At 42.2% G+C, this 57,671-nt stretch carries 42 protein-coding genes, 2 tRNA genes and 1 pseudogene (1 of these 45 cut by a window edge); 38 read left to right on the plus strand and 7 right to left on the minus strand.

Features of this window, described 5'->3' with window-relative positions:
* The 6 genes and pseudogenes from G601_RS25155 to G601_RS0113870 form a co-directional block, all read left to right on the plus strand.
* A pseudogene (locus tag G601_RS25155) lies at positions 1 to 3,285 on the plus strand (hypothetical protein); the annotation flags it as partial.
* Positions 3,286 to 3,325: 40 nt separating this feature from the next.
* A complete protein-coding gene (gene hisH, locus G601_RS0113850) occupies positions 3,326 to 3,931 on the plus strand; it encodes an imidazole glycerol phosphate synthase subunit HisH (RefSeq protein ID WP_026665716.1) in 606 nt (201 codons plus the stop codon).
* A gap of 17 nt (positions 3,932 to 3,948) precedes the next feature.
* On the plus strand, positions 3,949 to 4,707 hold the full coding sequence (hisF, locus tag G601_RS0113855; RefSeq protein ID WP_026493638.1) for an imidazole glycerol phosphate synthase subunit HisF: 759 nt from the start codon (positions 3,949 to 3,951) through the stop codon (positions 4,705 to 4,707).
* A gap of 80 nt (positions 4,708 to 4,787) precedes the next feature.
* On the plus strand, positions 4,788 to 5,462 hold the full coding sequence (locus tag G601_RS0113860; protein ID WP_026665717.1) for a uracil-DNA glycosylase: 675 nt from the start codon (positions 4,788 to 4,790) through the stop codon (positions 5,460 to 5,462).
* A gap of 124 nt (positions 5,463 to 5,586) precedes the next feature.
* The gene (locus G601_RS0113865; RefSeq protein ID WP_026493640.1) at positions 5,587 to 6,879 is read left to right on the plus strand and encodes a diaminopimelate decarboxylase; all 1,293 of its coding nucleotides are present in this window, start codon (positions 5,587 to 5,589) and stop codon (positions 6,877 to 6,879) included.
* Positions 6,872 to 7,759, plus strand: a complete 888-nt coding sequence (locus tag G601_RS0113870; protein WP_155834552.1) for a tyrosine-type recombinase/integrase — start codon at positions 6,872 to 6,874, stop codon at positions 7,757 to 7,759. The genes G601_RS0113865 and G601_RS0113870 overlap by 8 nt, the downstream gene beginning before the upstream one ends.
* Before the next feature lie 120 nt (positions 7,760 to 7,879).
* Here the strand turns inward: G601_RS0113870 and G601_RS0113875 are convergent, their stop codons facing one another.
* Positions 7,880 to 8,908: a 3-deoxy-7-phosphoheptulonate synthase gene (locus G601_RS0113875; protein ID WP_026665719.1), complete on the minus strand. Its 1,029-nt coding sequence runs from the start codon at positions 8,906 to 8,908 to the stop codon at positions 7,880 to 7,882.
* 324 nt (positions 8,909 to 9,232) lie between these two features.
* Here G601_RS0113875 and G601_RS0113880 point away from each other — a divergent pair, with 324 nt between their 5' ends.
* Positions 9,233 to 11,299 carry a methyl-accepting chemotaxis protein gene (locus tag G601_RS0113880; RefSeq protein WP_026665720.1) on the plus strand — a complete coding sequence of 689 codons (2,067 nt, stop codon included), beginning with the start codon at positions 9,233 to 9,235 and terminating at the stop codon, positions 11,297 to 11,299.
* 63 nt (positions 11,300 to 11,362) lie between these two features.
* On the opposite strand, the gene G601_RS0113885 is transcribed toward G601_RS0113880, so the two are convergent.
* A tRNA-Trp gene (locus G601_RS0113885) sits at positions 11,363 to 11,434 on the minus strand.
* A gap of 124 nt (positions 11,435 to 11,558) precedes the next feature.
* Between G601_RS0113885 and G601_RS0113890 the strand changes: the two genes are divergently transcribed.
* Entirely contained in the window at positions 11,559 to 13,280 is a 1,722-nt protein-coding gene (locus G601_RS0113890) for an alpha-amylase family glycosyl hydrolase (RefSeq protein WP_026665721.1), read from the plus strand.
* Positions 13,281 to 13,305: 25 nt separating this feature from the next.
* Positions 13,306 to 14,160, plus strand: a complete 855-nt coding sequence (locus G601_RS0113895) for an HAD family hydrolase (RefSeq protein WP_051201179.1) — start codon at positions 13,306 to 13,308, stop codon at positions 14,158 to 14,160.
* Positions 14,161 to 14,172: 12 nt separating this feature from the next.
* On the opposite strand, the gene G601_RS0113900 is transcribed toward G601_RS0113895, so the two are convergent.
* Positions 14,173 to 14,721, minus strand: a complete 549-nt coding sequence (locus G601_RS0113900) for a VanZ family protein (protein ID WP_026665722.1) — start codon at positions 14,719 to 14,721, stop codon at positions 14,173 to 14,175.
* A gap of 177 nt (positions 14,722 to 14,898) precedes the next feature.
* On the opposite strand from G601_RS0113900, the gene G601_RS0113905 reads away from it, so the two are divergent.
* The 9 genes from G601_RS0113905 to G601_RS0113945 all read left to right on the plus strand — a co-directional run bounded on the left by G601_RS0113905 (position 14,899) and on the right by G601_RS0113945 (position 29,292).
* Positions 14,899 to 15,366: a hypothetical protein gene (locus G601_RS0113905; RefSeq protein ID WP_026665723.1), complete on the plus strand. Its 468-nt coding sequence runs from the start codon at positions 14,899 to 14,901 to the stop codon at positions 15,364 to 15,366.
* A 44-nt stretch (positions 15,367 to 15,410) separates the two neighbouring features.
* Positions 15,411 to 16,001, plus strand: a complete 591-nt coding sequence (locus G601_RS0113910) for a TetR/AcrR family transcriptional regulator (protein ID WP_026493648.1) — start codon at positions 15,411 to 15,413, stop codon at positions 15,999 to 16,001.
* Positions 16,002 to 16,068: 67 nt separating this feature from the next.
* Positions 16,069 to 19,944 (plus strand): phosphoribosylformylglycinamidine synthase, encoded by a 3,876-nt coding sequence (locus G601_RS0113915; RefSeq protein WP_026665724.1) that lies wholly within the window; start codon positions 16,069 to 16,071, stop codon positions 19,942 to 19,944.
* 74 nt (positions 19,945 to 20,018) lie between these two features.
* Positions 20,019 to 21,224 (plus strand): carbamoyl phosphate synthase small subunit, encoded by a 1,206-nt coding sequence (locus tag G601_RS0113920; RefSeq protein WP_026665725.1) that lies wholly within the window; start codon positions 20,019 to 20,021, stop codon positions 21,222 to 21,224.
* Positions 21,224 to 24,508 carry a carbamoyl-phosphate synthase large subunit gene (gene carB, locus G601_RS0113925; RefSeq protein WP_026665726.1) on the plus strand — a complete coding sequence of 1,095 codons (3,285 nt, stop codon included), beginning with the start codon at positions 21,224 to 21,226 and terminating at the stop codon, positions 24,506 to 24,508. The genes G601_RS0113920 and carB overlap by 1 nt, the downstream gene beginning before the upstream one ends.
* A 202-nt stretch (positions 24,509 to 24,710) precedes the next feature.
* The gene (locus G601_RS0113930) at positions 24,711 to 26,366 is read left to right on the plus strand and encodes a vWA domain-containing protein (RefSeq protein ID WP_026665727.1); all 1,656 of its coding nucleotides are present in this window, start codon (positions 24,711 to 24,713) and stop codon (positions 26,364 to 26,366) included.
* 46 nt (positions 26,367 to 26,412) lie between these two features.
* Complete coding sequence (locus G601_RS0113935; RefSeq protein WP_242830117.1) at positions 26,413 to 27,072, plus strand: RNA polymerase sigma factor; 660 nt, start codon at positions 26,413 to 26,415, stop codon at positions 27,070 to 27,072.
* Positions 27,065 to 28,774, plus strand: a complete 1,710-nt coding sequence (locus G601_RS26920) for a CapA family protein (protein WP_051205854.1) — start codon at positions 27,065 to 27,067, stop codon at positions 28,772 to 28,774. The genes G601_RS0113935 and G601_RS26920 overlap by 8 nt, the downstream gene beginning before the upstream one ends.
* Positions 28,765 to 29,292 (plus strand): NUDIX hydrolase, encoded by a 528-nt coding sequence (locus tag G601_RS0113945; protein WP_026665728.1) that lies wholly within the window; start codon positions 28,765 to 28,767, stop codon positions 29,290 to 29,292. Before G601_RS26920 ends, G601_RS0113945 begins: the two co-directional genes overlap by 10 nt.
* Before the next feature lie 74 nt (positions 29,293 to 29,366).
* On the opposite strand, the gene G601_RS25165 is transcribed toward G601_RS0113945, so the two are convergent.
* The gene (locus G601_RS25165; RefSeq protein ID WP_051205856.1) at positions 29,367 to 30,347 is read right to left on the minus strand and encodes an AraC family transcriptional regulator; all 981 of its coding nucleotides are present in this window, start codon (positions 30,345 to 30,347) and stop codon (positions 29,367 to 29,369) included.
* 377 nt (positions 30,348 to 30,724) lie between these two features.
* Between G601_RS25165 and G601_RS23345 the strand changes: the two genes are divergently transcribed.
* The 4 genes from G601_RS23345 (at position 30,725) to G601_RS0113970 (ending at position 36,293) form a co-directional block, all read left to right on the plus strand.
* Positions 30,725 to 32,239, plus strand: coding sequence for an extracellular solute-binding protein (locus G601_RS23345; protein WP_051201182.1), 1,515 nt, complete (start codon positions 30,725 to 30,727; stop codon positions 32,237 to 32,239).
* A gap of 150 nt (positions 32,240 to 32,389) precedes the next feature.
* Positions 32,390 to 33,301: a carbohydrate ABC transporter permease gene (locus tag G601_RS0113960; protein ID WP_051201183.1), complete on the plus strand. Its 912-nt coding sequence runs from the start codon at positions 32,390 to 32,392 to the stop codon at positions 33,299 to 33,301.
* 2 nt (positions 33,302 to 33,303) lie between these two features.
* Positions 33,304 to 34,221: a carbohydrate ABC transporter permease gene (locus G601_RS0113965; RefSeq protein WP_242830118.1), complete on the plus strand. Its 918-nt coding sequence runs from the start codon at positions 33,304 to 33,306 to the stop codon at positions 34,219 to 34,221.
* A complete protein-coding gene (locus tag G601_RS0113970) occupies positions 34,218 to 36,293 on the plus strand; it encodes a beta-glucosidase family protein (protein ID WP_026665729.1) in 2,076 nt (691 codons plus the stop codon). Before G601_RS0113965 ends, G601_RS0113970 begins: the two co-directional genes overlap by 4 nt.
* Before the next feature lie 33 nt (positions 36,294 to 36,326).
* On the opposite strand, the gene G601_RS0113975 is transcribed toward G601_RS0113970, so the two are convergent.
* The gene (locus G601_RS0113975; protein ID WP_026665730.1) at positions 36,327 to 36,794 is read right to left on the minus strand and encodes a GNAT family N-acetyltransferase; all 468 of its coding nucleotides are present in this window, start codon (positions 36,792 to 36,794) and stop codon (positions 36,327 to 36,329) included.
* A 119-nt stretch (positions 36,795 to 36,913) separates the two neighbouring features.
* On the opposite strand from G601_RS0113975, the gene G601_RS27245 reads away from it, so the two are divergent.
* The 4 genes from G601_RS27245 to G601_RS0113995 all read left to right on the plus strand — a co-directional run bounded on the left by G601_RS27245 (position 36,914) and on the right by G601_RS0113995 (position 43,372).
* Complete coding sequence (locus tag G601_RS27245; RefSeq protein ID WP_081673533.1) at positions 36,914 to 38,563, plus strand: epoxyqueuosine reductase QueH; 1,650 nt, start codon at positions 36,914 to 36,916, stop codon at positions 38,561 to 38,563.
* A complete protein-coding gene (locus tag G601_RS0113985) occupies positions 38,556 to 38,879 on the plus strand; it encodes an MGMT family protein (RefSeq protein WP_026665731.1) in 324 nt (107 codons plus the stop codon). The genes G601_RS27245 and G601_RS0113985 overlap by 8 nt, the downstream gene beginning before the upstream one ends.
* Positions 38,880 to 39,010: 131 nt before the next feature.
* The gene (argS, locus tag G601_RS0113990; RefSeq protein WP_026493660.1) at positions 39,011 to 40,780 is read left to right on the plus strand and encodes an arginine--tRNA ligase; all 1,770 of its coding nucleotides are present in this window, start codon (positions 39,011 to 39,013) and stop codon (positions 40,778 to 40,780) included.
* A gap of 210 nt (positions 40,781 to 40,990) precedes the next feature.
* A complete protein-coding gene (locus tag G601_RS0113995) occupies positions 40,991 to 43,372 on the plus strand; it encodes a leucine-rich repeat protein (protein ID WP_026665732.1) in 2,382 nt (793 codons plus the stop codon).
* A 43-nt stretch (positions 43,373 to 43,415) separates the two neighbouring features.
* On the opposite strand, the gene G601_RS0114000 is transcribed toward G601_RS0113995, so the two are convergent.
* A complete protein-coding gene (locus G601_RS0114000) occupies positions 43,416 to 44,453 on the minus strand; it encodes a M42 family metallopeptidase (RefSeq protein ID WP_026665733.1) in 1,038 nt (345 codons plus the stop codon).
* A 5-nt stretch (positions 44,454 to 44,458) separates the two neighbouring features.
* Positions 44,459 to 45,592 (minus strand): GGDEF domain-containing protein, encoded by a 1,134-nt coding sequence (locus tag G601_RS0114005; RefSeq protein ID WP_026665734.1) that lies wholly within the window; start codon positions 45,590 to 45,592, stop codon positions 44,459 to 44,461.
* Positions 45,593 to 45,828: 236 nt separating this feature from the next.
* On the opposite strand from G601_RS0114005, the gene G601_RS0114010 reads away from it, so the two are divergent.
* The 12 genes from G601_RS0114010 to G601_RS25185 all read left to right on the plus strand — a co-directional run.
* Positions 45,829 to 45,902, plus strand: a tRNA-Met gene (locus G601_RS0114010).
* A 412-nt stretch (positions 45,903 to 46,314) separates the two neighbouring features.
* Positions 46,315 to 47,163, plus strand: a complete 849-nt coding sequence (locus G601_RS0114015; RefSeq protein WP_026665735.1) for a hypothetical protein — start codon at positions 46,315 to 46,317, stop codon at positions 47,161 to 47,163.
* Positions 47,120 to 48,406: a hypothetical protein gene (locus G601_RS0114020; RefSeq protein WP_155834553.1), complete on the plus strand. Its 1,287-nt coding sequence runs from the start codon at positions 47,120 to 47,122 to the stop codon at positions 48,404 to 48,406. The genes G601_RS0114015 and G601_RS0114020 overlap by 44 nt, the downstream gene beginning before the upstream one ends.
* A 176-nt stretch (positions 48,407 to 48,582) precedes the next feature.
* On the plus strand, positions 48,583 to 49,677 hold the full coding sequence (locus G601_RS25170; protein ID WP_026665737.1) for a glycosyltransferase family 2 protein: 1,095 nt from the start codon (positions 48,583 to 48,585) through the stop codon (positions 49,675 to 49,677).
* Positions 49,678 to 49,682: 5 nt separating this feature from the next.
* Positions 49,683 to 50,705 carry a polysaccharide pyruvyl transferase family protein gene (locus G601_RS0114030; protein WP_026665738.1) on the plus strand — a complete coding sequence of 341 codons (1,023 nt, stop codon included), beginning with the start codon at positions 49,683 to 49,685 and terminating at the stop codon, positions 50,703 to 50,705.
* A 34-nt stretch (positions 50,706 to 50,739) separates the two neighbouring features.
* Positions 50,740 to 51,969, plus strand: a complete 1,230-nt coding sequence (locus tag G601_RS0114035) for a hypothetical protein (protein WP_026665739.1) — start codon at positions 50,740 to 50,742, stop codon at positions 51,967 to 51,969.
* Positions 51,970 to 51,997: 28 nt separating this feature from the next.
* Positions 51,998 to 52,921 carry a beta-1,6-N-acetylglucosaminyltransferase gene (locus G601_RS0114040; RefSeq protein ID WP_081673534.1) on the plus strand — a complete coding sequence of 308 codons (924 nt, stop codon included), beginning with the start codon at positions 51,998 to 52,000 and terminating at the stop codon, positions 52,919 to 52,921.
* 27 nt (positions 52,922 to 52,948) lie between these two features.
* Positions 52,949 to 53,635, plus strand: coding sequence for an acyltransferase (locus tag G601_RS25175; protein WP_051205858.1), 687 nt, complete (start codon positions 52,949 to 52,951; stop codon positions 53,633 to 53,635).
* Positions 53,636 to 53,679: 44 nt separating this feature from the next.
* A complete protein-coding gene (locus G601_RS0114050) occupies positions 53,680 to 54,744 on the plus strand; it encodes a polysaccharide pyruvyl transferase family protein (protein WP_035790884.1) in 1,065 nt (354 codons plus the stop codon).
* A gap of 10 nt (positions 54,745 to 54,754) precedes the next feature.
* Positions 54,755 to 55,942: a Coenzyme F420 hydrogenase/dehydrogenase, beta subunit C-terminal domain gene (locus tag G601_RS25180; protein ID WP_051205860.1), complete on the plus strand. Its 1,188-nt coding sequence runs from the start codon at positions 54,755 to 54,757 to the stop codon at positions 55,940 to 55,942.
* Positions 55,943 to 56,239: 297 nt separating this feature from the next.
* A complete protein-coding gene (locus G601_RS23370; protein WP_207638058.1) occupies positions 56,240 to 57,238 on the plus strand; it encodes a glycosyltransferase family 2 protein in 999 nt (332 codons plus the stop codon).
* Positions 57,239 to 57,243: 5 nt separating this feature from the next.
* A protein-coding gene (locus G601_RS25185; RefSeq protein ID WP_026665741.1) for a glycosyltransferase family 2 protein crosses the window boundary here: on the plus strand, positions 57,244 to 57,671 show its 5' portion. The gene runs 562 nt beyond the window's last position; only the first 428 of its 990 coding nucleotides appear in the window; its start codon is at positions 57,244 to 57,246; its stop codon lies beyond the right edge, outside the window.

The following is a 57,671-nucleotide window of genomic DNA, read 5'->3' on the forward strand; positions in this document are numbered from 1 at the left end:
CCTGCGGTTGAAGAACTTGTTGCAGAAGAACCTGTGGCAGAAGCACCTGAAGCAGAAACAGCATCAGAAGAGATGTCGCCTGCAGACATCGAGAAGATGATGGCAGAGATGGGTGCTGCGGCAGAGGCAGAGCAGCCCGTTGCAGAAGAGACACCTGCGGTTGAAGAACTTGTTGCAGAAGAACCTGTGGCAGAAGCACCTGAAGCAGAAACAGCATCAGAAGAGATGTCGCCTGCAGACATCGAGAAGATGATGGCAGAGATGGGTGCTGCGGCAGAGGCAGAGCAGCCCGTTGCAGAAGAGACACCTGCGGTTGAAATGCCTGTAGCAGAAGAACAACCCGTAGTTGAGGTACCTGCATCAGAGGCAGCAACCGAAGAGATGTCACCCGCTGATATCGAGAAGATGATGGCAGAGATGGGTGCAGCAGAGGCAGAGCAGCCCGTTGCAGAAGAGACACTTGCGGTTGAAGAACTTGTTGCAGAAGAACCTGTGGCAGAAGCACCAGTTGTAGAAGCAGCAACCGAAGAGATGTCGCCAGAAGACATTGAGAAGATGATGGCGGAAATGGGCACTGCAGCAGAGACAGAGCAGCCTGTTGCAGAAGAGATACCTGCGGTCGAAGAGCTTGTTGCAGAAGCAACACCTGAGATTGCGTTAGAAGATATACCAGAAGTAGAGATACCTGCAGCAGAAGCAGGATCAGAAGAGATGTCTCCTGAAGATATCGAGAAGATGATGGCAGAGATGGGCGTTGCAGCAGAGGCAGATCAGCCTGTTGCAGAAGAGACACCTGCGGTTGAAGAACTTGTTGCAGAAGCAACACCTGAGATTGCGTTAGAAGATATACCAGAAGTAGAGATACCTGCAGCAGAAGCAGGATCAGAAGAGATGTCTCCTGAAGATATCGAGAAGATGATGGCAGAGATGGGCGTTGCAGCAGAGGCAGATCAGCCTGTTGCAGAAGAAGCTCCTGCAGTTGATATGCACACTGTTGAAGAGACACCTGCGGTTGAAGAACCAGTTGCAGAAGCAACACCAGAAATCGCATTAGAAGATATACCTGAGGAAGAGGTGCCTGCAGCAGAGGAAACACCTACTGTTGAAGAGATGCCTGCAGCAGAAGAACCAGTTGCAGAAGCAACACCGGAGATAGCATTAGAAGATATACCAGAAGTAGAAGCACCTGCAGCAGAAGCAGGATCGGAAGAGATGTTACCAGAAGACATCGAGAAGATGATGGCAGAGATGGGCGTAGCAACAGAGGCAGAACAGCCTGCTGCAGAAGCACCAACACCCGAGACAGCAGAAGTTGCACCTGACATTGACTTGGGTGATCTGGCAGGAGAAGTAGCACTTGAGATGCCTATTGAGGAATCTCAGTTAGATGAAGTAGCACCAGAGATACCTCTGGAAGAGGTATCAGAAGAAGCAATGCCGGAGATTAGTCTGGAGGATATTCCAGCAACAGAAGAAGCACCGGCAGCAGAGGAGGCTCCGATGGCAGAAGAAGCATCCTTAGATAATCCTGAATTATCATTAGATGAACCCGCCGCAGATGATGCGGCATCAGAAGAGATGTCTCCTGAAGACATCGAGAAAATGATGGCTGAAATGGGCGTTGATACCGAAGAAGCGGCAGCAGGTGAAGCTTCTGCTGAAGGAGAAGCAGCCGCGGCAGAGGAAATGCCGGAGATTAGTCTGAAGGATATTCCTGCAGAAGAGCCTGCTGCGGAGGAAGCTCCTCTTGATGAGATAGCTGTTGATGATCTTACTCCGGAAGACCTGGGAGAGCCCGCTGGTGAAGGCGGTGGTGAAGAGCCCATGCCGACTGCTGATGAGGCAGAGCTGGCAGATGCCTTTGCAGAGTTCGCTGACGCTATGAATGAAGGCGGAACAGAGGGCGAGGTTGCAGCTGAGGAATCAGATATTGATTTTGAATCAGTCAGCGCAGAGCTAGATGACCTGTTAAAGGATTCAGGAGAAAATCTTGATGACGTAGCTGAGGACGGCGAAGACATAGGCGCCGATATGGATCTCGACAGCATGCTTGAAGATCTTGGCGGAGATTCTTCGGAAGCGGAGGCAGGAGGAAGTGAACCCGCTGATGTTGAGATGCCTGATCTTGATGCGATCATGAATAGCCTTGCAAGTGATGATGCCGAGGACGTTGAAAGCACCGCTCATATTGATGAAAAAGAGGGAGCAGGTGCTGAAGAGATAAGCCTCGACGATATGGGCCTTGATGCAGGCGGATTGGATGAAGGCGGCGCAGAGGGAGAGGATGTAAATCCCGAAGATATTCTTGGAGCGATGGGAGAAGAAGGTCTTGATGATATCGGACTTTCAGATGATATTCCTGATCCTGATGAAGTCAATGACAATGGCGGAGATTATGATGATATTGCTCTGAGACTTTCAGGAGAAGAACCTGAAGAGGGTGAGGAAGGCGGCAAGAAAAAGAAGCGCAGACCTAATATTATCTTCCTTATTTTCGCTGCACTTTTCAAAGTACTCACACAGACAGATGAAGACCTGAATCCGAAGTCTGCGGAGGATGAGCTTGCAAGTCTGACAGATGAGAACCAGCAGGTTCTTGATGAGCTGGCAGCAGAGGATGGCAAGAAGGCTAAGAAAGAGAAAAAGAAGAAAGAAAAGAAGCCGAAGGAAAAGAAGCCACCGAAGGAAAAGAAGCCGAAGCCACCGAAGAAGGAAAAACCGAAGAAGGAGAAGAAGCCGAAGCCGGATGACGGCGTTCCGGAGAAGGCACTTGCACCTAAGAAGGTTGCAATTGCTGTGCTCTTTGCATTTAGTATTGGCGTTCTGTTTTCACTTCCTGCACTTCTTCTTCCGGGAAGAATTATCATGGGCCGCGCAAACAGTGCATTTGAGAAGCAGGATTACGCGACAGCATATAAGCTTTTATATGGAAAACAGCTTAACGAAGAGCAGAGTCTTATGTATCATCAGGCCAGAGTAATGACCAGTGCGCAGTATTATTTCAATGCTTACAAGAGCTATAAAGCCATGAAAATGGAAGATGAAGCATTGGATATTTTGCTGATAGCAATGAAGACAAAGGATTCGATAATGGGAGAAGCTGAAGAGTTTCAGGTTGTCAATGAGGTTCAAAGCGTGTATTCTAATATCGAGTCGACGCTCTCTTCTGAATATGGACTGTCTTCTCAGGATATCGCAGAGATAAATGAGATTAAGACTAAGCCTGAATACACGAGACGTATAATGGAAACCACCGGAACAATAGAACTTATAATGCCGGAGTGATAGATGCAGAGGTCGACATCAAAAAAGGAGATGCCTACTGATGCTTGCTATAATTGACTACGATGCCGGTAATATAAAAAGTGTTGTTAACGCTTTTAAGTTTTTGGAAACAGATGCTCTCGTAACCAGAGACCCCAAGGAGATCATGAAGGCAGATCGCGTGATCCTGCCAGGAGTTGGTGCCTTTGGCGATGCGATGAGAAAACTGGAAGAATATAAACTTACGGAGGTCATCCGCGACGTAGCTGGAAGCGGAACACCGTTTATGGGAATTTGCCTGGGCTTGCAGCTCCTGTTTGATTCAAGTGATGAGTCAGAAGGAGTTTTGGGTCTAGGCATTTTGCGTGGTAAAATAAAAAGAATTCCGGATAATGGCGTGTTGAAGGTTCCTCAGATCGGATGGAACAGCCTGACATATCCTAACAAGGGTAGACTTTTTAAGGGAATAGATGAGGATTCTTACGTGTATTTTGTCCATTCCTATTATCTTGATGCTGATGATAAGAGCATAGTAACAGCGACAACCGAGTATGGAACTACAATAGATGCTTCTGTTGAAAAGGGAAACGTCTTTGCATGCCAGTTTCATCCGGAGAAGAGCGCAGAAGTCGGAATGGAGATTCTGAAGAATTTCCTCAGTATTTAAATAGAAAAGGAAAAAACATGCTTACTAAGAGAATAATCCCATGCCTCGATGTCAACGATGGCAGAGTTGTAAAAGGTATAAATTTCGTCCAGCTTCGCGACGCAGGAGATCCTGTGGAAGTAGGTAAGGCATATTCCAAGGCCGGAGCGGATGAGCTTGTCTTTCTTGACATCACGGCTACATCAGATGCCAGGAATACAGTAGTTGATCTTGTACGAAAAGTGGCTGAGCAGATTTTTATCCCCTTCACTGTAGGTGGCGGTATCAGAAGCGTAGAGGATATTAGAGCCGTACTCAGAGAAGGGGCTGATAAGGTTGCGATAAATTCAGCTGCAATAAACAGACCTGACCTTATTACAGAGTCAGCTGAGAAGTTCGGATCACAGTGCGTAGTTGTTGCGATTGACGCCAAGAGAAATGATAAGGGTGGCTTTAGTGTATATAAAAACGGCGGAAGAATAGACACAGGTCTTGATGCCATTGAATGGGCCAAGGAGGCAGAAAGACGTGGCGCCGGTGAGATCCTTCTTACAAGTATGGATGGAGATGGCACGAAAGACGGCTACGATCTTGAACTTACAAGAGCAGTAGCAGATGTTGTTTCTATTCCGGTTATTGCTTCAGGCGGAGCAGGTAACTGCGAGCATTTCTATGAGGCGCTCACACAGGGCGGCGCTGATGCAGCGCTTGCAGCTTCTCTTTTCCACTACAAGGAGCTTGAGATAAGCGAGGTTAAGGAGTACCTGCGAGATAAGAACGTGCCTGTAAGACTTTGATTGTTTAACCGGAAGACAGACACGCTGATGTGAAAACAGCTTCAGGTATTCGATAATATGAAAGAAGGGTGTGATTTTTTATGCCGATGATCTCCAATGACTGGCTTCCTGCGTTGAAGGAAGAATTTGGCAAGGAATATTATAAAAATTTATATAAATTTGTACTTGATGAATATCATTCCAAGGTGGTTTATCCACCTGCGGATGATATTTTTAATGCACTGCATCTTACACCTTTAAAGGATGTAAAGGTGCTGATACTGGGGCAGGACCCCTACCATGAGCCGGGACAGGCACACGGCTTGTCATTTTCGGTGCTTCCCGGACAGGACGCTCCGCCGTCTCTTGTGAATATTTATGCTGAACTGAAGGATGATCTTGGCTGCTATGTTCCAAATAATGGATATCTGAAAAAATGGGCAGATCAGGGAGTACTCCTTCTTAACACAGTTCTCACGGTTAGAGCACATGCTGCTAATTCTCATAAGGGAAGGGGCTGGGAGCACTTTACCGATGCCATCATCAAAGCTCTTAACGAGCAGGACAGACCTATCGTGTATATGCTTTGGGGAAAGCCTGCACAGTCTAAGATGGCTATGCTTAACAATCCCAAGCACCTGATTCTTACTGCGCCTCATCCAAGTCCGCTTTCAGCGTATCGTGGATTCTTTGGCTGCAAACACTTTTCACAGTGCAATGAGTTTCTCAAGGCTAACAATCTGGAGCCGATAGATTGGCAGATTGAGAACATTTAATGATGATTTTTTCAAAATAATATTGGACACAAATACTTTTTCGTGATAACGTAGTAAAGTGAAAAAAGTTTCCGAGTATTAGCTTTGGATAATTACAATATAGAGAACAGGAGAGCATGAGGATATTATGAAAAAAGCATTCGTAACTAAGCAGCAGGTTGAAAATATTGCAAAGACTTACCCAACACCGTTCTATTTATATGACGAAAAGGGAATTGTGGAAAATGCGAGAGCCGTAAAGAAGGCGTTTTCCTGGAACACTGGATTCAGGGAGTATTTTGCTGTAAAGGCTACACCTAACCCGATGATCATGAAGTTATTGCAGGCTGAGGGGTGCGGTTTTGACTGTTCTTCAATAACAGAGCTTATGCTCAGTAAGTCTATTGGTGCTACCGGTGAGAGCATCATGTTTTCATCAAATGATACTCCTGCAGAGGAGTTCGTCTATTGTGACAAGATTGGTGGCATCATCAATTTTGATGATATTACACATATCGAGTTTGCAGAAGAGGCACTGGGAGGAAAGCTTCCGGAGACAATAAGCTGCAGATACAATCCGGGCGGAGTTTTCACCATGAGTAATGGAATCATGGATAACCCCGGTGATTCAAAATATGGAATGACTAAGGAACAGCTTTTTGAGAGCTTCAGAATCCTTAAGAGTAAAGGTGTTAAGCGCTTTGGTATTCATGCTTTCCTTGCAAGTAATACAGTAACAAATGAGTATTATCCCACACTTGCAGCTCAGCTTTTTGAGCTTGCTGTCGAGCTTGAGAAGGAGACAGGAGCTGATGTATGCTTTATCAATCTTTCAGGAGGTGTAGGAATCCCTTATGAGCCTGATAAGACAGGTAATGATATCGCAGTTATCGGGGAGGGTGTTCGTAAGGAGTACGAGAGAATCCTTGTTCCTGCAGGAATGGGTGATGTTGCTATTTACACAGAGATGGGACGCTTCATGCTCGGACCTTATGGTGCACTTGTTACCAAGGCTATCCATGAAAAGCACATCTATAAGGAGTACATCGGTGTTGATGCCTGCGCAGTTAACCTTATGAGACCTGCTATGTACGGCTCATATCATCATATCACTGTTCTTGGAAAAGAGGAGGCTCCTCTTGATCATGTATACGACGTTACAGGATCACTTTGCGAGAACAACGATAAATTCGCGATAGACAGAAAGCTTCCCAAGATTGATATGGGAGATTATCTTTTTATTCATGATGCAGGTGCACATGGCTTCGCAATGGGGTATAATTACAACGGCAAGTTGTGGTGCGCTGAACTCTTATTAAAAGAAGACGGTAGCGTAGAGCAGATCAGAAGAGCACAGACTCCCAGAGATTACTTTGCGACTCTGGATCAGCTGCCTATGTTTTCCGAGCTTGACAAAATTATGAAGGAATTTGAGTAAACTAGAAATGGACGTTATTCAGGATTTTATTACTGAGTGCAAGCTTTCCGGTCACATGAGCCAGAATACGGCAAAATCCTATCAGTGTGACCTCAACAAATTACAGGATTATTTAAACGAGCATAACATTACCGAGGTATCGGGAATAACTGAGAGAGTATTGAAGGATCATCTGGAAATACTCTCACAAAAAGGATATTCACCTGCCACGATGGCAAGGAATATCGTATCAATAAAGGCACTGTTTAAGCACCTCGTAAAGGGTGAGATGGTAGCTATAGATGCTTCAGAGAATCTGGTAGCACCGAAGGTAGAGCTGCCTAAGGCTAACGTACTTACAAGAAAACAGATAGAAGATCTGATGAATATGCCTGACACAAGAACCGCAAAGGGACAGCGTGATTCAGCCATGCTCGAGCTGATGTATGCTACAGGAATCAAGGTATCAGAGCTTATAGCTGTTAAGGTCTCAGACATCGATATGCAGCTTGGTAATATCGAGTGCAGGAGTGATAAAAAGGATAGGACTATTCCTTTTGATAAGAGAACTAAAGAGGTTTTACAGAGATATCTTCAGGATGGAAGAAGACATCTTATCAAGAGTACAGATGAAGAGCTTCTTTTCATAAATTATCAGGGCGATGCCATGAGCAGACAGGGTGTGTGGAAGCTTGTTAAGGGATATGCCAGTCAGGCACAGATAAAGGTGTCGATAACACCTGAAGCATTAAGACACAGCTTTGCAGCTCATCTTGTTGAGCGTGGTGCTGATATAGAGGCTGTTCAGATCATGATGGGACATGTCAGCCCTGTATCTACTGTAAGATACGCAAGAGAAAATCGTGATTATTTAAGAGACGTTTACGACAGGACGCATTGATGCCGTCGTTATAAGTAACGTACTTAGGAGAACAAAAAATCCCCAGCATTTATATGCTGGGGTAAATTTTTGTCTGTATATTTATCTCATAGGAATTGAGCTTCCTATGAGATTCCTTTTTTATACAAGATCTGCAATATCAAGAAGAAGTCTCTCTGTATCTTCCCAACCAAGGCAGGGATCTGTGATGGATTTTCCATAAATACCTTCGCCGATCTTCTGGCAGCCTTCCTCGATATAGCTTTCGATCATAACACCCTTAACAAGGTCGCGGATGTTGTTGTTCTGGCTTCTGGAGTGGAGCACTTCCTTGACGATACGAATCTGCTCCTTGTACTTTTTACCTGAGTTATTGTGGTTTGCATCAATGATCGCAGCAGGATTCTTGATGTCTCTCTCTGAATACAGATAAGCGAGAAGACTTAAATCCTCGTAGTGGTAATTGGGCTGTGACTGACCGTGCTTATTCTGTGAACCACGAAGTACGCAGTGTGAAAGGGGATTACCGTTGGTCTTAACCTCATAGCCTCTGTATACGAAGGAATGAGGAAGCTGAGCTGCATATACGGAATTGAGCATTACGCTTAAGGTTCCGCTGGTAGGATTCTTCATTCCTGCAGGAACGCCAAATCCGCTGGCAACCATACGGTGCTCCTGATCCTCAACTGAACGAGCACCTATTGCTACATATGAAAGAATATCTTCAACATAGCCCCAGTTCTCAGGGTAGAGCATCTCATCGGCAGCAGTAAGGCCGGACTCCTCAATGGCACGGATCTGCATGTGACGCATAGCGATGAGACCTGCACGGAAATCGGTCTTTCCCTCAGGATCGGGCTGGGATGTGATACCCTTGTAGCCTTCACCGGTTGTTCTGGGTTTATTGGTATAAACTCTGGGAACGATGATCAGCTTGTCCTTTACCTTCTCGTTTACCTTAGCAAGCCTTGAAACATAGTCGCAAACAGCATCTTCATTATCTGCTGAGCAGGGACCAACAATTACCATGAACTTATCGCTTACACCTGTGAGAACATCAGCAATTTGTGCATCGCGATTTTTCTTAAGCTCAGCGAGCTCCTTCTTAAGAGGGAACTCATCTCTTATTTCCTCGGGAGAGGGAAGCTGCTGTATATACTGAAAAGACATAGTGATAATACCTCCGAAAGTTCTATTTATAATAAGTAATGATACAGAAAAAACATTTCGTTTTCCACTATACCACGTTAAAGTCTGAAAGTAAACGCATAATAATTCATTTTATTAAAAAAGTATAAATTATTTCGCTCTTAAATCTTGATTTATTTTTTAAAAGTTTAATAAAAAATAATCGAATTTTTGATAATTGAAGACTTCGAATATGATAAGATTTATATAGACACATGAAGAAAAAATCTGCATTTTTACAGAGATAATGAAAATTGTTTTTTGGAGAATGCGATTTCCTAGATTCATTTACGAGGGGGTCTGATTATGTGGAAGAAAATGTCAATAATGGCTAAGATGCTGGTAGGAATTATCCCTATTGTAGCTATCGCAATGATTCTGATGACTTATGTCAGTGTTACTCAGAGTAGTGCGCTTATCCAGGAGCAGACTGAGGAGAGAAATAATGCCATAGTAAATGGCAATATTGCTACGGTTAAAGGCTATCTGGATGAGATAAAGGCTACGGCAATAGGGCTTGCTGAGACCGTTGGCGGCACCTATCAGACGGCTACCATGGAAAATTATAAGGACGTTTTTTCAAACGTTCAGAATGATAATGACATGATATCCGGTGCCGGAATATGGTTTGAGCCCTATGCATATTCTGCAGAGGAAGAGTATCAGGGACCTTATTGGTATAAGGATGGTAGTTCCATCGTGGAGACATGGGATTACAGTAACGCTGAGTATGATTATATCAACCAGGAATACTATACCAATGCAAAGGCTCTTCAGAAGGGAACTGCAAAGATAACAGATCCATATTATGATCCTACTTCAGGAACAATCATGTCCACATGTTCAGCTCCTATTTACAATCCTTCAGGACAGTTCATCGGATGCGTGACTGTAGATTTGGTGCTCGATTCTATTTCAGGAATCGCAGAGGCTATCAAGGTTGGGGAGACCGGTTCAGCTATTCTTACTACTTCTGATGGTACATATCTCTATACTTCAGATAGCAAGAAGGTTTCTGATGGAGCAAACATTACAGCAGATGAGAATGCATCTCTTGCATCAGCCGCTTCAGAGGTTCTGGGAAAAGAATCAGGCCAGGCAAGATTTGAGGAAGCAGGAAAATTCATCATTATTACATTCGGAACTATTCCGGATGTAAACTGGAAGCTTATGATCAGAATGAATCAGGATGAGCTGGAGAAGAAGGTTAATTCTCTTCGACTTATAATGATTTCAATTCTTATCGCAGCACTGCTTATAAGCTCAATTGTAGTAATTCTTCTTGTACGTGCTATTTCAAAGAACCTTGCAAATGTTAAGAAGTTTGCAGGCGCTCTTGCCAGCGGTGACTTTACAGTATCAAAGCTGTTTAATAAATCAGGTGATGAGCTTGGTCAGATGAGCGATTCACTTAATAATATGTACGAGTCTAACCGTACCGTAATAAGTCAGATTTCTGATGAGTCTGAAAATATCAGTACCGCAAGCTCATCACTATCATCCATGGCTAATGAGCTTACAAGCCAGTTTGAAAAGATTCAGAGCAACATGTCAGGTGTTAACGATGCGATGATGTCTTCAGGCGCAGCAACAGAGGAAGTAAGTGCTTCTGTTGAGGAAGTAAATACTTCAGTTCAGAGTCTTGCAGAGGTCAGTGAAGAGAGCCTTGCAGCAACCAAGGAAATTATGGTAAGAGCTCAGGAGATTGAACAGAGCAGCCAGAAGGCTTATGACAATGCAATCAACATCGCTCAGGAGAGAAGCAGAGAGCTTGCTGAGGCTTCAGAAAAGGCAAAGGTTGTTGAGGAAATCAGCAACATGGCTCAGTCCATTGCTGAGATCGCAGACCAGATCAACCTTCTGTCACTGAATGCATCCATCGAGGCTGCAAGAGCAGGAGAGCATGGTAAAGGCTTCGCGGTTGTTGCATCTGAGATCAACAAGCTTGCAAGCGATACTGCAGAGGCAGTTCAGCAGATCCAGACAACAATTGATGGCGTACAGGATGCTTTCAAGACATTGACAGACAGTTCACAGGAACTCCTTGGATTTGTCAATGATACAGCAGCACCTGACTATGAGAATTTCGTTCATGTAGCTCGTCAGTATGGCGATGATGCTCAGTCGTTTGGTTCTCAGTCTGATAGGATCTCTCAGATGGTTGAGAATATCAGAAATGCAATGAACGAAGTAAACAACGCTATCCAGAACATCGCAGAGTCCACACAGGAGACTGCATCACACAGTTCGGATATTACAGATTCCATCAATACTGTTGCTGATGTAGTAGAAAATGTCAGTGACATGTCTACGAAGCAGGAGGATATCGCTGTTACTCTTGATGGAATAGTTAAGAACTTCAAGCTCAGATAATATAAGAAAAAATGTAAGAATACGAAAAGACCGCTCACATAAGTGAACGGTCTTTTTAACTAGCAGGGGAAGCAGGATTCGAACCCGCATGAACGGTTTTGGAGACCGCAATACTAGCCATTGTATGATTCCCCTATCCTTGACGCTTTCTGTCGCCAACGAATGAAATTATAGCATAGAGAAAAAATAATGTAAACAGTTTTTTTAAATAAAAACAAATAGTAAAATGCAAAGTATATGTTAGCAAACAGGAGGCGTTATGAAAAGGAGATTTTTAGCGGGAATTCTGGCAGGAATGGCTATCTGCTGCACCGTCGCAGGATGTGGTAAGAAGGCTGCAGAGCCTGTAGATAATAAGGCAGAAGAAGCTGTAGAAGAAAAAGAAGAGAAAAAGACAGAAGAAGCCAAAACAGAAGAAAGCAAAATATATGGGGATCCAATAGATGATGTATATAGAACAACCTATGAAATATTCGTCTATTCCTTTTATGACAGTGACGGTGACGGAATCGGAGACCTCCAGGGAGTTATAGATAAGCTGGACTATATAAATGATGGCGACCCAAATACAAATGATGATCTTGGGTGTAACCAAATCTGGCTCATGCCGATATGCCCATCTACAACCTATCATAAATATGATGTAACAGATTACTGTAACGTGGACCCGGAGTACGGAACCCTGGATGACTATAAGAAGCTTGTGGAGGAGGCTCACAAGCGCGGGATCCGTGTGATAAACGATACGGTAATGAATCATTCTTCGTCCCAGCATACCTGGTTTAAGGAAGCTACCGAATATCTTAAGAGTCTTCCCGAGGGCGCAGAGCCAAACGCTGAGGAATGTCCATACATTGATTACTACCACTTTTCAAAAGAGCCACAGTCTGGCTATGAGCAGGTTCCGGGTGCTGACTGGTATTATGAGTGCCAGTTCTGGTCAGAAATGCCTGACTTAAATCTTGATAGCGAGGCTGTTCAGAAGGAGTTTGCTGATATAGCAAAATTCTGGATAGATCTTGGCTGCGACGGCTTCAGAATGGATGCGGTAACACAGTTTACTACTGATGACATAACTATGAGTACTGAGCAGCTCTCCAAGTTTGTGGATGCGGTAAAGGCGATAAATCCTGATGCCTATATCGTTGGTGAAGCCTGGACTGCTTCAGGCGGCTATGCAAAATATTATGCCAGCGGAATAGATTCTCTCTTTGATTTTGATTTTTCAGGAAGTGAGGGAATCATATCAAAATGTGCCAAGGGAAAAGCTGATCCCGTGAGATATGTGCAGGCACAGATTGATGAGGACGAATTATACGCTTCATATAATGAAAACTATATCAACGCTCCTTTTTATACAAACCATGACATGGCAAGAAGCGCAGGCTATTACACCGGCAAAAAGGCTAAGGACGGCGTTAAGGTTTCAGGCGCCCTTAATCTTCTGATGAGCGGCAATGCCTTCATATATTATGGCGAGGAGCTTGGTATGAAGGGCTCCGGTAAGGATGAGAATAAGCGAGCTCCCATGCAGTGGGCTGCTGAAGGCACAGAAGGAATGACCAAGGGACCTTCCGGAATGGACAGCCTTAAGATGTCCTATGGCAGTCTTGAAGAGCAGAAGGATGATCCTGATTCAATTTACAATTATTATAAGAAGGCAATTCACATAAGAAACGGATTCCCTGCCATTGCCCGCGGTAAATGTACTATTCTTGAAGGACTTTCCGGAGACAGAAACGTAGTCTGGATAAAGGATGGAACAGATAAAGTGCCAGAGGGTACTAAGGGGGCAAAGGTTCTTATCGCATTCAACAACGGTGATGAGCCTGCAGAAATCGATCTTAGTAAGGATCAGGGTGCTGATGGCTACAGAAATCTTGCCACAACACTGGTTACTGGTGAAGAGGATATAACTCTTGAAGGGGACATACTTACGGTTCCTTCATTTGGAATAGCGATTCTTACTGATGAAAGCTGATAGAGGAAAATGACTGGAAAATAATATGGGAAAGAACACAACTGAAAATTCTAAAAAGCTGTACAAGACATATATTTTTGATTATTACGGAACACTTGTTGATATTAAGACAGACGAGAGTAAGCCTGAACTCTGGAAGCATCTGGCCGGAATATATTCAGCATATGGCGCAGATTATACACCTGAGGAGTTGCAGAAAAAGTACTCTGAGCTATGCGAGGCAGAGGAAGCACATCTTCGAAAGATTCTGAAGGTATGGGAGCCCAACATGGAGCTTGAGTACCCGGAGATTTTGCTGGAGAGAGTATTTGCAAGACTTCTTACGGAAGCAGAAAATCACCATGAGACCGCTGCGACTATCGAAGGAAAACCGGTAAGACTTTTATCTGCTGATGATATTGCAGACAGTGAGTGGGCATATATGGTTAGCAATACCTTCAGGATAATATCAAGAGAATGGTACAGATGCTATCCCAACACAATAAGTACGCTTAAGACTCTTAAGGAAAATGGCTGCAAGCTATACCTTTTATCCAATGCTCAGGGAATTTTTACAAGGACTGAGCTGGAGATGGCAGGAGTCTTGCCATATCTTGACGGAGTATATATTTCATCTGATAAGCAGATCAAGAAGCCGCAGCCTGAGTTTATGGAGAAGCTCATAAAGGAATTTGATATAGACAGAGAATCCGCAGTTATGGTAGGTAACGAGATGAAATGTGACATGGGAATCGCAGCTGCCTGCGGACTTCCGGGAGTGTTTCTCAATACCTTTGGATGGAGCGATAAGAAGATCGAAGAAGAGATGAAGAAAATAAATGTGACAACAAAAAATGTGAGAGTCGTCGCAGACGGCGATATCGCACATCTTCTTGACTGACTCTCACACTGATTACTTACGCTTTTTCTTTTTGGGCTTGTTTATTAGCGGCCTAAAAATTGTGTTCATTCCTGTCCAGCCCAGGATCCTTGTGATGATGATACCTGTCAGGACGCCGCAGCTGTCAATGATGACATCTCTTTTCTGAGGTGATCTGCCTGAAATAAAGGACTGATGGTACTCATCCAGGCAGGCGTATCCCACGCAGATTATGCCTGCGACCAGAACAAGTGGGAATCCGCGAAGTCCGTAAACATACAGCGGGAATGCGACGCTTATTGCAAGCAGAAGATATTCAGTAAAGTGCGCAAGCTTCCTTATATAAAATTGATAGAATTCACTTAGCTCTGAGATGTGATCAGGAGTCCAGCCCTTATCAAGAACATCATTGGTCACGGTAAGGACCTCGACACCAACCTTGTAGCTTAGGGCAGAGCTTTCGTCTCCGTTCTGGCCTGAAAAATTAAAGATCAGGCACATCATGACAATGGCCGGTAAAAAGGACATTGGCTTTAATACAAATCTAAGTGTTTGCTTTATATATAGAAGAAAATATTTCATAATAAACTCCACATGTGCATTTTAGTTAGCACCAAGTATAACTCAAAAATTTTATTTGAACAAATTGCATCTATACATTTTTGCTTCTTATGTTATAATTCATTGAGATAAAACGTTCCGCAAGATTTTACCTTTTATTAAGAAGTAAAATTCTAATGAATGCGAGGGGGCAGTCATATGTTTGAAGGAAAAGACGGCGAAAACAGTGTAGAGGATATTATTTCCCGCTATAAAGATGATGTGGCAACTCTGGCTCCATATATATCATGGCTTAAGGAACACACTAAGCAACAGGTAGCCGAGACTTATTCTAACAATGAGTTGGCTAAATCAATTCCGTTTCCTGTTTATGATTCAGAACTGCTTAGTTTTGTAAAACAGGCACAGCAGACCAATATGATCGATCGCAATTATTCCTATGTATATAGTAGGAATCATATTGCAACCTATAAGGATGAGCTTATTTTTATAAAGGATGCTGAGATAATGGATATGGATGACCTTGCGGGAATTCTTTCAAGATATATTCTTGAAGGGCAGACAAAAGGCACTGTATGGGCAGAGGGTGTTTACACCGGAGTCCTCTATGAGCTTATTTTCAAAATGGATGACCTTATTCATTTTTGGGGAACCATGTCTTATTAAATGCAACACAAACGGTAATAATTATTTTTTCAGGAGTTTTTTGAATGAGTGAGAAGTCTGCTCAGAAAAGAAAATACATTCTGGAAAAAGCCCGCGAGGTTTTTGCAGAAAAGGGATTCAAGAACGTCACCATGAAGGATGTCGTAGAAGCTTGTGACATCAGTCGTGGGGGGCTTTATCTCTATTTCTCATCTATTGAAGAAATCTTCCTTGCCGTATTATCCGATGAGACCGATGATGACGACGATGAGGCTGTTGTCAAGGCTCTTAATAATGACGCTACTGCCGGCGATATGCTGGCTCTTTTCTTGAAGGAACAGAAGAAAGAGATTCTTCGCAAGAAGAATAGTCTTGTTATTGCTTCCTATGAGTATTTCTCTAATAAGGATATGCCCGTTCAGGATAATCCTCTGCGTAAGCAATTCGACGCAGGAGTTCAGATAGTTCAGACTTTAATTGAAAACGGTGTACGTTCAGGTGAATTCTATTGTGCTGATCCGTACGGCTGTGCCCGCAACCTCATGTACGTGGTTGAGGGTCTTAAAGTATCCGCTAAAACTATTGGTGTTAGCGAGGCCGCGGTTGACCGCGAATTGTTATATATATTAGAGGGGTTAGTGCCCGCAGATAATTAATGCTTCAAGATTTTCTTGGAGCGTTTTCTATATTTGGAATAATAATAATTTACCCAGGAGGAGATTTATGAGCAACGTCAGACGAGTCTATGTTGAAAAGAAGGCACCCTACGCCGGAAAGGCTAAGGAGCTCCGCAAGGAGATCAAGAGCTATCTTGGTATTAAGAGTGTGACAAAGGTGAGAGAATTCATCCGCTATGATGTGGAGAATATTTCCGATGAGGTTTTTGAAAAGGCCTGCACAACAGTTTTTTCAGAGCCACCTGTTGATATCCTTTATCGCGAAGAGATTGAGATTCCCGAAGGAGCTTTGGTTTTCAGCGTTGAGGCACTTCCCGGACAGTTTGATCAGAGAGCTGACTCTGCTGTTCAGTGTGTACGTTTTATAAAGGGAGACGAGGAGCCTGTTATCCGTACAGCTGTTACATACATGCTCATGGGTGACATCTCTAAGGACGAGCTCACAAAAATAGAAGAGTACGTCATGAACCCTGTTGATTCAAGAATCGCTGACGAAGAAAAGCCGGAGACTCTTGTTGATAATTTTGAGGAGCCCGCAGACGTTAAGATTCTCGATGGCTTCAAGGATATGGCAGAGGATGAGCTCAAAAAGCTCTATGAGTCCTTCGGACTTGCCATGACATTTAACGATTTCAAGTGGATTCAGCAGTATTTCCACGATGATGAAAAGCGCGATCCTTCAATGACAGAGATTCGCGTTCTTGATACATACTGGTCTGACCACTGCCGTCATACCACCTTCGGAACAGAGCTTAAGAATGTAAGCTTTGGTGATGGCTTCTACGCAGCACCTATCAAGGCTTCCTATGATAAGTACTTAAGCGCAAGAGAGGATGTTTACGCTGATCCGGGGAAGCGTGAGGAGAAGTTCATCTCCCTTATGGACATCGCTCTTATGGGTATGAAGAAGCTTAAGAAAGACGGAAAGCTCACAGATATGGAAGAGTCTGAGGAGAACAATGCATGTACAGTAGTTGTACCGATCGATGTTGATTACGGCAATGGCCCTGTAAAGGAAAACTGGCTTGTATTCTTCAAGAACGAGACTCACAACCATCCTACAGAGATCGAGCCCTTCGGTGGCGCTGCTACATGTCTTGGCGGTGCTATAAGAGATCCGCTTTCAGGAAGAGGCTATGTATATCAGGCTATGCGTGTTACCGGTGCAGCTGATCCTACAGTACCGGTTGCAGATACACTTAAAGGAAAGCTTTCACAGAAGAAGCTTGTTCGCGGAGCTGCTTCAGGTTATTCAAGCTATGGTAACCAGATTGGTCTTGCTACAGGCTATGTAAAGGAAGTTTATCACCCCAACTACGCTGCAAAGCGTATGGAGATCGGTGCGGTTATGGGTGCTGCTCCTCAGGAGCACGTTATCAGAGAGTCATCTGATCCCGGAGATATCATCGTACTCCTTGGCGGAAGAACAGGACGCGATGGCTGCGGCGGTGCAACAGGTTCATCCAAGGCTCACACAGCAGATTCAATCCTTACCTGCGGAGCTGAGGTTCAGAAGGGTAACGCACCTACAGAGCGTAAGCTTCAGAGACTTTTCAGAAGACCTGAGGTTTCAGAGCTTATTAAAAAATGTAACGACTTCGGTGCAGGCGGTGTATCCGTTGCTATCGGTGAGCTTGCAGACGGTCTTGATGTAGATCTTGATAAGGTTCCGAAGAAGTATGCAGGTCTTGACGGAACAGAGCTTGCAATCTCTGAGTCACAGGAGAGAATGGCAGTTGTTGTTGATCCTTCTCAGGTAGATAAGTTCCTTGAGTATGCTGCAGAGGAGAACCTTGAGGCTGTTAAGGTTGCGGTTGTAACCGAGGAGCCCAGACTTGTCCTTAAGTGGAGAGGTAAGAAGATCGTTGATATCAAGCGTTCATTCCTTGATACAAACGGTGCTCACCAGGAGACTGAGGTTGAGGTTCTTATTCCTAAACAGGACGAGAACTATTTAGGAAAATACGCATGCGAGGCAGCAGGCAAAGCACTTGCAGAAAACGATGTTAAGAAGGCATGGCTTGCAGAGATGGAAGACCTCAATGTCTGCTCACAGAAGGGTCTCGTTGAGATGTTCGACTCTTCAATCGGTGCAGGTACAGTAACAATGCCTTTTGGTGGAAAATATCAGCTCACTGAGACACAGGCTATGATCGCAAAGCTTCCTGTTCTTGGTGGTAAGACAGATACAGTAACAATGATGGCTTACGGCTTTGATCCGTACCTTTCATCATGGAGCCCTTATCACGGAGCTGCTTATGCAGTAACAGAGTCTGTTGCAAGAATTGTTGCAACAGGTGGTGATTATAAGAAGCTTCACCTTACATTCCAGGAGTACTTCCAGAGAATGACTGCTGACAAGACAAGATGGAGCCAGCCTCTTACAGCACTTCTTGGATCCTTCGAGGCACAGCTTAGATTCGGTATCGCTTCAATCGGTGGTAAGGATTCAATGTCAGGATCCTTCTTCTACGAGGGTGACGAGAAGAGAGCATCAGGCGAGATCAACGTTCCGCCTACACTTGTGTCCTTCGCTGTAGATGTAGCAGAGGGCAAGGATGTTATTACTCCCGAGCTCAAGGCAGCAGGCGACTGGCTTATCGAGCTTCCTATCGACAGAGATGAGTATGACCTTCCTGATTATGAAAAGGTTATGGCTCGCTATGATGAGATCCATGACCTTATGCAGAAGGGCTATGTAAAGGCTGCTTATGCAATCGACTGCTACGGTGTTGCAGCTGCAATCAGCAAAATGGCATTCGGTAACGGCTTCGGTGTGAAGATTGCAGAATGTGTTAAGCATGAAGATCTCTTCACAAACAGAATCGGTAACATCCTTCTTGAGGTTCCTGCTGATAAGGCCGGTGATGTTCTGGCTCTCAGAGAGGCAAGAGAGATCGGTTATGTAACTGATGACGGTAAGTTCACAATCGGTAATGTAGAGATTTCCGAAGAGGAAGCTCTTGAGAACTGGAAGAACAAGCTTGAAAAGGTATTCCCTTCAGTAGCACCTGTTTCTGAGGAGGATACAGAGAGCGCAGATAAGAAGAGCATTTTCGAGGATGGCGCTTTAACAAAAGAATATAAAGCTTCAGATATATATGTATGCAAAAATAAGACAGCAAAGCCCACGGTTTTCATTCCTGTATTCCCCGGAAGTAACTGTGAGTACGACTCAGCTCAGGCATTTGAGAGAGCAGGCGCTGACACAATCGTTAAGATCTTCAGAAACAGAAATGCTGAGGATATCGTAGAGTCAGTTGCTGAGTTCAAGAAGGCTATAGAGCAGGCACAGATCATCATGTTCCCCGGCGGATTCTCAGCTGGTGATGAGCCTGACGGAAGTGCTAAGTTCTTCGCAACAGCTTTCCAGAACGAGAGCATCAAGGAGGCTGTAAATGACCTTCTTCAGAACAGAGATGGTCTTGCACTTGGTATCTGTAACGGATTCCAGGCTATGATCAAGCTTGGCCTTGTACCTAACGGACAGATCACAGGTCAGAACCCTGAGAGCCCGACACTGACCTTCAACACAATCGGACGCCACATCTCAACAATGGCTTATCTTAGAGTTGTAAGCAACAAGTCACCCTGGATGCAGGGCGCTGAGCTTGGCGGCGTATATGTTAACCCCGCATCTCACGGAGAGGGACGTTTCGTAGCACCTACAGATGTTCTTAAGAACCTCTTCGAGAACGGACAGATCGTAACACAGTACTGTGATCCTGAGGGTCAGGTACATCTTGATAACCTCTGGAACATCAATGGTTCCTACATGGCAGTTGAGGGTATCACATCACCTGACGGACGCTGCCTTGGTAAGATGTGCCACTCAGAGAGACGCGGCGACGGCGTTGCAGTGAACATCTTCGGTGAGCAGGATATGAAGATATTTGAGAGCGGAGTTAGATACTTTGAGTGATAAGCTATTTGCAAGCGCAAGTTTGAGTGCATGCTTGCATGCAAATCACGTATTAAAATATTCAGGAGGAGCGAATGAAAGCATTTTTGATTTTGGAAGATGGCACCGTTTTTAAGGGAAAAGCCATTGGCGCCAAAAGGGAAGTTATAAGCGAGATAGTTTTTAATACTTCCATGGCGGGCTACACAGAGGTGTTCACTGATCCGTCCTATGCAGGACAGGCAGTTTGCATGACTTATCCACTTATTGGTAATTACGGTGTTTGCAGAGATGACATGGAATCTGAGCGCATATGGCTTGATGGAGTTATCGTAAGAGAGCTCTCAGATGTGGCATCTAACTTCCGCTGCGACATGACAGTCCAGGAATTTCTGGAAGAATATGATATTCCCGGCATAGAGAGAATAGACACACGTAAGCTGGTTCGCATCCTTCGTGAAAAGGGAACCATGAACGGAATGATCACAACTGACGAGAATTACAACATTGACTCGATCATTCCGAGGCTCAAGGCCTATAACACAGGAAAGGTTGTTGAGAAGGTTTCCTGCAAGGAGATAAAGAAGATAGAAGGCAGCAGGGACCTGGCTGAAAACGGACCTCTTTCCGGAAGTGCTGTATTTAAGAAAGAGGATTATGAGGCAGCGCTTAAGGGAGACCTTAGTAAGCGCGAAAAACGCCCCAGCATAGTAAAAGAGTTAAACGGTAAGGGACTTAAGGTTGCACTTCTTGATGTAGGTGCAAAGGACAATATTGCAGCTTCACTTGCAGCAAGAGGATGTGACGTTACAGTTTATCCTTCTGATACCACAGCAGAGGAGATGCTCAAGGATAAGCCTGATGGAATCATGCTCAGTAACGGCCCCGGCGATCCGAAGGAGTGCACGGGAGTTATTGAGGAGATCAAAAAGCTTTATGCATCAGATGTTCCGATTTTTGCCATCTGCCTTGGACATCAGCTTATGGCTCTTGCAACCGGCGCTGATACCTATAAGATGAAATACGGTCACCGCGGTGGTAACCACCCGGTTAAGGACTTGGAGACCGGCAGGGTTTACATTTCATCACAGAACCACGGCTATGTAGTTGACACTGATAAGCTTGACCCGAAGGTTGCCGTGCCTGCTTTTGTGAATGTAAATGATGGAACAAACGAGGGACTTAAGTATGTGGGCAAAAACATATTTACAGTTCAGTTTCACCCCGAGGCCTGCTGCGGCCCTCAGGACAGCGGATACTTATTTGATCGTTTTATTAAGATGATGAGGAAGGATGCATAATGCCTAAGAATAAAGATGTGAAAAAGGTTTTGGTCATAGGTTCAGGTCCGATCGTAATCGGACAGGCGGCCGAGTTCGACTATGCGGGAACTCAGGCTTGCCGCTCACTGAAGGAGGAGGGAATAGAAGTAATTCTTGTTAACTCCAATCCTGCGACCATCATGACAGATAAAGATATTGCAGATGAAGTTTACATTGAGCCCCTTACAGTCAAGGTTCTTGAGCAGATCATTGAAAAGGAGAAGCCTGACAGCGTACTTCCTACACTGGGAGGACAGGCAGGACTTAACCTTGGAATGGAGCTTGCTGAGTCAGGCTTCCTTGCAGCTCATAATGTAAAGCTTCTTGGAACAACTGCTGAGACAATCAAGAAGGCTGAGGACCGCCAGGAATTCAAGGATACAATGGAGAAGATCGGCGAGCCCTGCGCAGCATCTCTGGTTGTACATAACGTTGATGACGGTGTGGCTTTTGCTGAGAAGATTGGCTATCCCGTAGTTCTTCGTCCTGCGTTCACCCTTGGTGGAAGTGGCGGCGGAATCGCACATAACAGAGCAGAGTGTGAGGAGATACTTGAAAACGGACTTCGTCTTTCAAGAGCTAACGAGGTTCTTGTAGAGCGCTGCATCGCCGGCTGGAAGGAAATCGAGTACGAGGTAATGCGAGACAGCGCAGGTAACTGCATTACTGTTTGTAACATGGAAAACATCGATCCCGTCGGTGTTCACACAGGTGACAGTATAGTAGTTGCACCTTCACAGACACTTACAGATAAAGAGTACCAGATGCTCAGAAGCGCTGCACTCAACATCATTGATGAGCTGCAGATCACAGGTGGATGTAACGTACAGTTTGCGCTTCACCCCACAAGCTTTGAGTATTGCGTAATCGAGGTTAACCCTCGAGTAAGCCGTTCTTCAGCGCTTGCTTCCAAGGCAACAGGATATCCGATCGCCAAGGTTGCAGCTAAGATCGCTCTTGGCTATACACTTGATGAGATCAAGAATGCAATCACAGGAAAGACCTACGCAAGCTTCGAGCCTACACTTGACTACTGCGTAGTAAAATTCCCCAGACTGCCTTTCGATAAATTTATTACGGCAAAGCGTACGCTTACAACTCAGATGAAGGCTACCGGTGAGGTTATGAGTATCTGCCATAGCTTCGAAGGCGCTATGATGAAGGCTATCCGTTCACTGGAGCAGCACGTTGACTGCCTTACAAGCTACGATTTTTCAGAGCTTGATGATGATGAGCTCAAGGACCGTCTGACTGTAGTAGATGATCAGAGAATCTGGGTTATCGCAGAGGCTCTCAGAAGAGGAATGAGCCACGATGAGATCCATGATATTACCATGATCGACCTCTGGTTCATCGATAAGATCCACACACTTATCAAGATGGAATTAAAGCTCCTTAGAATCGGTGAAAAGAGCACAATCGCCCGTCATAAGGTTTCTGAGGAGAACGTCCCCGAATTTGAAGAGGCTAAAAAGCTTATCAGCTTTGATACACTTCTTAAGGCAAAGAGACTTGAGTATCCCGATAAGGTTATAAGCAGACTTACAAGATTTTCAGTAGACACTATCAAGAACTTAAGGGATTTCTACGGAATAAAGGCAGCCTACAAGCTGGTTGATACCTGTGCGGCTGAGTTTGCAGCTGAGACTCCTTACTACTATTCAGTTTACGGAGACAGTGATGAGGAGAACGAGGCAGAGGGCGAAGGCTCAGGTAAAAAGAAGATCCTGGTTCTTGGTTCTGGTCCTATCAGAATCGGTCAGGGTATCGAGTTCGATTACTGTTCAGTTCATGCAACATGGGCATTTGAGAAGGCAGGATACGAGACCATCATCATCAACAACAACCCTGAGACGGTTTCAACTGACTTTGATATCGCAGATAAGCTCTACTTTGAGCCTCTCACACCCGAGGATGTTGAGAACATCGTAAGACTTGAAAAGCCCGACGGAGCAGTTGTTCAGTTCGGTGGTCAGACAGCAATCAAGCTCACTCAGGATCTTATGAAGATGGGTGTTAAGATCTACGGTACAAAGGCAGAGGACGTAGATGCTGCAGAAGACAGAGAGATCTTCGACAGAATCCTTGAGGAGACAGGAATAAAGCGTGCTGAGGGTGCAACAGTATTCACAGCTGAGGAAGCAAAAGAGGTTGCCAACAGACTCGGATATCCCGTACTTGTTCGTCCTTCCTACGTACTTGGCGGACAGGGCATGCAGATAGCTCTTTCAGATCAGGAAATTGAGGAGTTTATCAACATCATCAACAGAATTGCTCAGGATCACCCGATCCTCGTAGATAAGTATCTGCAGGGTGTTGAGACTGAGGTAGATGCGGTTTGTGACGGCGAGAACATTGTAATCCCCGGTATCATGGAGCATATCGAGAGATCAGGTATCCACTCCGGAGATTCAATCTCAGTTTATCCTGCACAGTCACTTTCCGATAAGGTTAAGCAGACAATCGCTGACTACACAGCAAGACTTGCAAAGGCACTCCACGTAGTCGGACTTATAAATGTACAGTTTATCGCTGTAGGTGATGAGGTTTACATCATTGAGGCTAACCCCAGATCATCACGTACAGTTCCTTATATCAGTAAGGTTACAGGTATTCCGATCGTTGATCTTGCAGCACAGGTAATGATGGGCAAAAAGCTTGTTGACCTTGGATACACTCCGGGACTTCAGCCTGAAGCTGAGCACATCGCTATTAAGATGCCCGTATTCTCCTTCGAGAAGATCAGAGGAGCTGAGATCAGTCTTGGACCTGAGATGAAGAGTACAGGTGAGTGTCTTGGAATCAGCAAGTCCTACAGTGAGGCTCTTTACAAGGCCTTCCTTGGCGCTGGAATCAAGCTTCCCAAGCATAAGCAGATGATCATCACCGTTAAGGATTCAGATAAGGGTGAGGTTATAGAGATAGCAAGACGCTTTGAAAAGCTCGGTTATATCATCTATGCAACCAGATCTACAGCTGATACCTTGAATGAAAATGGTGTTAAGGCTCGTAAGGTAAACCGTATCAGCCAGGAGTCACCTACTGTCATCGACCTTATCCTTGGTCACAGAATCGACCTTGTTATCGATACTCCCACACAGGGACGTGACAAGAGTCGTGACGGATTCCTTATCCGCCGTACAGCTATCGAGACAGGCGTAAACGTAATCACTGCGCTTGATACTGCAAGAGCTCTGGTAACAAGTCTTGAGGATGCATATAAAGAGGATACACTTGAGCTTGTTGATATAGCTAAGATATGAGAACCTTTTTATAAAGGAAAACAGCATAATAAATAACGAAACGTGTCGGAAAAATCCGGCACGTTTTTATTGCAAAAAAATATTTTTAAACCCTGCAACATTTTCATAACGCCATCTGTATATAGAGTAGAACAGCAAAAAAACAGTTACTTTTCAAAAGGGGAAAGGTAACAAAAGCAATTGCTATCGGAGGGAAAAAGTTATGAGAAGACAAATGAAAGTTACACCGGTTGTGCTAAGCACAATCATCGCAGCCAGCTCTATCTGCGGCTGCGGTAGCAGTAAGATGACAGAAACAGCTGCCACAACTGCTACAGAAACAAAAAGCGACAGCTCATACGAATATGAGACTGCAACAGAAGATTCTGCATGCTATGCCACTGAGGCATACGAGGAATGCACGGATATGTATTATCCCGAAGAGCCTCAGTATAACACAGAGTCCTACGAGAAGCCTGAGGAGAACGGTTATAACCTTGTTAGTACAAAGCCGCTTTCAACCTTCGCAGCTGACGTGGACACAGCCTCCTACTCAAACGTAAGAAGAATGATAGAGGATGGATACACTCTTTCAGAGATCAATACAGATGCAGTAAGACCTGAAGAGTTCATCAACTATTTTTCATACGACCTTAATAATCCTGAGGGAAATAATAAGTTCGGTATTACAACAGAAATTACCACCTGCCCCTGGAATGAGGATCATGAGCTTATGTTCGTGGGAATGAAGACAAGGGATATAGATCTCTCAGAGGCACCTGCAAGCAACCTGGTATTCCTGGTAGATGTATCCGGATCAATGGATGAGCCTGACAAGCTTCCCCTTTTACAGAAGTCACTCACAGAGCTGGTTAATTCACTTCCCGGAAAGGGCGTTATCTCAATCGTAACTTATTCAGGACATGAAGAGGTTCTTCTCTCAGGTGAGAGCATGAAGAACAAGAGAGAGGTCATTAACGCAATTGACAGTATGTCAGCTTCCGGCTGCACAAACGGTGAGGCAGGAATCCAGAAGGCATATCAGATTGCAGAGGATAACTACATCGATGGCGGCATCAACAGAATAGTGATGTGCACAGATGGTGATCTTAATGTAGGTGTTGATAATCCCGATGACCTTGAGAAGCTTATTGAGGAAAAGAAGAACAACGGAATCTTCTTATCAGTACTTGGTTTTGGAACCGGCAATCTTAAGGACGATAACCTTGAGAGACTTGCAGATCGCGGCAATGGTAACTACTCATACATCGATTCACTTTTCGAGGGTAAGAAGGTTCTTGTATATGAGATGGGATCAACACTTGTTACAGTTGCAAAGGATGTTAAGCTCCAGGTTGAGTTCAATCCTGCAAGAGTTAATTCCTACAGACTGATCGGCTATGAAAACAGACTCATGAACGATGCTGATTTCAATGATGACACCAAGGACGGAGGCGAGATCGGCGCAGGACACAGCGTTGTTGCTCTTTATGAGATAGTTCCCGAGGGAAGCCAGAGTGCTATAAATCTTAAGTATCAGGACAAGTCTTCAGATGACAAGAGTGAGGAGAAGGCAGATGAGAATTCAGAGTTCTATTCAGAGTATGCAACAGTAAGTGTTCGTTATAAGGAGCCTGAGGCAGACAAGTCAGAGCTTTTTTCAATAGTTGTTGGCGATAAGGACTTCAGCGAAGAGGGCAGCGAGAACATCAGATTTGCAGGCCTTGTGGCAGAGTTCGCAATGATCCTTTCAGACAGCGAACACAAGGGAACAGCTACTCTTCAGGACATTATGGATGGCTACAAGCAGGTTGAGAACACAGATGAATATAAAGATGAATTCAATCAGCTTGTAAGAATGGTAGCAAAGCGCAGTTAATAGGTGATATACTAATACATAGCGACTTTTAGGGGAAGAGGGAGTTATGTATACACTTACACTGCAAAATGAAGAAATTATAGAGGGAAAATATAATAGTTTATTAGATATATTCAATGATATATGGAACTCCTGTACCAAAGCAGCAGGTCACCTGTTTGCAATGGTACAGGCTTCCGCAAAGACCGTTAAGTCTGTTATAAGCGGTGATGCTACTGCAGCAATTGGGAATCCCGCAGAGAGAGCTGGGGAGCTCCTCGACAGATACGGTAACGCAATCCTGAGGACAGCCTACTCATATCTTCACAATATGAGCGACGCAGAGGATATCGTTCAGGATACACTTATTCAATACATAAGAAAGGCGCCGGCCTTTGAAAATGCAAATCATGAAAAGGCCTGGCTTTTAACAGTGGCAGCTAATCTTAGTAAAAACAAGATCGATTATAACAATGTCAGAAAAGCGGATGAGCTTTCTGAGGAGCTTGTTGCGGATAATAAGGAGGACCTTGCGTTCGTGTGGGATGCTGTCAAGCAGCTTCCGGAAAAGTACAGAGAGGTAATTCATCTTTTTTATCAGGAGGGTTATTCCACCAAGGATATAGCTGAGATATTAAAGAGGAATGAATCCACTGTTCGCTCCGACTTAAACCGCGGAAGGCAGCAGCTGAAAAATATTCTAAAGGAGGCGTATGACTTTGAGTAAGTATAATGAAGTTATGGAAAACATAGTCATTACTGACGAGATGCGTGCAAGACTCCTCGAGAATATTCAGAAGGAGGTTGAAGGAGATAACGCGGGTAATGACAACAAGGAAGGCGAAGGTGCCGGTAGCGAGCCGCTGAGCTTTCAGAAGGTAAACATCAGTGACTTTGAAAAGAAGAAGGCTGAGAGCTCATCCGGAAAAATTATCAAATTTGTAGCAAGATATGGATCCAGGGTAGCTGTTTTTGCTCTCGTTATGCTTGGGGCTTACGGAGTAATAAGACTTGTGGGCGTTGATGGTCATAAGTCCATGGAAACAGCAGCACCTGCAGCCAGCGTTGAGATGGCCATGGAGGATACAGAAACTACGGATTCAGCAGATTACGCATACGATTCAGAGGCTACGGAGGAGACAGAGGAGTCATTTGCCTATGAGGATGCAGATGAATCTTCTGACAGCTTATTCGATGCAGAGGTTCCTATTTATGCAGGAAAAGAGGATGCAGCAGAAGAATCCGATAACTTGGGGGCATCTAAGAATTCGATAACGAATATTGATAAATCGAAGATAGAAGGTGCTAAATCTGATGATGTCGAAGCAGAGGCTGCTGAGGCAACTGAGATGGCTGCTGCTGAGAGCTCTGACGAGCTGACTGTTACTATGGCAGGTGATGTACTCTTACATACACCGGTGGCGGAGGCCGGAGAGGATACATCAGGCGATTACAATTTTGACTTCATATTCGATAAGACCAGGGATGAGATATCTGCAGCAGATATCGCCATTGTAAATCAGGAGGTTATCCTTGGAGGAGAGGACCTCGGAGTTACAGGCTATCCGTCATTTAACGCTCCCTACGAGCTTGGAGATTCTCTTGTAAAGGCAGGCTTTGACGTTATCTGTCATGCCACAAACCATGCTCTTGATAAGGGGAAGAAGGGAATCATAAATGCCTGCGAATTCTGGAAGAAGAACTATCCTGAAATAACGGTTGCAGGTATAAACGAGACCGAGGAAGAATATGATAAGGTAAGGATTGTTGAGAGAAATGGCATAAAGGTTGCGGTTCTTAACTATACCTACGGTACAAACGGAATATCACTTCCTTCAGATATGCCATACGCAGTGGACCTTCTTGAAGAGGATAAGGTTATTGCGGATCTTAAGTACGCAGAAGAAAATGCAGACTTTACAATCGTATGTCCTCACTGGGGAACTGAGTACGATCACAATATAGACAGTGTTCAGACTAAGTGGACTGAGATTTTCAGAGAAAATGGAGCTGACCTTGTAATCGGAACGCATCCTCATGTAATTCAGCCTATTGAGATGCTTAAGGACAGCGACGGCAAGATCACCAATAACCACGGCGACGGCGATATGCTGGTTTACTACTCAATCGGCAATTTTGTAAACTGGACATCCGGTACAGGAGATCAGGTCGCAGATCGCATGGTGGGCGGACTTGCTAATGTTAAGCTTGGCCGTGATGAAAACGGCGAGGTCTGCATAGATGACTACAGTATAAGAGCTATTGTATGCCATGTAGAGAGCGGAGCTGAGAACGTAACTGTTTATCCTTTGAATGAGTATACAGACTCTATGGCTGATAAGAATGAGATTGTTAAGCAGGATCCTGACTTCTCAAAGGTATACTGCGAGGCGCTCTGCAACGATATCTGGGGTGACCTATGGAAATAACAACACTTTGCTACATAGAAGATGATGGTAAATACCTGATGCTTCATCGTACGAAGAAAAAGAATGATATAAACGAGGGAAAATGGATCGCACCCGGCGGTCACTGCGAAAACGGTGAGAGCCCTGACGATTGTGTAAGGCGTGAGGTTTTGGAGGAGACAGGTCTTACACTTAAGTCAGTGAGGTTTAGAGGGATTGTTACCTTTTACTCCAAGGCAGCAGCCGGTGACAGAGATGAGCTTTACACAAAAGAAGAGAAGAGCCCTTTTAGCAATGATGTAACTGATTATATGTGCCTTTTTACATCTGACGATTTCGAAGGAACACTTACATCCTGCAATGAGGGGACACTCGAGTGGGTTTCCAGGGAAAGGATCCCTGAGCTTAATCTCTGGAAGGGAGATCTGATTTTCCTTGACCTTATAAAGAACCCCGAGCAGCCGTTTTTCTCGCTGAAGCTGACCTATGAGGGTGATAAGCTGACAGAAGCTGTGCTGGATGGAAAAGTAATAGAATAACAAATAAGTAACGCGCCTGATACAGAACAGTATCAGACGCGTTTTTTATGCAGGAGAATTCCTGCTTAGATAATTTATGAAGGAGTGCCGGAGGCAAGGTCTGCAAAATGCTCGTTTTCCGGAAGTGGATGGCGGAGCTCATTGAGCATTCGGAATTCGGAAGGCGTATAGCCTGTGCTTTTCCTGAAGGCTCTTGCGAATGCAGGACTGCTGGCAAAGCCTGACTGGTAGGCGATGTCTGTTATGGATACCTCCGGGTTTGACAGGAGCATCTGAGCATAGCCTATGCGCTTTTGCTGTAGGAACTGATAGAAGGTAGTTCCTGCGTAATCGTGAAAGATGCGGGCGAAGTGATATTTACTAAAGCCTGCATAGTCCGCGATGCTTTCTAACGAAATATCCTCAGTGAAGTGCTCAGACAGATAAGCACATACACTGCTAAGTGATATGCTGTTTTTGAATACCGCATCCTCTGAGCTGTGATCACCGCCCTGGAAGAGACTTAAGTTCTTGCCGGCGAGGGCTGTAAACTGCATGAGGATTGAATAAATCTCAAGCTCTCCGAAGGGCTCAAGTTCTGTAAAGGACATGAGACTGTGACCTGTGGTGCCTTCGCACATCTCTACAGGTGGCGCAGAGCCAAAGTAGATTTCTTTTATCTCGTCAATCCAGTTACAGAATTTTTTGTAAATATTGGGCGGGCAGGTTCTGGCCTGAATATGAAGAGCGGGAGACATGAGGCGGAAAGCCTTCTCCAGCTCCTTTAAAAGTGTGAGCCTTGAAAAATCTGCCTGAATGTAAACTCTTTCTCCGATACAGGTGGAGAATATCTCATGGATAACGGCAGGGCAGATAAGAAGAATATCACCCTCTTCAAGGTTGTAGGTCTGATTGGCACAGATAACCTTGTAATCACCCTCTTTTGCACATATGATCTCGACATCCGTATGCCAATGGGGAGGATAGTTGGTGTGCTCCTTATTGATGTACATACGGAGACTGGTATTTTTCTTGTGTTGAACGCTCTCCCGGGCGCTTGCCATCTGCCTTTTCATATAGAAATCCCCCAACAAAACTCTTTTTTAACACAAGCAATATTGGAGCGTTCCAAAATTGCCATTTAATATAGAGCAATAGGTTGCTGTGTTAATACTTATTTTATAAATTATGGACATTATACCATATCAAAGTGGGAATAATGATGTAAAATCTGTCAAAATGCACATCACATATTTGGTTAGTATTAATCAAAGTGATAATATGCACATATAAAAGAGCAATTTTAGTAAAATGGATAGCAATTTTTTGTATGCAATAATTATCGGACTAATTTAACATTATATATAAAGAAACAGATAATTATTTTAGCAAGCTGGTATTTTCAGAATTAGGAGGTGGATTTACCGGCAAGCTTCTACGAAGGAGGTTTTGTATGAAGAAAAAGGTATTTGCTACATTTCTTGCAACAGCTCTGACTGTTACATCAATTGTAGGATGTGGGGGATCCACATCAACTCCGGCTCCGGCAGCTGGTGGCGACGACACAGCGAAGACCGAAGCAGCAGACACAACCACAGAAACATCTACAGAGGCTACCGAAGAGAAGGCTGATACTGCTGAAAGTACTGATTCCGCAGATGCTACTACGGATTCAGCAACCGGAAAACAGACCGACGGTAAGAATCTTCCGGAACTGACAACCGAGCCTTTGACAATTACTCTTTGGGACATCGCTACAGAGGATCCTGCTAAGAGTAATCAGGAAGGTGCTGTTCAGAGATTCATGGCTGATTATCCTAATATCACGGTTAATCAGGTTCATCAGCAGAACGATAACTACAAGCAGCAGCTGGTAGTTGCAATGAGTTCAGGACAGGCTCCCAACATGTACATCCACTGGGGTGGCGGCCCTATGGCTGAGTACTACAAGTCAGGTTTTGCTAATGATATCACTGATATGTATGCAAAATACGATCATCCTGATTTCATCGATGCAGCAGTAGCACAGTCAACCTATGACGGTAAGATGCTCGCTATTCCTTTCGGAGGACTTTCCGGATGCGATATCTTCTATAACAAGACAATTTTTGCTGAGCAGGGTATTGAAGTTCCTGAGACAATCGATGATCTTGAAGCAGCATGCGCTAAGCTTAAGGAAGCAGGCTATACACCTTTCGCACTTGCAAATGCATCCAAGTGGACAGGCTCCATGTACTACATGTATCTTGTAGCGCGTCACTCAGGTAACGATGAATTTGATGCAGCTTATACGCAGGAGAACGGCGGCTCATTCACAAGTCCCGCATTCATCTATGCAGCTGAGAAGATTCAGGATTGGGTAAAGAAGGGATATTTCCCGGATGGTGTTAACTCTCTTACAGCTGATGATAACCAGGATAGAGCACTCCTTTATGATGGCTCTGCGGCAATGATGCTTCACGGCTCATGGCAGGTAGCAGGTATCAGATCTGATAACGAAGAGTGGTACAACGAGAACATCGGCGTATTCCGTTTCCCTGAGGATTCAGAAGCTAAGGCTGCAGGCGTTCCTCAGAACGTAGAAATCGGAACAGCAATCGGTAACGGATTCTCCTTCAACTGCTTCAAGGAAGATGGTTCTGTAGACCAGGATATGCTTGATGCTTGCTATGTTTTGGCTACTCAGTACTTCAACGATGATACATACAACAAGATGCAGATGGATAGCGGAAATATTCCTTCCATTAAGGGATTTGATACACAGGTTGATGATCCTAACAATAAGGTTGTAGTTGACGTATTCTTCAACGCATCAAACGTACAGCTTTGGTATGACCAGTACCTTCCTGCATCTGTTACAGAAGTTCATAAGAACTGCATGACAGAGCTCTTTGGTCTTGAGAAGACTCCTGAGGAGATCGGACAGGAACAGGATGAAGCAATGCAGAAGGCTATTGCTGAACAGTAAGAAGTAAATATAAGTCTAAGCTGCGGCTGGATTTTAAAAAACCGCTGCCCGCAGGATAATCTATTCTGCGGGCAGTTTTTAGTAATCCTTTTGGTAATCACTTAGTGAGGCAAAGCAGAATATCTGCTTAAGGAAACAGGAAGGAGAGATATGGATAAAAGTAATAATATGGGGCTTGCTCAGGCGAAAGCAAGGAGTACGGCCAAGGCAGCAACAGTGTTCCTGCTACCGGCGCTCTTGCTAATCACAATTTTTATTGTGTATCCCGTTGTTGATACCTTTGTTATAAGCGGATACAAATGGAACGGAATATCGGCAGATAGAATATTTGTCGGCCTCGATAACTGGAAAGCGCTGTTGAAGGATGCAATGTTTTGGAAATCCTTTAAGCACAATCTGATCGTAATGGTATTCTCGATTCTTCTTCAGATTCCCATCGGAATGTTGCTTGCAACATTTCTGGATGCAGGTGGAAAGAAATTTAATATTTTTAAAATCATATGGTTCTTACCTTATCTTATGAGTTCAGTTGCTATCGCATTCCTTTTTATCTATGCGCTCGCAACAAACGGAGGAATTATTTCCTCTCTGGCAACAATTTTTAATGGAAAGAGAACTACAATTGACCTTTTGGGAACAGCTCCCAATGCACTTTACACAGTTATCGGTGTTATGGCATGGCAGTTTACTCCTTTTTATATGGTTTACTTCATCGCCGGATACGGAAACATCGATACTACTATTTATGAAGCGGCTGTAATAGATGGTGCAACAAGAGGGCAGTACATTCGCCTTATTGCGATACCTCTCCTTGGCCCTATTTTCAAGACAGCATGCACAATGTCCCTTATCGGATCACTGAAATATTTCGATATGATCTGGAACATGACCCAGGGCGGACCTTCAGGTTCTACAGAGCTTATGGCTACCTATATGTATAAGCTGTCATTCCAGCAGTTTAACATGGGCTACGGTTCCTGCGTAGCAGCCGGAATGTTCATTCTGATAACGGCTATAGCATTGCTCTTTAACAAAGTATTTAAGGTTAAGGAGGATTATTAATTATGAAGGGTAATCACAATATAAACGACTCTACCATGGCAGTCGATATAAACAGTCTCGGAAAATCAAATGATGCTGATTATCGCATATCCAAGATTAAATCAAGGATTGCGTGGACAATAGCATTTATTTTTGCAATTATACAGCTGGTGCTGACGCTTACACCATTTTTCTTTATGATAATGAATTCGTTCCGTAAGCAGTTCGACATGTTGCAGCAGGGTGTATTCCATCTTCCGGATCCCTGGTATTTCAATAACTATGTTGAAGTTGTTACACACGGATTTTTCGGATATTTTTTCCGAAGTGTAATAGTTGTTGCGATATCACTTGTACTGATGCTTATTATTTCAGCCTTCGCAGCATATCCGCTTGCAAGAATGAGTTTTAAGCTGAATGCTCTGATTTACGCAATGATCGTAGCTATGATGGCAGTGCCTATGCATGTAACTTTGATTCCGATTTTCAAGCTTACAACATCTATTGGATTCTATGATTCACTTAAGGCACTTATCGGACCTTATGTAGCATTTGCTCTTCCGATGTCAGTTTTCATTCTTACGGCATTTATGAAAACAATACCGAGAGAGATTGAAGAATCTGCGGAAATTGATGGCTGTAACCGCTATCAGAATTTCTTTAAGATGATTCTTCCTTTATCAAAATCAGGACTGTCAACACTGGCAATATATAACGGTGTTTCAATGTGGAATGAGTTTGCTTTTGCAAATACTCTGATAATCAGTCCTCAGAATAAGACACTTCCTCTTGCACTTGGACAGTTTAAGGGCGAGCATTCAATGGATATACCGATTATTTTGTCGGTTCTGACTTTATCGGTACTTCCGATGATTACACTGTTTATTGTGTTTCAGGATAAACTTGTTAAAGGTATGATGGCAGGAGCGGTTAAGGGATGAAAAAAGACAAGAAATTAAGAATGACATTTGACGAAAAAGCTAAGGAAATTGTTGGGAAGTTGACCTTGGAGCAGAAGGTAAGTCTCATGGCAGGTAATATTGACGCTACATCCATGAAGGAGAGCGAGATAATGGAGCTTGTCCTCGGAACAGAGGAGGGTGCTCATTATAACGTAAAGCCCTACGAAGCAGGCGGTCTTCCGGAGCAGGGCGTTCCGCCTATGAAATTTGTTGACGGGCCAAGAGGCGTTGTTTGTGGTAACAATCAGTCGACCTGTTTTCCTGTTTCCATGGCGAGAGGTGCGACCTTTAATCCTGCGCTTGAGGAGGAAATTGGACATGCGATCGGCCAGGAGGTCAGAGGCTTTGGCGGAAACCTTTTTGCAGGTGTATGTATCAATCTTCCGTATAATCCAGGATGGGGCCGAAGCCAGGAGACCTATGGTGAGGAGACCTACCAGATAGGAAGAATGGGTGCTTCACTTGTTAAGGGTGTCCAGAGCGAAGATGTTATGGCGTGTGTGAAGCACTTTGCTTTTAATGACATGGAAAATGCCAGATTCAAGGTTAGTGTAACCTGCGATCAGAGAACGGAGCAGGAGGTTTATCTGCCGCACTTTAAGGACTGCGTGGACGCAGGCTGTGCAAGCATAATGAGCTCCTACAACCGCTACAACGGTGTACAGTGTGGTCACCACAAATATCTCTTAAGTCAGGTGCTTAAGAAGGAGTGGGGCTTTGACGGCTTTGTAATGTCCGATTTCTGCTGGGGTGTTCTTGATACTGTTGAAGCTGCCAACGGCGGTCAGGATATGGAGATGCTGTGGACACAGTTCTTTGGTAAGAGGCTTGTTCAGGCTGTTAAGGATGGATTTGTTCCGGAGAGCAGAATTGATGATGCAGCTATCAGAATTGTCCGCACGATTCTCGCTTTTGATAAGGATCATAAAGAGTACGATATGTCAGTTGTGGGAAGTAAGGAGCATATCGAGCTTGCAAAGAGAGCAGCTGAAGAAGCAATCACTCTTGTGAAGAATAAAAATGTTCTTCCTCTTGCCAAGAACATTAAGAAGATAGCTGTAGTTGGAAAACTGGCTGATGCTGAGGTTATCGGTGATCAGGGCTCCAGCTGGGTCAGACCTCCTTATGTAAAGACACCTCTTCAGGGTATTAAGGAAGCAGTTCCTTCTGCTGAGATTTTGTATGCAGATGGATCTGATCTAGCTGAGGTAAAGAAGGCTGCTTCTGAAGCAGATGCTGTTATCTATGTTGTTGGATATAATCATGATGATGAAGGTGAGTTCATTTCTACAGATACCTCTGATAACTACACAGGAGCTATCGGCGGTGACAGAAAGAGAGGACTTGGTCTTCATGATGAGGATGTGAAGCTCCTTCAGGAGACAGGAGATGTTAATGAAAAGTCTGTTGTTGTTCTGATCGGCGGAAACATGATCATGATGACAGACTGGATCGATAAGGTGAATTCGGTTCTTATGGCTTATTATCCCGGAATGGAGGGCGGCACAGCCCTTGCGGAAATTCTCTTTGGAGATGTAAATCCTTCCGGAAAGCTTCCGTTTGTTGTACCGGTTTCTGAGGAAGATCTTCCTCATGTGGACTGGGAGGCAACAGACCAGTATTACGAATATTTTCATGGCTACACAAGACTTGATAAAAATGGTGTAAAGCCACTTATACCTTATGGATTTGGCCTTAGCTATACCAACTTCAGGTTCGAGGATCCCGAGGCTGAGATTCAGGGAGATGAGCTTGTGGCATCTGTTAAGGTTACAAACACAGGCGACCGTGAAGGTAAAGAGGTTGTTCAGCTCTATGTGGGATTTGAGAATTCCGCAGTTGATCGTCCCATAAGACAGCTTCGCGGATTTGAGAAGATATCTCTTAAGGCAGGCGAGTCAAAGGTTGTAACCGTTAAGACTCCTCTTGAGAAGCTTAAGTGGTACAATCCTGTTTACAGAGAGTGGCAGCTTGAGAGAATGAAATACAAGATTTATCTCGGAAATAGTGAAGCACTTGATGATCTTGTTTACACAAGTATAGTGCTGTAAGACGATAATAACTTTATTAAAAAATGGGGCAGATTATAAAATCTGCTCCATTCCTATTTTGTAGGGTGTCATGCCCAGGGATTCATAGAATTTCATAGCGCCTTCGTTACAGTTCCAGACATTTAAGGTGACGTTGTAGTAATCATTTTCCTTTGCCCACTTTATAACATAGTCGTAGATCGTTTTCCCAACATGCTGACCGCGGCAATTTTCGTTAACACAGATATCATCGATGTACAGGGTCTTAATGTCAGTGAGGAGATTACTGCCGATGTGCTGCTGGTGAACACAGAAGGCGTAGCCCTGCATGGTATCGGAATCATCAACTGCAGCGAAGATGGGACGGGTCTCATCCTTTAAGATTTCCTTCAATTCATCGCCGGTGTATTTTGTGGCTTTTTTGAAAAGATCCGGACGACCTATATGGTGAACCAGATTTACCTGTCTTAAGAGCTCAAGCATCTGAGGGATGTCTTTTTCATTAGCGCGTCTGATATTCATGGGAATGTGACCTCCGATTTGTGATAATATTATGTAATACGAACATTATAAATGAATAAACCCTGGATTTCTAATACAAAAAAGAAAAACTTAGGAATGGATATAGAAAGAATTCCAATATGAATAAAGTAAACTACGCAAAAGAGCTTGAAAAGAAAATACAACAGTTCCAGAAGGAAGGAAGATACCCAAAACTCCTTCTGCATGCCTGCTGCGCGCCCTGTTCATCCTACTGCCTCGAGTACCTTAGGCAATACTTTGATATCACGGTGTTTTTCTATAACCCGAACATCATGAATGAGCCTGAATATGTAAAGCGTGTAGAGGAGGAAAAGCGTCTTATTGCTGAGTACAACAGACAGGTTGAAGAAGGTAATTTCGAGGGGATGCATTCTGATGCATCTGCCAGGAAAATTGAAATTATCGAGGGTGTCTACAATGTGGCAGACTTCCTGAAGGCTGTTAAAGGTTTGGAGAAATGCCCTGAGGGCGGAGACAGATGTACGAAGTGCTTTGAGCTTCGACTTGAAGAATCTGCGAAGATTGCAAAAGAGCATGGCTTTGATTTTTTTACAACGACTCTTACAATTTCACCTCTTAAGGATGCGGAGAGACTTAACAGAATCGGAAGCGAGATGGGAGATAAATATGGAGTCAGTTTTCTTCCTTCGGACTTTAAGAAAAAGGAAGGTTATAAGAGGTCTATAGAGCTGTCTCACATGTTTGATCTTTACAGGCAGGATTTCTGCGGATGCGAGTTTTCAAGGCAGGAGAGACTAAGCCAGACTCAGAACATTCAGAAATCTGATGTAGATATATCAGTCATAGGTGCAGCGGTCATGGACGTCCTTGCAGGACCTGTAAATCCTGGAGTCTTTGATATCGGATCAATGCCGATGGAGTTTATAAGGACATCATTTGGGGGAGATGCTCTGAATGAAGCCGTTGTGTTATCAAGACTTGGTAAGAAAACTGAGCTGATTACAAGACTTGGCACGGATGAAGCAGGAGACAGAACCAAGGTATTTCTTAATGAGAATGGAGTGTCAACGGAGCGCTCGGCAATTTCAGATGAATTCCCGTCATCTGTGAATATAGTTCTTGTTGATGAAAAGGGTGAGCGTTTTTTCTTAACTGACCCTAAGAGCTGCCTAAGGAAGCTCTCGGAAGAAGATATATTGGCGCATGCCGATAGCCTTGGCGGGATTGTGAGCTTTGCAAGCATATTTGTATCACCGGTTCTTGGTATTCCTGCGATGGAGAGGGTATTTAAGGCGATTAAGAATGGCAGTGATTCCAAAAGGACACTACTTACCGACATGACAAAGCCTAAGAAGGGTGAGAAGCTAAGTGACATTGCGTGCTTTCTTCCTTATATAGATTATTATCTTGCAAATGAGGATGAGATCGCGATGCTTACTGACTGCAGGGATGCTAAGGAAAACGCCAGGAAGGTAGTTGCTGCAGGTGCTGGATGCGCCGTAATTAAGCGGGGAAGTAAGGGATGTCTTATTAAAACAGCAGATAAATGCTATGAGATTCCTGCGTATCCCGATTGTAAGGTGATAGATTCTACCGGAGCAGGGGACAGCTTCGCGGCAGGATTTTTATATGGCTTATCAGAAGGCTATTCTTTGGATGACTGCGGACGCTTTGCCTGTGCTGTTGCATCATGTGCTGTTGAGAAGGTGGGTGGCTCTGAAGGAATAGATTCAGCAGATGAGCCACTTAAGAGATATAAAGTTCTTAAAGGAATGAGTCATGAATAATACCTTTGATAAGATCTACGAGATTGTAAAGAAGATTCCAAAGGGGAAGGTTGCAACCTACGGACAGATAGCTATGCTTGCCGGAAACAGAAGGTGGAGCAGAGTTGTAGGCTATGCTCTTCATGTAAATCCTGATCCTGAGCACATTCCATGCTACAGAGTTGTTAATCGTGAGGGCAGGGTGTCCTCAGCCTTTGCCTTTGGCGGCGAGAATATTCAGATCAAAATGCTGGAGGCAGATGGAATAGAATTTGTTGATGAGACACATGTGGACGTTGACAGGTTCTTATGGCACCCCGGGATGGATGATGTGTGAGGATGAAAAAGCCCTAAATGGGAACGATTTGCGGACATTTTAAACAAATTTCCCCATTTTTAAATATTTGTGATAGAATGCATAAGTAAAATATAGAAATAATTTACATATAAATAGGAAGGAAGATTACTTTGGAAAAAATCTTAGAGTTAATTTCAAAAGAAGTATCTGCTGCTTTTGAGGCAGCCGGTTTTGATGCAGAGCTTGGAAAGGTTACTCTTTCTAACCGCCCTGACCTCTGTGAATATCAGTGCAATGGAGCTATGGCAGGAGCCAAGAAGTATGGCAAGGCACCTTTCATGATTGCTGATGCTGTTGCTGAAAAGCTTCAGGGAAGTGAGATCTTTTCATCAGTAGAATCCGTTAAGCCCGGATTCCTTAACCTTAAGGTGAGTGAAGATTTCGTAAGAAGCTACATCGTAAAAATGCTTCACGAGCATCACTTCGGCGTGAAGACACCTCTTCATGCGCCTAATTTCATGATCGATTACGGCGGACCGAACGTTGCTAAGCCCCTTCACGTTGGACACCTTCGTTCAGCAGTTATCGGAGAGAGCTTAAAGAGAATCCTTAAGTATGCAGGCTACAAGGTAACAGGCGACATTCATCTCGGTGACTGGGGACTTCAGATGGGTCTCATAATTACTGAGCTTAAAAAGCGCCAGCCTGATCTTCCTTATTTTGATAAAGACCACAAGGGACAGTATCCCAAGGAAGCTCCTTTCACAATCAGTGAGCTCGAGGAAATCTATCCTGCAGCAAGTGCAAAGTCAAAAGAGGACGAGGCTTTCAAGGCTGAGGCTATGGAAGCAACAAAGCTTCTTCAGGATGGCGATAAGGGATACCGTGCACTTTGGCATCACATCCTTAACGTGTCTGTAAATGACCTTAAGAAAAACTATAAGAACCTGAACGTTGACTTCGACCTTTGGAGAGGTGAGTCTGACGTGCACGAAGTAATCCCCGGAATGGTTGATTACATGAAGCAGCACGGCTACGCACACGAGAGCCAGGGGGCCCTTGTTGTTGACGTTGCTGAGGAAACTGATACAAAGGAAATTCCGCCCTGCATGATCCTTAAGTCAGACGGAGCTTCTCTTTACAATACAACTGACCTTGCTACAATCCAGCAGAGAATGGAAGAGTTCAAGCCTGAGGGACTTATCTACGTAGTTGATAAGCGCCAGGAGCTTTACTTCACACAGGTATTCCGCTGCGCTAGAAAGACAAAGCTTGTTCTTCCTGAGACAGAGCTTCATTTCGTAGGCTTTGGTACCATGAACGGCAAGGACGGCAAGCCCTTCAAGACAAGAGAGGGCGGTGTTATGCGTCTTGAGAAGCTTATCGCTGAGATCGATGAGCAGATGTACAGCCGTATCAAGGAAGGCAATCAGGATATCGATGATACTGAGGCAAAGGATACAGCCCACAAGGTTGCTCTTGCAGCTATCAAGTACGGAGACCTTTCAAACCAGCCTTCAAAGGATTACATTTTCGATATAGATAAATTCACATCCTTCGAGGGAGACACAGGTCCGTACATACTTTACACAATGGTTCGTATTAAGTCTATCCTCTCCAAATATGAAAAAGAGGGTGGAAATGTAAAGGAAGCACTTCTTAGAAACGCTGAGTCTGCAGATGAAAAGAACCTTATGCTTCTTATCACACGCTTTGCAGATGCAGTTGAGAGTGCAGCAAGAGACCTTATGCCCAACAGAATCTGTGCATATATCTACGAGCTTTCAAACGCACTCAACAGCTTCTATCACTCAACAAAGATCCTTACAGAGGCTGACGAGGAGAAGAAGAGCGGATATATCGCACTCCTCAATGTGACACTTAAAGTGTTGGAAACAGGAATTGATTTACTTGGATTCTCAGCACCTGACAGAATGTAATCTGGAAACTCCGGGATTATTTATAAAAATTAAGCCCTACTGAAATCTAGGGTTCATGGAAATTCAAAGTCGTCAAGTACGAAATATGAATGGGTTATTTCATATTTTGTATTCTTGGCGGCTTTGTTTTGTTATATACTAATACGGCATGTTTAATTATGACTGTTAGTCAGTATTATTATAGAGTAATAAATTTGGGAGGAATAATGTATGAAGATTGCGATGCCTAAGAGGGTGTTGTCGTTAACAATGGCTCTTGCCATGTCTGTTTCACTGGTACCTGCTTTTGGTGGTTCTATGACTGTCAGTGCTGCAGGTAGTTCAAAGACAATAACAGGTCTTGGAACAGGTTCTATTGCTAATCCTGTTAAGGGAAGCGGTCAGTGGAACTATGTGTATTATGGTAAATATGATGACGAGAGCGTGAAGTACAGAGTACTTGATGTGGATTCAAGTGATTATGGCAGTAAGGAGACAATGCTCCTTGATTGTGATAATGTGCTTTATATGTTAAAGCCCGGAAGTAAGACAGGACTCCTTGAAGACTTGAATGATCAGGGCTTTTTGGACCATGATGGAGTTTTTACTGATGCAGAAAGACTTTCTATAGCATTAAGTAAGAAGGATGCCAGATCTCAGACGGATGGAGTTGGTGATACGGGGGCTTTTGAACAGTTGAGGGGAAGCAAGATTTTTGCGCTTGATCCTGCAGAAGCAACAAATACAACTTATGGATATAGAAACAGCACTACGGAATTACTTATTGAAAGCAATAGAAAAAAGAGAACTTTGAAGGGCAACAGCCTTGAAAAATGGTGGCTTCGCCTTGATGAGGATTCAGAGCTAACGGATAAAGTAAAGAAGAAGCTTTATGTTATAGATTACGATGGAGATATTGAAACTGAGTACACTACAAGAGCTTCAGGTGTGAGTCCCGCTTTTAATGTAGAACGCTCATCAATTCTGTTTTCTTCACTTGTAAGCAGTAATACATATAAGCTTACTCTTATTGATCCTGCCTTAGGTACTATGGAAAATGTAAAGTGTGAGACTAATGGTAATATTGCAAGGATCAGTTTTAAGTATCCGCAGACATCCTATAATGAGAATTTATCTTTTTCGGTAGTTCTTCTTAAGGATAGATATGAAGCGGGAATGACAGTAAGAAACACATCTGATTTCGCTTATATACCTGTTGATGTCACCAGCACTACACAGCAGGGAAGTGGCAACAAAAAATATAATTATGTTGAAGGAACATTCACAATTCCCAGCGGATATGAGAATTTGCAATTTCCCTATCTTGTAAGTGAGAAGATTGGAGAAGCTACAGAAACTGACTATGCAAGTGCTCCGAAATACTTTGATCTTAATAGTGGTAAGCATGATCATACATGGGAAATAGAGTATATCGCTGCAGGCGATGATAATGCTACTATCAAATGCAAAGATTGTGGTGAAAAGTATAAAGTAACAATTGTTGCTACCGGAAAAGAATATGGTGAAAAGCCTTCTGTAAAGGTAAATACTTCAAAGGACCTTCCTGATGAGATTACTGTAAGTGATGTTATTTACAGAGACCGAGACGGAAATGAAATTGATGAATCAGAAGTTACCGAGGTAGGAAAATACACTGCAGTTGCTGTTATCAGTGTGAAAAATGTAGATGGTAGTGAGCAGACAGAGGAGATTGCCAACGATTTTCAGACTCTACCGATAGTTCTTCTTCCTTCAATGGTTAAGCTGAGTGAGGAGAGATATATCTATGATGGAACTGCCAAGACTCCCGAAGTAACAGTAACTGTAAAGGGTAAGGAACTCAATAAAGATGAATACGAAGTTGAGTATAAGAATAACGTTGAACCCGGTATTGCAACAGCAGTAGTTTCACCGCTTAGTTCAAATTATACTGAGAAGGTTACAAATTCCTTCCGCATCGTAACTCAGGAACAGGCAGATAAAGAGGATAAAGTCAAAGATAAGATCGACGAAAAGCGAAATGACGATGACAAAGACAAGGAAGATAAGGATTTAATTGACAAGCTTGAAGATAAGTACAAGGACAAAACTAAATCCGATGATAAATCTTCAAACAATAAGAAAGACGAAAAGAACCAGGTTGTAATGGTTAATAGCGCTGTACGCCATAATGTGGGCGAGGTTCTGACAGGCCTTGGCGACACATACGTTGTTACCTCAGATGATGACACAGATTTAACTGTCAGATTTGAGAAGGCAAGATCAGAAACAGTAAGCAGTGTAACCATTCCATCAACAATTACTGTTGATGGTAACGAGTACAGAGTTACAGAGATTGCTGCTAATGCGTTCGAAGGCAATAAAAAGCTCAAGAAGGTTACAATCGGTGAGAATATTGAGAAGATAGGTGAGAAGGCATTCTACAAGTGTAAAAAGCTTAAGAAGGTAAAGATTGAGACAACATATCTGAAAAAGGATAGAGTCGGTAAGAAGGCTTTCAAGAAGATACATAAGGAAGCCAAGGTAATCGTACCTGAGAATAAGCTTAAATCATATAAAAAGCTCCTTAAGTCCAGAGGAATTAATGGAGATTCACAGAAAATCACTGATTAAAATGAAAAGGGAAGTCCATTTTGTGGGCTTCCCAATTTTTGTATTACATTGTCACGTACTCAGCAAGGAGCTTATATGTATTCTTAATGCCATCGATGTGAGTTCTCTCATAGCCGTGGCTTGCTCTTGTGCCGGGGCCGATAGCGCCGTGTCTGATATCAAAGCCTGCAACAAGCGCGGGATCTGCATCGGTGCCGTAGTGAGGAGTGAAGATATCGGGAACGTAGTCAGCTCCGGATATTCTGCCTGCTTCTTCAAGCTCCCTTGTCATATCGATATTGTAAGGGAAACGGCTGTCCTGACAGAAGACAGATACCTTACGCTCTGAGCTTGTCTGCTCGGGGCCAATGCAGGCGATATCGATTGCGAGGAAATCCTTAACGTCCTCAGGAATAAGTGATCCGCCGTGGCCTATCTCCTCATAGAAGGAGATGTAGATGTATACTTTACGGGAAAGCTTTACCTTTCCATCTTTTACATCATGAAGAAGCTCCATAAGAACAGCTACAAGTGCTTTGTCATCGATGAAGTGAGACTTTATATAGCCGTTAGCATAAGTGAAGCGGGGCTCAATTGCTACATAATCACCGATGTCGATGCCAAGCTTTCTTACATCATCAGCGCTCTTTACATCCTCATCCAGTACAACAAATGAGTTCTTATTAAAATCAGCGACCTCAGTGTTAAGCTCATCCTCTGTTACATGAACGGAGGCATTTTTTCTCTGAACACAACCTGTGATGACCTTGCCGGAACGGGTGTGAATGCGGACGTTCTCGCGTTCTGTGTGATATGCGTAAAGACCGCCAACCTTGCAGACTTTTATGGTGCCGTCATCGTTGATGTGACGAACCATGAGACCGATTGTGTCGCCGTGCGCGGTGATAAGAAGGGGATTGCCTTCGCCGCCGATTTCGGCAAGGATGCCGCCCTTGTGAAGGGTAGTGGTCTTGAATCCAAGGCCTTCAATCTCCTTTATAAGATAGTCCTGAAGCTCGTGATACTGGCCTGTAACGGAATCGATAGCCAGCTCGTTCTCGAGTTCTTCGAGGAAACGTTTTTCATTAAGTTCGTAGCCCATAATTATTACTTTCTCCTGTTATTATTCTGGTAATATATTGCTTTATCAGCATACATTAGTTTATCAATTTCATTGACTAAATCAAAGTCTAAATTATTGCTTAAACTAAATGTATTACCACCCATTGAAGCGGAGAGCTTATAGGGCTTGTCAGAGCTATCGTTATATTTATCGATTGCTTCGTGTATATAGCTTATGTAATCCTGGACGGAGTGATGGGCAGTTTTATCCAGGATTATGATAAATTCATCACCTGCAAAGCGGATAACAACACCATTTGTAGCAACTACCTGATTAAGGATATCTGTCATGGCTATCAGAGCGTTATCGCCTTCTGTGTGGGAATAAGTATCGTTGATGGCCTTGAAACCGTTCATATCAAGCATGATGGCAGAAAGCTGTTCGCCATGTTTTTTTGCTGATTCCATGATCTCGTTTAGGTAGAATCTGTTGAAAGCTCCGGTCAGCTTATCCAGATAGATATTTTCATTCTGAAGGCTGAGGGCAATACAGCAGACGGACACACCGACGCAGGGCCAGATAAGGGAGATACCATAAAAGAAACTCTGACCGAGCATGCCGACTATGATGGGAATCAGGAATTGCCAGGTAGGGAAAAAGCTTAAGAATCTTCCTCTATGCTTGGCTGCATAATAAACATACTGACCGTATAGAAGGAACATACCTTCTGCGATAATATACATCCAGTAGAGAGGTAGTCTGTAGTATCTGTTGCTTTCATCAATACCAAAAACAATCGGAGTAAACAGGTTTATAGATAAGATGAAGAGCTGAAAGAAAATCAGGGCAGAAAGAAAATATTTTTGCTTTTTGGATTGGTGTTCGTTGATGTGATTAACAATAAGGGTAATGTAGGAAGGTCCTAAAATCGCATTCATGGAAAAGAGGACAGTATTGCCGAGCAGGATGATATAACGCGGTAATACGCCGGGCCTACCATCAAAATAGAAGACGATCGGGTCTGTGATGCAGGCAGCAATTACAGCGGTTATCATCATTAGAAGACTTTGGCTTTCAGAATTCTTGGTCTGAATGCGCCATCCACGACTTAGCAGAAGGACAATCATGATTAAAAAGCCAATTACATTTGAAGCGTAAATTGCAGGTAAATTAATCATGTCAGTATATTTCACCTCATGTAGTATGAGCGCTAAAATCGACAAAAACCTATAGATTAATGGTATTGTAGATAAAAAGCAAAGTCAATCGATGAACTATAAAATGAAAATTTAAAGTATAAAAAAACGATAAAATAAAGAATATAAAATTTTTTAAAAAAGTTGTTGACATTATCTTTGGGGAGCGATATACTACACTAGTCGGTCGGCGAGAGACATCGACGAAAACTGAATATGGCGAGATAGCTCAGTTGGCTAGAGCACGCGGTTCATACCCGCGGTGTCGAGGGTTCGAATCCCCCTCTCGCTATTACAAAAAGAACAACATACAGTATGTATGTTGTTCTTTTTTTTGTATCATGAATAGGATTTGAATGCGAGACACCGCGGGGAGCGGTGGAGAGGGCGTACGAGGTCCGGGGGACCTCGGTTTTGCGCCGACCAAAGCGGAGCGTAGATCGAATCCCCCTCTCGCTACGAAATTAGCAGTATACCTCGTGTATGCTGCTTATTTTTTAATATCATAGGAAATTGCTTTCCTATGATATTAAAACGCTCCGCGTGGATGCGCACTCGCGCGAATGGAATATGTTGCATTCTGCAACCGCGCTCGGCGCGAGAATTTCGCAAGCGAAATTCTTTCTTGCTCATGACAGAGAAATTGACTTACTACAATAAACAACCTACAATATCTATATAAATATCTTAAAGGAGGTTGTTTTATGAGCGACCTTATAATGACTCTTGCGAAGAGAAAAGAAGAGCTTTTGGCAAATAAGCAAATGCTTGAAGAAAGCGTTATAAAATACAGTCTTCCGGGATATATAAATAAAAAGAATATCAGAGGAAAAGAGACCTATTATCTACAGTTTAAGGACAGGTATTACAGGATGACATCTGTATATTTGTCTAAGGAGAAGCTTTTATTATGCCAATACGCTTTTGATAAAAGAGCTGAGTTAGAGACTGCACTTAAAGGTATTGATGAGGATCTTAAGCTTTTGCAAAATATTCCCGCTGAGCCTTGGAACAGATCAGAAAACGGAAAAATTCTTGATGATGTCATAGGCTTGAGTGTCAGGCATAAGACTCTTTTCCAAATAAATTATGATGATTCTCAGGGGAAATATATTATCACTTATTATGGCAAGAAGAAAAAATACGAGATTCCGATGCTCTATGTCAATGAGAACTACCATCAAAGGATAGCGGAATATATTCAATCTGCTTCATGTATTGTTGATGAAGCGGTCGACCGGATGTTCAGTGATGAGATGAAGCAGGGTAGTGATAAACAATATCATTCTTTTAAGGCTCAGACGAAAACAGGAATAAAGTATTCGTATGAAGAAGCGGATATGACATATTTGTTGAATTTCTACTACAAGAAAAGAAAATACACTATAGAATATGAGCCATACTTTATAAATGAAGAGAGGAAAGACTCACTGGAAATATCCAGAATGGGCTTTTATGTTGAGAAGTTTCTACATGAATTGAAATTTAAAGAAGAGGTATCAAGATATCGTGAGCGAAAACAGAATGTTCATACTGAAACAAAAAAATCATGATGTTGCTGTACTGCAGCTTTCTTTGGAAGGTGATATAGAAAATTATGAAATAATCAATCCTGCAAGAATGCCTTATCTGGGTTCAACTGAGAAAAAACACCTATACTCATGGTGGAAGGACAGAGCTATTCCTGAGGGGAGAGAACGTCTTGTGGATATTCTCAAAGAGTATGACTGCGAGAGTCCGCAGGAATTACTTATGAAAAACCTGGGACTTAGTCTTAACGATACTTACTGGATTTCACCCGCAGAACTAGACCTTACATGGGAGGAAGTGAATCTTTTTGATAATGGCGATGAAACAATAGATTTCCATGATGGTCAAGGTAGAGTCCATTATTCAAACAGTAAAGATGCTGCGTTGGGAGGACATCTTGAGAAGCATTCTGTAAAAATTGATGGCGTATGGTATTTGGATAAATATAGTGATCCCAAATATCCGGGTGGGCTTTTAAATGTTAATGAGCTGTTTGCGTCATTGGTCCATGAAAAGCAGGGATTTAAAGAGTTTGTCAGATATGAATTGTTGAATGAGGGCGATGAGCTGAACAAACTGTGCAGATGTAGATATTTTACTGATGCTGGTCATGAGTTTGTTTCCGCTTTTGAAGTGTCAGGTGGATTCCGTAATAAGAATGAATATAACGGCGAGCTGGAGCTTGAACATTTTATCAGAACTTGTACTGAATTTGGGTTGAAAAGAGAATATGTATGCAACTTTATCGATTACATGATATTAACTGATTTTGCTATATCCAATTCAGATAGACATTGGAATAACTTTGGCATTATCAGGGATAGCGAAACCTTGGAATTTATTTCATTAGCACCAATTTATGATAATGGTAATTCTATGTTTTTTGATGCGTATAATGTCCTGAACAGACCTACAATTCTAAGGGTAGAAGATTCTGGAATAATGAAAAGAGAAACAGACAGGTTAAAGGTTGTAAATGACAGAAGCCTGATAAAAATTGAGCTTCTACCAGAGCCGGAAGAGGTTAGGGATTTTTATATTGAGCACGCAATAAATCGGGCTAAGGCAGACATCATAATGGAGTCATATAAAAATAAAATTGATCTTTTTATGGAGTATCAGAATGGGCTCCCTATTGGATATAATATAGAAATGTTTGAGTATGGTGTGGAGGTTCCGGTAAAAAACAGAAAAATTAATGCCAATTTCTTTAAGGATAGGCCAGATTTATTAACTGATGAAATTAAGAGAAAAATGAACAAATAGCAGAAACGCCCAAATGGATTTTGTATGTTGCATAATCGATTTGGGTGTTTCCGCAATTACTACAAAAATATCATTAGTTTACAATATTTTTTAAGACATCTGCCAATACAATAATTTCTAAAAAAATGATAAAATTTGAAAGATTATGTTTAGGGGATAAAAAAGGGGAATAAGGTATGAAAGTAAGCGTGATTATTCCTGCATATAATATTGAAGGCTACATTGGGAAGTGCCTTGATAGCGTATTAGCGCAGGATATTGATCAAAATCAGTTGGAGATTATTGTTGTTGACGATGGATCTACTGATAAAACCGGGGATGTAATTGATGAGTATGCATCAATGCATGATAATATCAGACCTATTCACAAGGAGAACGCAGGAGTTTCTGCTGCCAGAAATGATGGAATAGCAGCAGCTTCAGGTGAATACATCTTCTTTTTCGATGGAGATGATTTCCAGGAGAAGGAGACTTGCAGAGAGCTTGTTGAAATAGCTGAGAGAGAATCTGCTGATGCTGTTATATACGGATACCACAGATTTGAGGATGGTAAGGTATATGAGACCAACTATCCCAGATTTGCTAAGAAGGTCTATGAAGGCAAGTCCATTATTAAGGAAGTCATGCCTGCATTTATCGGCCTTTCCAACAAGGATATCAACAACTGGCTGGCAGGTAAGCCTGACGCCCTCTATGTTGAGAATCCTGCCTTATGGCGAATTTTATGCAAAAAGAGTGTGATTACGAAGAATACTCTTTTGTTTGATACAACACTCAAGGTTGGAGAAGATACCTGCTTTATTTCAGAGTATCTCAGCTGCTGCAATAAGGTTTATGTGCAGCAGAAGTGCTATTACTACCTTGTGACACGCTCTACTTCAGCGATTTATAGATACGAGAGAGAGCCTCTTTCAAAGCTCGAAGGCAAGAAAAAGCTTAATGATGCCAGAGAGCGACTTGTAAACAGGATCAAGGAGAGATCAGGAGTAGACGTTACAAGCACCTTTGCAGGAACGATCGTTATGTCTGCGGTGGAGGTTGCTTTCAGACTCTCTGAAAAGGATGAGAAGCACTCAAGAAAAGAGCGCTACAATGCTTTCAGAAGCTTTGTGGATGACAAGAGAGTAAGAAAACTCATCAAGAATTTCAAGATAGGAAAGGGAACCATAGTAAAGAGAATTCCTTTCATATTCCTTAAGATGGGATGGTTCGGGCTTCTGTTCTTGGCAACAGAGATGCTGCATGTTGTGGGATATGAGTTTAAGAGGTAAGGAATTTGAGTTTTGATGTAAAGTCTTTGTATCATGACATGAGACACAAAGCGTATTTATATAAGAAATATTTTTCATTTCATAAAAATCATATTTTTATAATTGGGGAACCCAGACACGGAAATATTGGGGACAGCGCAATTGCTGAAGCTGAGCGTAAATTTATCCTGGATACATTTAAGGGAGATTGCAGGATTTCTGACGTCTTTATGGATGATTATGGATATGACTATGAGATGTGGGACAAGCTCATTCAGAAGAAGGATATTATCTGTCTGCATGGTGGTGGAAATCTTGGGGATCTCTGGTATGATGAAGAACTCTTTAGAGAGGGAGTTATCGAACGTTTCCCTGACAATCGAATAATAATGTTTCCACAGACTATGATGTTCCAATCTGAAGAAAATCTTGAGAGAGCACGCAGAGTATATAATGGGCATAAAAAGCTGACGATGGTTGCAAGAGATCAGATTACATATGAAAGCATGAAAAAGGCTTTTGATAAATGTGACATAGTACTCACCCCTGATATTGTCCTTTCTTTTGGGAATCTTTTTAAGGATTATGACAGTGACCATAGAAATAATATTGGTCTTTGTATGAGGAATGATGTTGAGCGAGCATTGGATGATGATTCCATGAAGGTTCTGTATGAATACCTTGATAAAAAAGGATATGAATACGACTTGTTCGATATGGTTGATGATGTATCTATTACAATTGAGAACAGGTTAGAACTCATTCGTAAAAAGCTAAAGAGAATTTCAGGATATAAGCTTATTATTACGGACAGACTTCATGCTATGGTATTCTGTTCGCTTACCGGTACACCTTGTATCGTATTTGGTAATAATCATCATAAGGTAAGCGGATGCTATGAGTGGATCAAAAACCTTAAACACATTCAGCTTGTTGGATCAGTGGATGAGGCAATTTCACTTATAGATGCCTTTTACAATATTGAAGGACAGAAGGAGAGCCTTAATCTTTCTGATAAGTACAAGCCGCTTATTGATGCTTTTATTTGATGATTTGGGACGATGAGATTACTGGGGGAATTATATGAAAAACGTTTTAAAAATTGATAAACCTATCATTGGTGAAAATAAAATAATTTGTAATTATTCTGTTGAAGGTGATTGGGAGGAAGTATTTCATAAGGATGAGCAATTCTTTCTTGAATACAATGTGGATATTTCTAAAGTTCCTGAGAGTGTTGCAATAATCCCATTTCTTGCGAATGTTCTCCCTATAGCATGGGTTTGTGACGCAAAAATAATTGTTCCTTCCTTGGATAAAGATTTTTATGACAGTATACCTGAATTCAAAAAAGGATATCAGGACATGTTTCCAATGATTGATTTTAAAGGCAATCTGGAAGTGGGAGATATTGTTTCAAACGAAATAGAAGATCAGGATGGAGCTATTTCGTTTTTCTCTGGTGGAGTTGATGCATTTAATACATTGACATGCCATTTGGATGAAAAGCCTGCACTTATTACTTTATGGGGAGCTGATGTAAAGCTTGATGATGTGGATGGCTGGAAGAAGGTTGAGAGTCATATCGAGGAAACAGGCCGGGAATTTGGACTGGATCATATAATAGTAAAATCTTCCTTCAGAACCTTTTTGGATGAGTGGAAAATGAGTCAGAAAGTGCTTAGTAGTGGAGATAACTGGTGGCATGGATTTCAGCATGGACTGGGAATCATTTCTCATGCAGCACCGGTAATGTTTGCTCTTGGGAAAAAGCATATTTATTTTGCATCCAGCTTTACAGCTGCAGATAAGGGCAAATATAAATGCGCTTCAGATCCTACAATTGATAATCACATACGTTTTTGCGGGGCAGATGTAATTCATGACGGCTATGAGTTTTCACGACAGAATAAGGTACATAACATTACTCAATTTGCCAAGAGAAGTGGGAATAAATTGTCACTTCGCGTCTGCTGGGAGTCAAAGGGCGGTTCAAATTGTTGTGATTGCGAGAAATGCTGGAGAACAATTCTTGCTATTTATGCGGAGGGCTTTGATCCCAGAGAGTTTGGATTCGAATATGATGATTTTGGTAAGCTCTTGAGAAGAATGCATATGTATCGTGACAAGATGCGTCAGAATTCCAGGTCAAGATACAACCCGATACAGGAGGCGCTTCATAAAAATTATACTCTTGACTCAGTTAATAAGGATTTGCGTTGGTTTTATAACGCAGACATTGACCATATTAGTGATTTTAGCATTCCTCAGCGTATAAAGAGGAAAATACAGCAAAAGCTGTTTGGTTGTTAATTGGTAAGAAAAAGTAGGGAATTGTTTTATGCGAATTGCATTTTTGAATTTGTGCCATACGGATCCTGCACTGGTGGCTAGATGTGCAAGGAGATTGTGCGCTGATCCGGATTTTGATATGTATGTACATGTCGATGCAAAACAGGATATAGAGCCGTTTCAAAAGCATTTGAGCGGTATAGACAGGGTCTTCTTTACACCGAACAGACATAAGGTGTACTGGGGCGGATATAATGCGATACATGCAAGCTTTGAGCTGCTTAGATGTGCGCTTGCAAGTAACAGACATTATGACTATTTTGTCATGATGCAGAATCTGGACTATCCGATCAAAAGTAACAAATACATTAAGGAGTTCTTTGAAGCTAACAGGGGAAGAGAATTCCTTAGAGGTTGTCCGATTGGGGGAACTAAGGACTGGGAATTTTCCAGAAAATATAAGCTTTACTATATGAAGGATAATCCCTATGGTAAAGCATCTATCAAGAATCCTAATAAACTTCTGATTACAGTTGTTTCATCTTTACTCAGCCTTACTACGATTGGTTTTAACGGAACGATAAAAGAAAAAGACCGTGATTATAAGATCCATTACGGTTGTGCGCAGTGGGCAATAACAAGAGATTGCGCGATGTATCTTGATAAATTCGAGAGAACGCATCTTAAGTTCAATAGAAAAATGAAGATTATGCAGTTCCCTGATGAGGAGTACTTCCACACAGTGGTGCATAATTCCATATTTAAAACACATTGCGTAAAGTATGATGAGCCTGAGCAGAGATGGCTTGTCAACTGGAGAAACCTTACGTATTTTGAGTTTCCAAGAGAAGTATCAGTTCTTACAAGTGCTGATTACGAGAAACTTAAAGGATTACCGGATTTGTTTTGCAGAAAAGTAAGGAGTGAGGTGTCCGGAGGTCTGCTAGACCTTTTGGATGCAGAGGTGAAATAAAAGTAATTATTCGGGAAGCTGATGAGTATGAATATCGTAGATCGTGTCCTAAATAAGATCGTTTCTTATCGGATAAATAATAAGATTTTTACTAAAGATATTGCTAGAAAGATGCCCATTTATTCTTCATGGCATGTTAAGTGGTCTGGAGTAAAGAAAGGGTGTATTCGTTTTGAAACAGATGAGATATATCCTGGTATGTTACAGATAGGCTTTGACAGAATTGCTACAGGCTTGCTTGGAGGAAAAGCGTCAAGTGTAGTTATTGAAGGAAATGGCTGCATTGTTTTTAAAGGTAAGGCAGATCTGTCGCAGGGGATATCTATACGTGTGGCGGATAATGCAATTATCTCTATAGGAAGCGGTATTTATACCAATGGATATTGTTCTATAAGGTGCAGAAAAAACATTAGTATAGGAAAAGATAATATGTGGGGATGGAATGTGCTGGTTATGGATACAGATGGACATCCTATATATGATTCCCAAAATAACGTTATTAACGAAAACAAGCCCATTGAGATTGGGGATAACGTCTGGATAGGTGCAGAAAGCAGAGTTTTAAAAGGGGCAGTTGTGCCTGATGGCTGCATTGTAGGAATGGGAAGTGTTGTTACAAGAAAAGAAAAAAGTCTGAATGCTATTTTAGTAGGTACACCTGCAAAAGTAGTTAAAGAAAATATTTCCTGGTATAGAGGAGACTTTAAGAAATAATATGGTCTGCAGTGAGACTTTACTGAATGGAGAGTATGTTTGAAATGAAACGAAGGATTGGCATAGTTACACTTGTTGATTACAATCTTGGAAATCGATTGCAAAATTATGCTCTGCAGGAATTCCTTAAGGATAAAGGATATGCTGTAGCAACCATAGGCTGGAGAAAATTCGATAGAAAAAAAGTTATTGTAAAATCTATTATCAAGAAAGTTTATTTAAAATTAACAGGGAAAAAGTCTTATAACTATACATGGGAATTGTTTGATTTAAATATTGATTGGTCAGATGTCATTATTCCATACGATGCTAAAAATGTTGAGGAGAATGTAAAAGAAAAATTCGATTGTTTTGCTGTTGGAAGCGATCAGGTATGGAATCCGAATTTTTATTATTATGTGCCGAGAGCATTTCTTGAATATGCTGATGATGATCAGAAAGTGGCATTTTCGGCAAGCTTTGGAGTATCAGATATTCCGCAGGAAAATGTCGAAGAATATACAAAAGCTCTTTCATCATTTAGGCAAATATCAGTACGTGAAGATGCTGGCGCAGAGATAGTAAAGAAGCTTACAGGAAAAGATGCTCAGGTGCTTGTAGACCCGACAATGTTAATGAGCAAGGAAAGATGGAGTCTGCTTGCTAAAAAAAGCAAGTTTAAACCTAAGGGGAAATTTGTAGTTAAGTATTTCCTGGGAGAAGTATCAAAAGAATATGATGAGTTCATAGAAAAGAAAGCCAGAGAATTAGGAGCTCAGATAATTGATGTTCTTCATTCGGATGAAACGTGGATAATTGGACCTTCTGAATTTATATATCTTTATGAACATGCTGAAGCTGCATTTGTTGACTCTTTTCATGGAAGTGTATTTTCAATCCTTTTTAACAAGCCATTTGCTGTATTCGACAGAATTGGTACAGAAGGAACTGGGAATATGAATTCCAGAATAGATACCTTGCTTAGAACCTTTGAACTTGAAAATCATAGAATAGCTAATTTGAGTGCAGTTGAAAACCTGGATATGAATTTTGATGTCGAAAAGGTGCAAAGGATATTAGAAGTGAAACGAAAGGAAGCATCTGATTTTGCAGATAAGGCCTTTCGCTAGGGAGAATTAGATGGAAAACTATCCAATATGTTTGGCTGCGTATAGTACCGACAAAGATAGAATTAAATCATCATCCGGAGGAATTTTTGCTGAAATAGCAAAAAGAGTGATAGATAATTCCGGGATAGTAGTTGGTGCTACCATCGATACTGAAGGGAAAGTATACCATAAGTATATAACAACAAAAGAAGAAATATATGATCTTATGGGCAGTAAATATGTTCAAAGTGATGTTGGGATGGTATATAAGTCGGTTAAGTCTTTTCTGAAAGAGGGAAAGCAGGTTCTTTTTTGTGGAACACCCTGTCAGGCTCAGGGACTGATAAATTATTTAAGGGGTAAGCCGGATAAGCTTATTCTGATGGATTTTATTTGTCATGGAGTACCAAGTTTTAAGGTTTTTAATACATATCTTAAAGAGATTTCAGAAGGTCGCGAGATTGATAGAATCAATTTCAGAGACAAGGAAAATGGATGGTTAGATTATTCTTTTAAGGTAAAGTATAAGAATGGGGATGTATTTAAGACTATATTCAGAGACAATAACTACATGAAGGGGTTCATTATTAATTTCTTTTTGAGACCATCATGCTATGAATGTAGATTTAAGGGCATAAATAGAAATACAGATATTACAATGGGGGATTTTTGGGGAATCGAGGAAGAGGAACCGGATTTTTATGACAAAAATGGAGTATCGGTCCTTTTACTGCATAATGAGAAGGCCAAGCAACTAATTACAGATATTAGTGATGTTATAGTAAGCAAAGAAATAGATGTTGAAGAGGTAATAAAACACAACCCTTCTTTGGTGAAGACTTCAGAGAAACATATAATGCATGACCTTTTCTTTATGACTATGAGAAGAGGCGTCAACAGGGCTATAGAAGGTATTATTAAGCCTAATAAGCTTCAGAAGGTAAGAAATAAAATTTATAGAGGGATTTATAAACTATATAGTAAAACGTCTCTTTTCCAGCCTAAGGATAAGACAACTGGTAAAGCTCCGGTATTATACACCGAAAAGGACAAATGTTGTGGATGTTACGCATGCGTTAATACATGTCCTAAAGGTATTATTTCGATGCGAGAGGACCAAGAGGGATTCATGTATCCTGTCATTGATAAGAACTTATGTGTTGGCTGTAACAGCTGCATCAAAGTCTGCCCTATCAATAATAGTATCAATAAAAACTAAAATATAGTTACAATATGAATTGATTATTATTTGCCGCAAGGGTCTAAAACAGGCTTCTTTGCGGCTTTTTATGTAGCTATCATCTTCTTGTTTTACAAATACTACAAAATAATCATTAGTAAATTTTTATTTTTAAGACAAATGCCAATATATTTATATGAAAATAAATGTTAAAATTTCAAAGATTATGTGTAAATATGTTACGATGCGCGTAATTTAGGGAAGTTTTGATTGTTAATTTGAGAAATTATATTATTGGGTAATTTTTGAGGGAAAATGAGGCAAATCATTACTGGTATGGAAAAAGAGTATATGGAATATAAGATATCGGTTATTATCCCGGTATATAAGGTTGAGAAATATCTACGAAGATGTGTGGACTCGATCATAAATCAAACGTATAGAAATCTGGAAATTATACTTATTGATGATGGGTCAAACGATGGATGTTCTGCTATATGTGATGAGTATGCGATACAAGACAAACGAGTTAAGACTATTCATAAAGAGAATGGAGGCCTTTCATCTGCCAGAAATGCAGGTCTTGAAAATGCTACAGGTGAAATAATAGCACTTGTTGATTCTGATGATTATATAAATAGTAATATGTTTTCGGATATGATGAAACAGTTTATTGAGAATGACGCAGATATTGTAATGTGTGATTATCAATATGCATATTCGGATGAGGCTGATAGTAAGAGTAATAGTAGTAATAACAATCCTATAGTAACAATTATTGATGGTAAAAGTGCTCAGTATCAGGCAAATGAATCATATGAAAGAAGAGTAACATTTACAGTTGCGTGGAATAAATTATATAGAAAAGAATTGTTCGACGGTATAACCTATCCTGAAGGAAGGATACATGAGGATGAGGCCAGGACGCATAGACTGTTGTATAGAGCTAAAAAAATAGCATATATAGAATACCCATATTATTACTATTTTCAGAGACAGGATAGTATAGTCGGCAAAAAAGTAACAAGAGTTAACCTTCAACTGATTGATGCATATCTGGATAAGCTTGAATTTTATAGAGAACATAATGAATATGAGTTATGGTCGATTGAAGCTATTCATGCAATGCATATGATGTGCTACCTGAATAAGCGATTTGTTGATGCTAAAGCTGATATTGAGATAGTCAGGGAGCCACAATGGAGAAAATTGTGTGATGAACTAAGGCTTTATCCTAAAGCTGGAAAGCTTAAGTTTTCTCAAAAGGCTGAAGTGCATTTTTTCCTCATATGTCCAAGCATGTATTTGTGCGTATGGGAAAGATTTAAGAAGTGATTAAAATGAATGATTTAGTTAGTGTAGTTATTCCAATATATAATTCTGAAAAGAATTTGGAAAAATGTTTAGATAGTATACTTTCTCAAACATATAAGAATTTGGAAATAATCCTTATAAATGATGGATCAACGGATAGTAGCTCAGACATATGCAAGAAGTATGCTGATAAAGATACAAGAATAAAGTATATAGAGAAGAAAAATGAAGGACAGTCGATTACTCGTAATAGAGGAATTGATGAATCCAGTGGGCGTTATCTGTATTTTATGGATAGTGATGATTATGTTGATTCTTGTTTTATCGAAAAGGCTTTAGCGGAATTAATTAGTAATAAAGCTGATAGTGCTATATTCAATTACTATCATATATATGATAATGGAAAGCCTGTAAAAGAGCGTGATTTCTTGGAGGGATTGTATGATCTGACAAC

Source organism: Butyrivibrio sp. FC2001 (assembly GCF_000424125.1).
GTDB lineage: Bacteria > Bacillota > Clostridia > Lachnospirales > Lachnospiraceae > Butyrivibrio.

Bases quoted from the DNA above. Each gene is read 5' to 3' on its own strand.
- hisH (WP_026665716.1), top strand. From the start codon at position 3,326: ATGCTTGCTATAATTGACTACGATGCCGGTAATATAAAAAGTGTTGTT.
- hisF (WP_026493638.1), top strand. From the start codon at position 3,949: ATGCTTACTAAGAGAATAATCCCATGCCTCGATGTCAACGATGGCAGA.
- G601_RS0113860 (WP_026665717.1), top strand. From the start codon at position 4,788: ATGCCGATGATCTCCAATGACTGGCTTCCTGCGTTGAAGGAAGAATTT.
- G601_RS0113875 (WP_026665719.1), bottom strand. From the start codon at position 8,908: ATGTCTTTTCAGTATATACAGCAGCTTCCCTCTCCCGAGGAAATAAGA.
- G601_RS0113880 (WP_026665720.1), top strand. From the start codon at position 9,233: ATGTGGAAGAAAATGTCAATAATGGCTAAGATGCTGGTAGGAATTATC.
- G601_RS0113890 (WP_026665721.1), top strand. From the start codon at position 11,559: ATGAAAAGGAGATTTTTAGCGGGAATTCTGGCAGGAATGGCTATCTGC.
- G601_RS0113895 (WP_051201179.1), top strand. From the start codon at position 13,306: ATGGGAAAGAACACAACTGAAAATTCTAAAAAGCTGTACAAGACATAT.
- G601_RS0113900 (WP_026665722.1), bottom strand. From the start codon at position 14,721: ATGAAATATTTTCTTCTATATATAAAGCAAACACTTAGATTTGTATTA.
- G601_RS0113905 (WP_026665723.1), top strand. From the start codon at position 14,899: ATGTTTGAAGGAAAAGACGGCGAAAACAGTGTAGAGGATATTATTTCC.
- G601_RS0113910 (WP_026493648.1), top strand. From the start codon at position 15,411: ATGAGTGAGAAGTCTGCTCAGAAAAGAAAATACATTCTGGAAAAAGCC.
- G601_RS0113915 (WP_026665724.1), top strand. From the start codon at position 16,069: ATGAGCAACGTCAGACGAGTCTATGTTGAAAAGAAGGCACCCTACGCC.
- G601_RS0113920 (WP_026665725.1), top strand. From the start codon at position 20,019: ATGAAAGCATTTTTGATTTTGGAAGATGGCACCGTTTTTAAGGGAAAA.
- carB (WP_026665726.1), top strand. From the start codon at position 21,224: ATGCCTAAGAATAAAGATGTGAAAAAGGTTTTGGTCATAGGTTCAGGT.
- G601_RS0113930 (WP_026665727.1), top strand. From the start codon at position 24,711: ATGAGAAGACAAATGAAAGTTACACCGGTTGTGCTAAGCACAATCATC.
- G601_RS0113935 (WP_242830117.1), top strand. From the start codon at position 26,413: ATGTATACACTTACACTGCAAAATGAAGAAATTATAGAGGGAAAATAT.
- G601_RS0113945 (WP_026665728.1), top strand. From the start codon at position 28,765: ATGGAAATAACAACACTTTGCTACATAGAAGATGATGGTAAATACCTG.
- G601_RS25165 (WP_051205856.1), bottom strand. From the start codon at position 30,347: ATGAAAAGGCAGATGGCAAGCGCCCGGGAGAGCGTTCAACACAAGAAA.
- G601_RS23345 (WP_051201182.1), top strand. From the start codon at position 30,725: ATGAAGAAAAAGGTATTTGCTACATTTCTTGCAACAGCTCTGACTGTT.
- G601_RS0113960 (WP_051201183.1), top strand. From the start codon at position 32,390: ATGGATAAAAGTAATAATATGGGGCTTGCTCAGGCGAAAGCAAGGAGT.
- G601_RS0113965 (WP_242830118.1), top strand. From the start codon at position 33,304: ATGAAGGGTAATCACAATATAAACGACTCTACCATGGCAGTCGATATA.
- G601_RS0113970 (WP_026665729.1), top strand. From the start codon at position 34,218: ATGAAAAAAGACAAGAAATTAAGAATGACATTTGACGAAAAAGCTAAG.
- G601_RS0113975 (WP_026665730.1), bottom strand. From the start codon at position 36,794: ATGAATATCAGACGCGCTAATGAAAAAGACATCCCTCAGATGCTTGAG.
- G601_RS27245 (WP_081673533.1), top strand. From the start codon at position 36,914: ATGAATAAAGTAAACTACGCAAAAGAGCTTGAAAAGAAAATACAACAG.
- G601_RS0113985 (WP_026665731.1), top strand. From the start codon at position 38,556: ATGAATAATACCTTTGATAAGATCTACGAGATTGTAAAGAAGATTCCA.
- G601_RS0113995 (WP_026665732.1), top strand. From the start codon at position 40,991: ATGAAGATTGCGATGCCTAAGAGGGTGTTGTCGTTAACAATGGCTCTT.
- G601_RS0114000 (WP_026665733.1), bottom strand. From the start codon at position 44,453: ATGGGCTACGAACTTAATGAAAAACGTTTCCTCGAAGAACTCGAGAAC.
- G601_RS0114005 (WP_026665734.1), bottom strand. From the start codon at position 45,592: ATGATTAATTTACCTGCAATTTACGCTTCAAATGTAATTGGCTTTTTA.
- G601_RS0114015 (WP_026665735.1), top strand. From the start codon at position 46,315: ATGAGCGACCTTATAATGACTCTTGCGAAGAGAAAAGAAGAGCTTTTG.
- G601_RS25170 (WP_026665737.1), top strand. From the start codon at position 48,583: ATGAAAGTAAGCGTGATTATTCCTGCATATAATATTGAAGGCTACATT.
- G601_RS0114035 (WP_026665739.1), top strand. From the start codon at position 50,740: ATGAAAAACGTTTTAAAAATTGATAAACCTATCATTGGTGAAAATAAA.
- G601_RS0114040 (WP_081673534.1), top strand. From the start codon at position 51,998: ATGCGAATTGCATTTTTGAATTTGTGCCATACGGATCCTGCACTGGTG.
- G601_RS25175 (WP_051205858.1), top strand. From the start codon at position 52,949: ATGAATATCGTAGATCGTGTCCTAAATAAGATCGTTTCTTATCGGATA.
- G601_RS0114050 (WP_035790884.1), top strand. From the start codon at position 53,680: ATGAAACGAAGGATTGGCATAGTTACACTTGTTGATTACAATCTTGGA.
- G601_RS25180 (WP_051205860.1), top strand. From the start codon at position 54,755: ATGGAAAACTATCCAATATGTTTGGCTGCGTATAGTACCGACAAAGAT.
- G601_RS23370 (WP_207638058.1), top strand. From the start codon at position 56,240: ATGGAAAAAGAGTATATGGAATATAAGATATCGGTTATTATCCCGGTA.